The sequence below is a fragment of the Streptomyces sp. NPDC000983 genome (assembly GCF_040299205.1).
In the GTDB taxonomy this organism is placed as follows: domain Bacteria; phylum Actinomycetota; class Actinomycetes; order Streptomycetales; family Streptomycetaceae; genus Streptomyces.
Map to the genome: position 1 here is coordinate 1 of NZ_JBEPBM010000001.1, position 50000 is coordinate 50000.

33 protein-coding genes are annotated in these 50000 nt (G+C 73.1%); 19 read left to right on the top strand and 14 right to left on the bottom strand.

The features are described from left to right. The coding region (locus tag ABT296_RS00005) for an SDR family NAD(P)-dependent oxidoreductase (RefSeq protein ID WP_351922037.1) at positions 1 to 4344 on the top strand (4344 nt) is incomplete at its 5' end. A 48-nt stretch (positions 4345 to 4392) separates the two neighbouring features. After that, complete coding sequence (locus ABT296_RS00010; RefSeq protein ID WP_351922038.1) at positions 4393 to 5316, top strand: SDR family oxidoreductase; 924 nt, start codon at positions 4393 to 4395, stop codon at positions 5314 to 5316. A 101-nt stretch (positions 5317 to 5417) separates the two neighbouring features. On the opposite strand, the gene ABT296_RS00015 is transcribed toward ABT296_RS00010, so the two are convergent. Together ABT296_RS00015 and ABT296_RS00020 are read right to left on the bottom strand one after the other, a co-directional pair. Next, positions 5418 to 7025: an ABC transporter permease gene (locus ABT296_RS00015; RefSeq protein WP_351922039.1), complete on the bottom strand. Its 1608-nt coding sequence runs from the start codon at positions 7023 to 7025 to the stop codon at positions 5418 to 5420. Beyond that, the gene (locus tag ABT296_RS00020) at positions 7022 to 7951 is read right to left on the bottom strand and encodes an ABC transporter ATP-binding protein (RefSeq protein WP_351922040.1); all 930 of its coding nucleotides are present in this window, start codon (positions 7949 to 7951) and stop codon (positions 7022 to 7024) included. Before ABT296_RS00020 ends, ABT296_RS00015 begins: the two co-directional genes overlap by 4 nt. A 91-nt stretch (positions 7952 to 8042) precedes the next feature. On the opposite strand from ABT296_RS00020, the gene ABT296_RS00025 reads away from it, so the two are divergent. Beyond that, positions 8043 to 8594, top strand: a complete 552-nt coding sequence (locus ABT296_RS00025) for a GbsR/MarR family transcriptional regulator (protein WP_351922041.1) — start codon at positions 8043 to 8045, stop codon at positions 8592 to 8594. An 11-nt stretch (positions 8595 to 8605) separates the two neighbouring features. Here ABT296_RS00025 and ABT296_RS00030 read toward each other — a convergent pair whose 3' ends face one another. Then, entirely contained in the window at positions 8606 to 9238 is a 633-nt protein-coding gene (locus ABT296_RS00030; protein WP_351922042.1) for a TetR/AcrR family transcriptional regulator, read from the bottom strand. Between the two features lie 159 nt (positions 9239 to 9397). On the opposite strand from ABT296_RS00030, the gene ABT296_RS00035 reads away from it, so the two are divergent. Beyond that, positions 9398 to 10402 carry a DUF3533 domain-containing protein gene (locus tag ABT296_RS00035; RefSeq protein WP_351922043.1) on the top strand — a complete coding sequence of 335 codons (1005 nt, stop codon included), beginning with the start codon at positions 9398 to 9400 and terminating at the stop codon, positions 10400 to 10402. A 56-nt stretch (positions 10403 to 10458) separates the two neighbouring features. On the opposite strand, the gene ABT296_RS00040 is transcribed toward ABT296_RS00035, so the two are convergent. Further along, entirely contained in the window at positions 10459 to 11670 is a 1212-nt protein-coding gene (locus ABT296_RS00040; RefSeq protein WP_351922044.1) for a PucR family transcriptional regulator, read from the bottom strand. A gap of 143 nt (positions 11671 to 11813) precedes the next feature. Here ABT296_RS00040 and ABT296_RS00045 point away from each other — a divergent pair, with 143 nt between their 5' ends. Further along, positions 11814 to 13301 (top strand): long-chain-fatty-acid--CoA ligase, encoded by a 1488-nt coding sequence (locus ABT296_RS00045; RefSeq protein WP_351922045.1) that lies wholly within the window; start codon positions 11814 to 11816, stop codon positions 13299 to 13301. An 87-nt stretch (positions 13302 to 13388) separates the two neighbouring features. Here ABT296_RS00045 and adh read toward each other — a convergent pair whose 3' ends face one another. The 5 genes from adh to xylB all read right to left on the bottom strand — a co-directional run bounded on the left by adh (position 13389) and on the right by xylB (position 20061). Next, complete coding sequence (adh, locus tag ABT296_RS00050) at positions 13389 to 14912, bottom strand: aldehyde dehydrogenase (protein WP_351922046.1); 1524 nt, start codon at positions 14910 to 14912, stop codon at positions 13389 to 13391. A 133-nt stretch (positions 14913 to 15045) separates the two neighbouring features. Continuing rightward, positions 15046 to 16314, bottom strand: coding sequence for a GAF domain-containing protein (locus ABT296_RS00055; RefSeq protein ID WP_351922047.1), 1269 nt, complete (start codon positions 16312 to 16314; stop codon positions 15046 to 15048). Positions 16315 to 16422: 108 nt separating this feature from the next. Beyond that, the gene (locus ABT296_RS00060; protein WP_351922048.1) at positions 16423 to 17037 is read right to left on the bottom strand and encodes an N-acetylmuramoyl-L-alanine amidase; all 615 of its coding nucleotides are present in this window, start codon (positions 17035 to 17037) and stop codon (positions 16423 to 16425) included. A gap of 318 nt (positions 17038 to 17355) precedes the next feature. Further along, the gene (locus tag ABT296_RS00065) at positions 17356 to 18567 is read right to left on the bottom strand and encodes an ROK family protein (RefSeq protein ID WP_351922049.1); all 1212 of its coding nucleotides are present in this window, start codon (positions 18565 to 18567) and stop codon (positions 17356 to 17358) included. Between the two features lie 48 nt (positions 18568 to 18615). Further along, positions 18616 to 20061: a xylulokinase gene (xylB, locus tag ABT296_RS00070; protein WP_351922050.1), complete on the bottom strand. Its 1446-nt coding sequence runs from the start codon at positions 20059 to 20061 to the stop codon at positions 18616 to 18618. Positions 20062 to 20217: 156 nt separating this feature from the next. Here xylB and xylA point away from each other — a divergent pair, with 156 nt between their 5' ends. Continuing rightward, positions 20218 to 21384, top strand: a complete 1167-nt coding sequence (xylA, locus tag ABT296_RS00075) for a xylose isomerase (RefSeq protein WP_351922051.1) — start codon at positions 20218 to 20220, stop codon at positions 21382 to 21384. A 221-nt stretch (positions 21385 to 21605) separates the two neighbouring features. Further along, positions 21606 to 22052, top strand: coding sequence for a hypothetical protein (locus ABT296_RS00080; RefSeq protein ID WP_351922052.1), 447 nt, complete (start codon positions 21606 to 21608; stop codon positions 22050 to 22052). Positions 22053 to 22116: 64 nt separating this feature from the next. Here ABT296_RS00080 and ABT296_RS00085 read toward each other — a convergent pair whose 3' ends face one another. The 3 genes from ABT296_RS00085 to ABT296_RS00095 all read right to left on the bottom strand — a co-directional run bounded on the left by ABT296_RS00085 (position 22117) and on the right by ABT296_RS00095 (position 27728). Continuing rightward, positions 22117 to 23457 (bottom strand): esterase-like activity of phytase family protein, encoded by a 1341-nt coding sequence (locus ABT296_RS00085; RefSeq protein WP_351922053.1) that lies wholly within the window; start codon positions 23455 to 23457, stop codon positions 22117 to 22119. Positions 23458 to 23601: 144 nt separating this feature from the next. Beyond that, the gene (locus tag ABT296_RS00090) at positions 23602 to 24870 is read right to left on the bottom strand and encodes an SWIM zinc finger family protein (RefSeq protein WP_351922054.1); all 1269 of its coding nucleotides are present in this window, start codon (positions 24868 to 24870) and stop codon (positions 23602 to 23604) included. Further along, entirely contained in the window at positions 24870 to 27728 is a 2859-nt protein-coding gene (locus tag ABT296_RS00095; protein ID WP_502977152.1) for an SCO1167/SCO6262 family helicase, read from the bottom strand. The genes ABT296_RS00090 and ABT296_RS00095 overlap by 1 nt, the downstream gene beginning before the upstream one ends. Positions 27729 to 28010: 282 nt before the next feature. Between ABT296_RS00095 and ABT296_RS00100 the strand changes: the two genes are divergently transcribed. The 5 genes from ABT296_RS00100 to ABT296_RS00120 all read left to right on the top strand — a co-directional run bounded on the left by ABT296_RS00100 (position 28011) and on the right by ABT296_RS00120 (position 34795). Further along, positions 28011 to 28193: a tail-anchor membrane protein gene (locus ABT296_RS00100; protein ID WP_351922056.1), complete on the top strand. Its 183-nt coding sequence runs from the start codon at positions 28011 to 28013 to the stop codon at positions 28191 to 28193. Between the two features lie 365 nt (positions 28194 to 28558). Then, positions 28559 to 29686 (top strand): sugar-binding transcriptional regulator, encoded by a 1128-nt coding sequence (locus ABT296_RS00105; protein ID WP_351922057.1) that lies wholly within the window; start codon positions 28559 to 28561, stop codon positions 29684 to 29686. Continuing rightward, a complete protein-coding gene (locus ABT296_RS00110) occupies positions 29686 to 30351 on the top strand; it encodes a type VII secretion system-associated protein (RefSeq protein ID WP_351922058.1) in 666 nt (221 codons plus the stop codon). The genes ABT296_RS00105 and ABT296_RS00110 overlap by 1 nt, the downstream gene beginning before the upstream one ends. Next, positions 30348 to 33494 carry a hypothetical protein gene (locus tag ABT296_RS00115; protein ID WP_351922059.1) on the top strand — a complete coding sequence of 1049 codons (3147 nt, stop codon included), beginning with the start codon at positions 30348 to 30350 and terminating at the stop codon, positions 33492 to 33494. Before ABT296_RS00110 ends, ABT296_RS00115 begins: the two co-directional genes overlap by 4 nt. Continuing rightward, positions 33494 to 34795, top strand: coding sequence for a hypothetical protein (locus ABT296_RS00120; protein ID WP_351922060.1), 1302 nt, complete (start codon positions 33494 to 33496; stop codon positions 34793 to 34795). Before ABT296_RS00115 ends, ABT296_RS00120 begins: the two co-directional genes overlap by 1 nt. 189 nt (positions 34796 to 34984) lie before the next feature. On the opposite strand, the gene ABT296_RS00125 is transcribed toward ABT296_RS00120, so the two are convergent. After that, entirely contained in the window at positions 34985 to 38308 is a 3324-nt protein-coding gene (locus tag ABT296_RS00125) for a right-handed parallel beta-helix repeat-containing protein (protein ID WP_351922061.1), read from the bottom strand. Positions 38309 to 38381: 73 nt separating this feature from the next. On the opposite strand from ABT296_RS00125, the gene ABT296_RS00130 reads away from it, so the two are divergent. Beyond that, the gene (locus ABT296_RS00130) at positions 38382 to 39701 is read left to right on the top strand and encodes a S8 family serine peptidase (RefSeq protein ID WP_351922062.1); all 1320 of its coding nucleotides are present in this window, start codon (positions 38382 to 38384) and stop codon (positions 39699 to 39701) included. Between the two features lie 191 nt (positions 39702 to 39892). Here the strand turns inward: ABT296_RS00130 and eccCa are convergent, their stop codons facing one another. Beyond that, positions 39893 to 43879 carry a type VII secretion protein EccCa gene (eccCa, locus tag ABT296_RS00135; RefSeq protein WP_351922399.1) on the bottom strand — a complete coding sequence of 1329 codons (3987 nt, stop codon included), beginning with the start codon at positions 43877 to 43879 and terminating at the stop codon, positions 39893 to 39895. Between the two features lie 302 nt (positions 43880 to 44181). On the opposite strand from eccCa, the gene eccD reads away from it, so the two are divergent. The 6 genes from eccD to ABT296_RS00165 form a co-directional block, all read left to right on the top strand. Next, positions 44182 to 45579 carry a type VII secretion integral membrane protein EccD gene (gene eccD / locus ABT296_RS00140; RefSeq protein WP_351922063.1) on the top strand — a complete coding sequence of 466 codons (1398 nt, stop codon included), beginning with the start codon at positions 44182 to 44184 and terminating at the stop codon, positions 45577 to 45579. Between the two features lie 16 nt (positions 45580 to 45595). After that, positions 45596 to 47074 (top strand): type VII secretion protein EccB, encoded by a 1479-nt coding sequence (gene eccB, locus ABT296_RS00145; RefSeq protein ID WP_351922064.1) that lies wholly within the window; start codon positions 45596 to 45598, stop codon positions 47072 to 47074. 359 nt (positions 47075 to 47433) lie between these two features. Next, a complete protein-coding gene (locus ABT296_RS00150) occupies positions 47434 to 47784 on the top strand; it encodes a hypothetical protein (RefSeq protein ID WP_351922065.1) in 351 nt (116 codons plus the stop codon). A gap of 63 nt (positions 47785 to 47847) precedes the next feature. Then, complete coding sequence (locus tag ABT296_RS00155; RefSeq protein ID WP_351922066.1) at positions 47848 to 48168, top strand: WXG100 family type VII secretion target; 321 nt, start codon at positions 47848 to 47850, stop codon at positions 48166 to 48168. 27 nt (positions 48169 to 48195) lie between these two features. Next, positions 48196 to 48642: a type VII secretion system-associated protein gene (locus tag ABT296_RS00160; RefSeq protein WP_351922067.1), complete on the top strand. Its 447-nt coding sequence runs from the start codon at positions 48196 to 48198 to the stop codon at positions 48640 to 48642. A gap of 12 nt (positions 48643 to 48654) precedes the next feature. Continuing rightward, positions 48655 to 50000, top strand: a 1346-nt coding sequence (locus ABT296_RS00165; RefSeq protein WP_351922068.1) for an AAWKG family protein, incomplete at its 3' end; no start/stop codon positions are given.

Below are 50000 nucleotides of genomic sequence, written 5' to 3' on the forward strand. Positions count from 1 at the left end.
GGCACCGCGTTCGTCGAACTCGCCATCCGCGCCGGAGACGAAGTCGGCTGCGGCCACCTCACCGAACTCACCCTCCAGGCACCCCTCGTCCTCCCGGAGCAAGGTGCCGCCCAGGTGCAGATCTTCGTCGAGGAGCCCGACGGGACCGGGCGCCGGGCCGTCTTTGTCCACTCGCGGCCCGAGGGAGACGACGAGGAGTGGACGTTGCACGCGGAGGGCACCCTGGTGCCCGAACAGCCGCCCGTCCCGCAGCCGTTCGCCGAGACATGGCCCCCCACCGGCTCCGAAGCCGTGGACGTCTCGGGCTTCTACGCCACCGCCGCGGAAGCGGGCTACGGATACGGTCCCGCGTTCCAGGGCCTCCGCGCGGTCTGGCGGCGCGGTGCCGACATCTACGCGGAGGTCGTTCTCCCCGAGGGACAGAAGAGCGATGCCGTCCGCTTCGGCCTGCACCCGGCGCTGCTCGACGCAGCACTGCACGCCCACGGCTGCCGACCCGCGTCCGAACAGGACGCCGCCGCGCAGGCGTTGAGGCTGCCCTTCGCATGGACCGGCGTGACCCTCTACGCCTCCGGTGCCGACCGGCTGCGCGTCCGGCTCCGGGGCGGGGACGCGGACGCGGTGCGTGTGGACCTCGCCGACGGCACCGGCGCGCCGGTCGCCGCCGTCGAGTCCCTCCTGGTACGGCCGGTCACGCAGGCCCAGTTGGCGGCGGCACGGGCGCCCCGCACCCACGACATGTTCCGGGTCCGGTGGACCCCGGTACCGTGCGACCCCGAGGCCGTGCGCCACGCCACATGGGCCGTGGTCGGTGAGGATCCGCACGGTCTGGGCGCCGCCGTGCAGGGCGCGGGACTGGCCGCCGACGCCTATCTCGACGTCGCGGGTGTCCGGGGCGTACTGGAGTGGGGTGTACCCGCCCCACAGGTCGCCCTGTTCACACCGGGCAGCCCGGTCGCCACCCCGCCGTCTACCGTCACTCCGGCCCCCGACACATCCCCGCGGTCTCCGGCCCTCGCGCTCGCGTCGGGCGAGCGGATGACGGCCCAGGTTCTCGCTGTCGTGCAGGAGTGGCTTGCCGAGGACGGGCTCACCGACTCCTGCCTGGTGTTCGTCACCAGGGGCGCCACGTCCGCGGGGGGCGACGAGAGCCTCACCGACCTGGCCGCGGCCCCGCTCTGGGGGCTGATCCGCTCCACGCAGTCCGAGCATCCGGGCCGGTTCCTCCTCGTCGACCTCGACCCGGAGCAGCAACCGGGCGCCGGGGACGCCGAGTTGCTCCCGGCGGCCGTCACGGCCGCGCTGGACGCCGGAGAGGGCCAGGTCGCCGTGCGCCGTGGGAGGACCCTCGTGCCCAGGCTGGTGCGCCCCGGCCCCGACGGCACCCTGACGCCGCCCGAGGACGTGGATGTCTGGCGGCTGGACGCCACGGGCAGCGGTACCCCGGACGGCCTCGCACTCGTACCGGCCCCCGAGGCGGACGCACCCCTCACGGGCGGTGAGATCCGCGTCGACGTGCGAGCCGCGGGCGTCAACTTCCGTGATGTACTGCTGACTCTGGGCATGTATCCGGGCCGGCCGGTGCTCGGGAGTGAGGCAGCCGGCGTGGTGGTGGAGGTCGGCGCCGAGGTCACCGGCATCACCCCCGGCGACCGGGTGACGGGCCTGATGACCGAGGGTTTCGGCCCACGAGTCGTGACGGACGCCCGGCTCGTGGTCCCGATCCCCGAGCACTGGAGCTTCGAGCAGGCGGCGTCGGTGCCGGTGGTGTTCCTGACGGCGTACTACGGTCTGGTCGATCTCGCTTCGGTCCGGGAGGGCGACAGGGTCCTCGTCCATGCGGGCGCCGGCGGGGTCGGTATGGCGGCCGTCCAGCTGGCCCGTCACTTCGGTGCGACCGTGCTCGCCACCGCGAGCCCCGCCAAGTGGGGTGTCCTGCGCGGCCTCGGTCTGTCGGACGACCAGATCGCTTCCTCCCGCGACCTCGACTTCCGGGAGAAGTTCCAGCAATCCACCAACGGCGTCGACATCGTCCTCAACTCCCTGGCCCGCGAGTACGTGGACGCCTCTCTCGAACTCCTCGCTCCCCGAGGCCGTTTCGTCGAGATGGGTAAAACGGACATCCGCGACCCCGAACAGCTCGCGGCCGAGCGGCCCGGAATCCAGTACACCCCCTTCGAGCTGAGCGAGGCGGGTGCGGAGCGCATCCAGGGAACACTGCGCGAGTTGATGCGCCTGTTCGCCGTCGGCGCGTTGGAGCCGCTGCCGGTGCGGACGTGGGACGTGCGCAGGGCGCCGGAGGCATTTCGCTTCATGAGTCAGGCGAGGCACGTCGGCAAGGTCGTCCTCACCATGCCTCCCGCCCTCGACCCTGATGGCACGGTCCTGATCACCGGAGGAACCGGAACCCTGGGCGGCCTGCTGGCCCGCCACCTGGTGACCGACCACGGCGTGCGCAACCTCCTGCTCATCAGCCGGAGGGGGGATTCAGGATCTTCCGAACTCATGGCGGAACTAGCCGAGTTGGGTGCCCAGGCCGAAGTGGCTGCCTGTGATGCCGCCGACCGCGCGCAGCTCGCCGCGCTCCTGGACGGCCGTAACCTCACGGGAGTCGTCCACGCGGCCGGTGTCCTCGCCGACGGTCTGGTCACCTCCCTCACTCCCGAGCAGCTCGCGGAGGTCTGGCGTCCGAAGGCTCAAGCCGCCGTCAACCTGCACGAGTTGACCCGAGACCAGAACCTGGCCTTCTTCGCCCTCTACTCCTCCGCGGCCGGAGTCTTCGGCTCGCCCGGACAGGCCAACTACGCCGCCGCCAACACCTTCCTCGACGCCCTCGCCCACCACCGCCACGCCCACGGCCTGCCCGCCACCTCCCTCGCCTGGGGCTACTGGGAGCAGACCAGCGCCCTCACCGGCAACCTCGGGGAGCAGGAGCAGGCGCGGATGGCCCAGGGCGGGATGCTGCCGCTGACCTCGGAACGTGGACTCGCCCTCTTCGACGCGGCCACGGCGACACCTGGCGCCGTCACGGTGGCCGCCGCGCTCGACCCCGCGGTGTTGCGCGGCCGCTCCGCGCAACAGGTGCCGCCGTTCCTGCGGGAGTTGGTGACGGTGTCCCGGCGGCGTCGCGGTACCGCGGCCAACGGCGTCGTGGAGTCGGCCTCGGGGCTGGCCCGGCGACTCGCCGGGCTGGACCGGGCCGGGCGGGACGAGGTGCTCGGCGAGCTGGTCCGCAGCCATGTCGCGGCGGTGCTCGGACATACAGATGCCACCGTGCTGGACACGACGCTCGAGTTCTCGTCCCTGGGCTTCGACTCGCTCACCGCCGTCGAGCTGCGCAACCGTCTCGGTGCCGCCACGGGACTCACCCTGCCCGCGACACTCATCTTCGAGCACCGCACACCGCAGGCGCTGGCCGCGTACTTCGCGGCGGAACTCGCGGACGGTGTCGAGGCCGCGGAGGGCGCCGCCGCGGCGCCTCCCGCGGCGGCGCGGGTCACCGACCCGGACTCGCTCAGCGGCATCTTCGTCCGGGCCTGCCGGGAGGGGCGGTTCGCGGAGATCGGCCCGGTGCTGAGGACGGCGGCCGACTTCCGTGACTCGTTCACGGGTCCGGCCGAGCTGGCGAAGCTTCCTCAGCTCACCTCACTGGCGCGGGGCGGCCGGGCGCCCCAGCTGATCTGCTTCCCGACCTTCGCCTGGAAGCCCAGCGTCTACCAGTACCTGCCGTTCGCGTCCGCGCTCCGGGAGCGCCGTACCGTCTCCGCGCTCGCGCTGCCGGGTTTCATGAGCGGCGAGCCGATCCCCGCCGACCTGGACGCCCTGGTGCGGACCCTGGCCGAGGCGATCCGGCAGAACGCCGGGGACGAACCGTACGCCCTGCTCGGCTACTCCAGCGGAGGGCTGATCGCGAGCGCGGTCGCCCGCCATCTGGAGGAGACCGGGTCCGGCGCGGCGGCGCTGGTGATGGTCGACACCCATTGGTGGGACACCGCCGGCGGGTTCGACCTGGACCCATGGGCCGCCGGCGTCCTGAGCGGGCTGCTGGACCGGGTCGGGGAGGGTGAGCACCAGGACGAGAACTGGGGCGACGCCTGGGTCACCGCCCGCGCCCGCTACCTCTATCTCGACTTCCGCCAGGCGGAGTTGGCGGCGCCCACGCTGCTCGTGCGGGCGGCCGACCCGCTGGGACCGGAGGGCTTTTGGCGGCGCGCCGACTGGGGCTTCGAGCACACGGCCATCGAAGCCCCGGGGGACCACTTCACGCTGATGGAGGGGGAGTTCGCGGCGAGCACCGCTCAAGCCGTCGACACCTGGCTGCGAGATCTTCCCGAGCGGCCCTGACCTCCGGACCCGAAACCGACGAAAGCCATACAGAGGAGAGGAACGGCAGTGCTCGAACTGGAGGGGCGGACGGCCTTCATCACCGGTGGTGCGCAGGGCATCGGGCTCGGCCTGGCCCGGGCCCTGGCCAAGCGGGGCGTACGGCTGGCCCTCGCCGACATCGACGTCGATCCGCTCGCCGAGGCGGGCAAGGAACTGTCGACGGTGACGGACGTGGCCACCTTCGCGCTGGACGTCACCGACCGCGACGCCTTCGCGCGGGTTGCCGACGAGGCCGAGGAGCGGCTCGGCCCGGTCACCCTGCTCTTCAACAACGCCGGTATCGGCGGGAGTTATCCGGTCAGCGCCATGAGCTACGAGCTGTGGGACCTGCTGCTGGGGGTCAACATCGGAGGCGTCGTCAACGGTCTCCAGACCTTCCTGCCCCGGATGATCGCCCGCGGGGAGCCGGCGCACGTCGTCAACACCGCCTCCACGGCCGGGCTCGCGCCCCAGGGCGGCCAGGGGGGCTACATGTACGAGGGCACCAAGGCCGGGGTGATCGGCCTGTCCGAGGGTCTGTCCCGGCAGTTGGGCCACGAGGGGCACCCGATCGGGGTGACGGTGCTCTGCCCGGGGCTGGTGGCCACGAGCATGGTCGCCACCAGCCGGGCCGCCCGCAGCCGTATCGACGGCGACCTCGGGCTCACGGCCGAGCAGGAGCAGGACCGGGAGAGGCTCCTCGGCGAACAGGACTTCTATCTCCAACAGCTCGGCATCTCCCCGGACGCGGTCGGCGAGATGCTGGTGGAGGGCGTACGGTCCGGGAAGCCGTACGTGATCACCGACCGGGGGGTGGCGGAACCGCTGGCCGCCCGCTCGAAGGCCCTGTTCATGGCGCTGCCCGCGGAGACCGAGCACGACCGGCGTATCGCCCGCCATGTCGCCGCGCAGATGCGGGAGGCCGCCCGCTCGGGCAGCAGGACCCACTGAGCGGGCCGCGACAGCGGGGGCGGAACCAGCGGATCCCACAGGGCCCGACGGTCCAGGGGCCCACCGGCCCAGGGGCCCGGACAGGTCCCGCCCCCACCTCCTCACGCCACGTCGCGCCGCCTGAACCCGCCGAGCCCGACCGCGACGAGTACGCCCGCGAGCAGGGCCAGCGCCAGCAGCGGTGCCGCCTCGAAGTCGGCCGACGGCATGTCGGGGACGTGGGTGAAGGGGGACAGGTTGATGATCGCCTGGTCCACCTTGAGCACCTCCCCGAACTGTCCGATGACCAGCACGAACGCCAGCGCCACCCAGGCGACGACGGTGTAGCGCGGCAACAGCCCGAAGAGCAGCGCGCACAGGCCGATCAGCGTCCACACGGCCGGCACCTGCGCCAGCGCGGCGCCCAGCACGCGCGGTACCTCGCCCGCGACGTCGCCGCTGTTGAGCCCGTGGGCCAGTCCCGCCGCCAGTCCGGCCGCGAAGAGCATGACCACCGATCCGACGGCGGCGACCGTCAGATGACTGCCCGCCCAGTTGATGCGCTGCACGGGCGTCGACAGCACCGGATCGACACGGTGCGCGGACTCCTCGCCCGAGAGCCGCAGCGCCGACTGGACGGCGTAGGCGCCGACGACGACGGCGATGAGCGAGGTGATGGTGGCCAGGAAGACGTCGACGATGCTGCCGGTGCCGCCGAGGTCGCGCAGCAGTTCGTCGATGTCGGGGTTGTCCTTGGCGACGTCGACCATGCCGTCGGCGACACCGCCGAACGCGGCGCCCACGATGACGAATCCGATCCCCCAGCCCAGCATCGAGCCCTTCTGCAGACGCCAGGCCAGCGCGAGCGGGGAACGCAGCGAGGTCGACGCCTCGACCGGTCCGAGCGTGGGCCGCAGCACGCCCGCGCCGATGTCCCGCCTGCCGATGAGCACGCCGACCGCGGGGACCAGCACGGCGACGGAGCCGACGAACAGCAGGCCCACCACCCAGTCCTCGTCGGTGTACGGGCGCATCATCTCGGCCCAGCCGATGGGGGAGAGCCAGGTCAGCCAGGACGGCCCGTCGTCGGAGGCGCTCGCCGCGTCACCGGTGGCGCGCAGCAGGTACGCCAGGCCCAGGACGGCGGAGGCCATGCCCGTCGCGGAACGGGTGTGCTCGGTGAGCTGGGCGGTGATCCCCGCGACGACGGCGAAGAACACGCCGACGCCCGCGCAGCCCAGGGCGAAGCACCAGGAACCCTCGGCGGGCAGGTCGGTGGACTGCAGGCCGAGGCCGAGGAACAGGGCGATGACCAGGTTCATCCCGGTGACCAGCAGAAGCGAGCTGGCGAGCCAGGCCCTGCGGCCGAGGACCGCGGAACCGGCCAGCTCGGCCCGGCCGCTCTCCTCCTCGGCGCGGGTGTGCCGCACGACCATGAGGATGCTCATCAGGCCGATGATCGTGGCCATGAAGGCGACCAGTTGGTAGGCGTTGATGCCGCCGGTCGTCGTCAGGTCGAAGGCGCGGCCGCCGAGGGCGAGCATCGCCGGGTTGGTCTCGACCGTCGTGGCGAGGTTCTGCCGCTCCTCGGGCGTGCTGTACAGGTCGTTGTTGCTCTGGGCGGACGCCGTGGTGAACAGCACGATGCCGATGATCCACGCGCTGGCCCGGACGCGGTCGAGGCGAAGGGCGAGACGCAGCAGCGTCCAGGTACCCGCGTAGTCCCTCACCGCTTGGCCTCCGCCTGGGCGTCGTCCCGGTCCTGCGCGGTGGTGTAGTGCCGCATGAACAGGTCTTCGAGGGTGGGCGGCCGGCTGACGAGGCTGCGCAGGCCCAGGGTCGTCAGATGCTGGACCGCGGTGTTGAGGTCACCGGAGTCGACGTCGAAGGTGACCGTGCGCCGGTCCTCGCTCCTCAACTGCACGTTGTGCACGCCGGGGAGGCGGGTCAGGCCGTCGACCGACTCGGTCAGCTCGGCCTGGATCGAGGTGCGGGTGAGATGGCGCAGTTCGGCGAGGCTGCCCGACTCCACCGTACGGCCGCTGCGGATGATGCTGACCCGGTCGCACAACTGCTCGACCTCGGACAGGATGTGGCTGGAGAGCAGGACCGTACGGCCGCGGCTGCGCTCCTCGCGGATGCAGTCCTGGAAGACCGACTCCATCAACGGGTCGAGCCCGGAGGTCGGTTCGTCGAAGATGAGCAGTTCGACGTCGGAGGCGAGGGCGGCCACGAGGGCCACCTTCTGGCGGTTGCCCTTGGAGTAGGCGCGGCCCTTCTTCTTCGGATCCAGTTCGAACCGCTCGATGAGTTCGTCCCGCCGCTTGCGGCTCGCGCCGCCCCGTAACCGGCCGAGCAGGTCGATGACCTCGCCGCCGGAGAGGGTGGGCCAGAGGGTCACGTCGCCGGGGACGTAGGCGAGCCGTTTGTGCAACTCGACGGCGTCCGCCCACGGATCGCCGTCGAGCAGCGTCACCTTGCCGCTGTCGTAGCGGAGCAGGCCCAGCAGGATGCGGATGGTGGTCGTCTTGCCCGCGCCGTTGGGGCCCAGGAATCCGTGCACCTCCCCGGCCTCGACGCTGAGGTCCAGCCCGTCAAGGGCTCGGGCGGGACCGAACGTCTTGACCAGTGAGGAGATTGAGATGGGTGGCGTCATGATTTTAACGGTACTTGAATATTTTGAAATGTGCGAGAACTGGAAGAACATCGAATGGCCGGTTAGAGTTGCGCCAGGAGGTGCGGTACACGTGGCCATAGGCAATGCAGAGTCGGTGAGCGGCGAGCCCGGGGGGTCGGACGGGGCGGTCGCGGGGGAGGCCCGTGCCGTGGAACGGCTCGCGAGCAGGTTCGCCGAGACGGGACTTCCGCGCATGTCCGCGCGGGTCTTCGCCGCCCTTCTGGTGTCCTCGAAGGGTGCGTTGACGGCCGCGGAGATCGGCCAGAATCTTTCCATCAGCTCCGGCACCGTCTCCACGGCGCTGCAGGGACTCGTCCGCATCGGACTGATCAGCCGCGAGAACCAGCCCGGTTCACGCCGGGACCTCTACCGGGTCCGCGAGGACCCGTGGCCCGACGTCTTCGCCATCCGCAGCCTCTGGCTGCGGGAGTTCGCGAAGAGTGCCGTCGAGGACGTCGAACTGCTCGACGCCTCCAACACCGCAGGGCGTGCCCGGCTGACGGACATGCGGGACTTTGGGCTCTTCGTCATGCCCAAGCTGGAGCAGATCGTCATCGACTGGCGCGAGCACCGGGCCTCGGCCGGCTCGCCCGACGTCGAGGACTCCGCCCGGGGCGCCTGACTCCCCGGCGCTCAGGAATGGCTGAACCGGGCGGTCAGCCGCCCGTCGGCGCCGGCGCCCGGGGTGGCGCGGGCCATGCCGAAGAGCGCGTGCACGGAGGCGCGGACCTGCGTGGCGACCGCCTCGGGGGTGGAGCTGTCGAGCTTGCCGTCGAGGTGGAGGAAGGCCAGGCCGTGGACGAGGGCCCAGACGGTGGTCGCCAGGGCGTCGGTGTCGTCCATGTCGGGGAACGCGTCGCGGACCAGGCCGTGGACGTAGTCGTTCATGACGGCGGTCGCGGCGACCCGTTCCTCGCTGGTGGGGTCGCAGGGCTCCGCGAACATCGCCCGGAACAGGGCCGGGTGGTCGAGCGCGAACCGCACGTAGGCCACGGCGACGGCGGCGAGGTCGTCGGGGGCGGACGGCCGGGGGTGCGCCGCCGCCAGTTGCTGGGCGAGTTCGCGGTAACCCTCTGCGGCGACCGCCGAGACGAGGGCGTCGCGGTCCGCGTAGTGACGGTAGGGGGCGGTCGCCGACACGCCGGCCCGGCGGGCCACCGCGCGCAGTGAGAGGGCGGCGCTGCCGTCCTCCTCCAGCAGCTCCCGCGCCGCCCGCAGACAGGCGGCGCGCAGATCACCGTGGTGATACGTACTGGTCTGCGACATCGGCGGCACTTCCTCATGTTTACGGTGCTTGCATGATACCTGCATGTAAATGGTGCATACATCGTACGGGGTGAGGCGCCGGAGCACGGGCCGTTGCGGATGACACCGTTCGGGCCCCTCCCGCCTGCGGCCGGGCATGCCGTCGCCGACCGTTGACTCATGAAACAGAGCACCTTCTCCGAGGTGAAGGACGCCGTGACCCTGCGGGCGACGGTCCTGGTGATCGGGGTCATCGCCCTTCAGCTGCTCTTCATCGCCTCCTACGTGGGCGCCCTGCACGAACCCAGACTGAAGGACGTGCCCTTCGGCGTCGTAGCACCCCAGACCCTGGCCGAGCGCACCGTGACCCGGCTGGAGGAACTGCCCGGTGCGCCCCTGGACCCGCGGGCCCTGCCCGACGAGCAGGCGGCGCGGGAGCAGATCGAGAACCGGCAGATCGACGGGGCCCTGGTGGTGCGCCCGTCCGGAACCACCGACACCCTGCTCGTCGCCTCGGGCGGCGGACGGGCCCTCTCCCTCGCGCTGGACACGCTCGTGAGCACCCTGGAGAAGAGCGAGGGCCGCACCGTCCGCACCGTCGACGTGGCCCCCACCTCCCGCCACGACTTCAACAGCCTGTCCTCGTTCTACCTGGTCATCGGCTGGTGCGTCGGCGCCTACCTGTGTGCGTCGATCCTGGCGATCAGTTCCGGTGCCCGTCCGGCCAACCCCGTCCGCGCGGCGACGCGCCTGGGCACGATGACGCTGGTCTCACTGGTCGGCGGACTCGGCGGCGCGATCATCGTCGGGCCGATCCTGGGCGCCCTGCCGGGCGGCGTGTGGGCCCTGTGGGGGCTGGGCGCGCTGCTCATCTTCGCCGTCGGCGCCGCCACGCTGGCCCTCCAGGGACTCTTCGGGGTGGTCGGCATCGGCCTGGCGATCCTGCTGATCGTGATCGCCGGCAACCCGAGCGCCGGCGGCGCCTTCCCCGCGCCGATGCTCCCGCCGTTCTGGGAGGCGATCGGCCCGGCCCTGCCACCGGGCGCGGGCACCTGGGCCGCCCGCTCGATCTCCTACTTCCACGGCAACGACATGACCTCGTCCCTGCTGGTCCTGTCGGCGTGGGCGGTCGCCGGCGTCCTCATCACCATGCTCGCGGCCGTACTGCGCCAGCGCCGGGAATAGGGCCCCGGACGGTGGATGAACGCGAGACCGGAACCCGTGCGGCACCCGGCAGGCGCTCAAGGCGCCTCCGGCCGGCCCGCGCCCGCGCTCCCGGGGTCGGTGAGGCCGCTCGCCGGGTTGCGTACGGCCAGGACCGCCGCGCCGATGTCCGCCGTCGCCCGGGGATCGGTGAGGGAGCGGCCCGTGAGTTCCTCGACGCGCCGCAGACGGTAACGGACGGTGTTGGGATGCACGAAGAGACTCTGGGCCGCGGCGGCGGCCGAACCCGCGGCGGCGAACCAGTGCTCCAGCGTCCGCAGCAGACGCGACCGCTCCCCGGCCGGCAGGTCGAGCACCGGCTGGAGGACCACCTCCACCAGATGGGCGGCCTCGGCCGGGGCCGCCGCCACCACCATGGCCAGCGGGTTGTCGTCGAAGCGGGCCACACCCGGGCCGGGACCCGCCGACCCGGACAGGGCCAGCCGGGCGAAGCGCAGGGCCCGCGGGGTCTCCCGCAGCGAGCGGAAACAGGGGCTGAAGCCCACCCGGGCGCGGGTGCCGCGCAGGATGCGCAGGCATGTGCTCTCCGCCGTCGTCGAGGGCAGGGCGATCAGGACGAGCTGCTGGTCGGGCAGCAGCCGCCAGGCGGAGGGCAGCTCCGCCGCCCGCAGCGCGGCCTCGACCCCCGCCAGCGGCTCCTCGCCCGGTGCCGCGGCCTCCGCGACGGCGACCGCGTACGGGCCGTGCTCGGGCAGCCCCAGCTCACGGGCGGCCTCCCACAGGGTGCGGTCGGTGATGATGCCGGTGAACAACGCCTCCACCAGGGCCGAGCGCCTGGCCTGCCCCCGCGAGGTCAGCTCCGCCGCCGTCTCCCGATAGGCCACCGCCACGGCCTCGGCGTACAGACCGGACAGCGCCCAGAACCCCGTGGACTGCGCGACCAACTGGGCGTCGGTGACCTCCGGGCGGGTCCGCGCCTCGGCGAGGATCTCCGTCCACAGCAGCTCGGAACCGATCCGGTACGCGTGCAGGGTGTCCGCCAGCGGAACGCCCTGCTCGGCCCGCACCCGCCCGGTCTCGCGCGCCGAACTCGCGTCCGGGGTGCCGCCGAGGCGCAGATGGCTGAGGATGAGGTCCGCGTTGGCGGTGCAGGACCGGCGCAGCGACTCCAGGGGGATCAGGGACTCGTCCTGGTAGGCGTCGACTTCCGAGCGGATCCGCAGCGCCATCCGCCCACCCAGCTCGGGAAGCCGGGCCAACAGCGCCGCCGCCACGCCGGAAAGTTCCATCTTCGCAGCTTAACGGCCCCGAATTGTTCCCCGGGACAATCCCGGAGGGCGACTGCTGTCCGGGCGCCCATTGGTAACCGCCGAATGCGGCGACAGTATGTCGGCGATGTAAACATTCGATGTTCCGGGTGACGGAGGCGAGCATGGCCAATCTGGCAGGGTTCCTCGTGGAGACGGCGCGGCAGCAGCCCGAGCGCCCCGCGCTGCGCCTGGGGGAACAGGTCATCACCTACGCGGAGCTGGACGACCGCACCGCACGCGCCGCCGCCCTGCTCAGGGCCGAGGGAGTGCGACCGGGCGACCGGGTGGCGCTGATGCTGCCCAACGTCCCCGAGTTCGTCGTCCTCTACTACGGAGCCCTGCGCGCCGGAGCGGTCGTGGTTCCGATGAACCCGCTGCTGAAGACCAGGGAGACGGAGTTCCACCTCGCCGACTCCGGAGCGGTCCGGCTCTTCGAGTGGCACCAGGCGCCGGGCGAGGGCGCCCAGGGCGCGGCCGCCGCGGGAGTGCGGCACACCGCCGTCGAACCCACCGCGTTCGCCACCACGCTCGCCGGGTACGAGCCGCTGACCGCGCTCGCCGACACCGACGACGAGGACATGGCCGTCCTGCTCTACACCTCCGGCACCACCGGCCGGCCCAAGGGCGCCGTCCTCACCCATGCCGGTCTGCGCCACAACACCGAGGTCAACGGCGTCGAGATCCAGCGGATGACCCCCGACGACGTCGTGGTGGGCTGCCTGCCCCTGTTCCACATCTTCGGGCAGATCTGCACCATGAGCACGGCCGTCCGCAGCGGCGCCTCGCTGGTGCTGATCCCCCGGTTCGAGCCGGGAGCCGTACTGGAGGCCATCGCCCGCGAGCGCGCCACCGTCTTCGAGGGCGTACCGACCATGTACGCGGCGCTGCTCCAGCACCCCTCGCAGGCGGACGTCTCCACGCTGCGCATGTGCATCTCCGGCGGCGCCTCCCTGCCGGTGGAGATCCTGCACGGCTTCGAGCGGCGCTTCGGCTGCCCGGTGCTGGAGGGCTTCGGCATGTCCGAGACCAGCCCGGTCGTCACCTTCAACCACCCCGACCGCCCCCGCAAGGCCGGCTCCATCGGCACCCCCATCCGCGACGTGGAGGTGCGGCTCCTGGACGACACGGGGCAGGACGTCGCCCCCGGCGAGATCGGTGAACTCTCCGTGCGGGGCCCCAACGTGATGAAGGGCTACTGGAACCGCCCCGCGGAGACCGAGGCCGCCGTCCCCGACGGCTGGCTCCGCAGCGGTGACCTCGCCCGCCGGGACGACGACGGCTACCTGTACATCGTCGACCGCAAGAAGGACATGATCATCCGCGGTGGGTACAACGTCTACCCGCGCGAGATCGAGGAGCTCCTGCACGAGCACCCGGCCGTCGCCCTGGCCGCGGTACTGGGCATCCCGCACCCCGAACTCGGCGAGGAGATCGCGGCCGTGGTCGTCCTGCGCCCCACCGCCGAGGCCACCGCCGACGAACTGCGCCAGTACGTCAAGGACCGCGTGGCCGCCTACAAGTACCCGCGCCACGTACAGCTCGTGGACCAGCTCCCGCTGGGCCCGAGCGGCAAGATCCTCAAACGGGAGATCACCGTGCCGACGCGCTGAACCCCGCGACGACCGGCCGTTCCGGCCGAGAGGCGCCCGCCGGGCAGCTGTGCCCGGTGGGCGCCTCCCCTGGAAAGGAGCCGAGCCCTAGAAGAACCCGAGCTTCTTCGGCGAGTAGCTGACCAGCAGGTTCTTGGTCTGCTGGTAGTGCTCCAGCATCATCTTGTGCGTCTCGCGGCCGATGCCCGAGCCCTTGTACCCGCCGAACGCGGCGTGTGCCGGGTAGGCGTGGTAGCAGTTGGTCCACACGCGGCCCGCCTGGATCGCGCGTCCGGCGCGGTAGGCGGTGTTGGCGTCCCGGGTCCACACGCCCGCGCCCAGCCCGTACAGCGTGTCGTTGGCGATCTTGATGGCGTCGTCGAAGTCGTCGAAGGAGGTCACCGAGACCACCGGGCCGAAAATCTCCTCCTGGAAGATCCGCATCCGGTTGTTGCCCTCGAAGATCGTCGGCTGGACGTAGTAGCCGCCCTTCAGTTCGCCGTCGTGCTCGATGCGCTCCCCGCCGGTGAGGACCCGGGCGCCCTCCTGCCGGCCGATGTCCAGGTAGGAGAGGATCTTCTCCAACTGGTCGTTGGAGGCCTGGGCGCCGATCATCGTGTCCGTGTCGAGCGGATGGCCCGTCTTGATCAGCTCCGTGCGGGCGACCGCCGCCTCCATGAACTCGGCGTAGTGGCCGCTCTGTACCAGCGCCCGCGACGGACAGGTGCACACCTCGCCCTGGTTCAGGGCGAACATGGTGAACCCTTCGAGGGCCTTGTCGCGGAAGTCGTCGTCCGCCCGCCAGACGTCCTCGAAGAAGATGTTCGGGGACTTGCCGCCGAGTTCGAGGGTGACCGGGGTGATGTTCTCCGAGGCGTACTGCATGATCAGCCGGCCGGTCGTGGTCTCGCCGGTGAACGCCACCTTCGCCACCCGCGGGCTGGACGCCAGCGGCTTGCCCGCCTCCACGCCGAAGCCGTTGACCACGTTGAGCACGCCCGCCGGCAGCAGGTCGGAGATCAGGCTCAGCCAGTAGTGGATCGAGGCCGGGGTCTGCTCGGCCGGCTTGAGCACGACCGCGTTGCCCGCGGCGAGGGCGGGGGCGAGCTTCCAGGTCGCCATCAGGATGGGGAAGTTCCACGGGATGATCTGCGCGACCACGCCGAGCGGCTCGTGGAAGTGGTACGCCACCGTGTCGTCGTCGATCTCGCCGAGCGAGCCCTCCTGCGCCCGGACCGCGCCCGCGAAGTAGCGGAAGTGGTCGATGGCGAGGGGGATGTCGGCCGCCAGCGTCTCGCGCACCGGCTTGCCGTTCTCCCAGCTCTCGGCGACCGCCAGCCGCTCCAGGTTCGCCTCCATCCGGTCGGCGATCTTCAGCAGGATGTCGGAGCGCTCGGTCACCGAGGTCCGGCCCCAGGCCGGGGCGGCCGCGTGCGCCGCGTCCAGGGCCCGCTCCACGTCCTCCGCCGTGCCGCGCGCGATCTCGGTGAACGGCTGCCCGTTCACGGGGGAGGGGTTCTCGAAGTACTGCCCCCGAAGCGGCGGCACGTACTCACCGCCGATGAAGTGGTCGTAGCGCGCCTGGTAGGAGACGATCGCGCCCTCGGTCCCGGGTGCCGCGTAACGGGTCATGCCGGCCTGCCTCCCTGCTGCAGCGCTGCCCGCCGTTGGACAGCTCTCGCCGCGAGGCTAGGCAGCGGGAGGTTGCAAGGACGTTGCGCGGCGCGGGTGCTGCCCACCGCTCATGCCGTCGCCGTCGCCGTCGTCAGCGTGGTGCGCGGGCCGGCGGGGCCGCCAGCTCCGACTCCAGGGCCGCGAGCCGCGAGCGGACCGTGGCCGTCGGACGTACGGCGGCCAGGGCGCGCCACACGTCGAGGTCGTCCTCGCCCCACGCCGCGTGCGCCCAGTCCGCCAGCAGATCGGGGTCCCGGCGGGCGATCAGCGCCGAACGCAGTCCGTCGGCGAGCCGTCGTCTGACCCGTACCACCGCCGGCGCCTGGGAGCCCGGCAGCAGCGGACCGGTGTACGCGGCCGCCGCCGAACTGACCGCCCCCGCCGCCAGCCGCCGCTCCACCACGAACACGTCGCACTCGACCGGCACGGTGAGCCGGTAGGGCCGCGACGCCAGCAGCGCCGGGCCCAGGATCCGCCGCAGCCGGGCGAGTTCGGCCCGCAGGGTCACCGGGGTCACCGACTCGTCCTCGTACAGCGCGCACAGCAGCTCGTCGCCGGTCAGCCCCTCCGGATGGCGGGCCAGCAGCACGAGGATCTCGCTGTGCCGCCGGCTGAGCCGCATCCGGCGGCCACCGGTGGTCAGTTGGGCCTCGTCGCGGCCCAGCGCGGACAGCTCGTGCGTGTCGGCCGTCGGCCCCGCCGGTTCGAGCAGCGCCAGATGGGACTCGGCCGCCCTCGCGACGGCCTGTACGAAGCCGAGGCTGTGCGGATGCGCCAGGCCGTCGCCGCCGGTGATGTCGACCGCCCCGAGCACCCGCCCGGTGCGCGGGTCGTGCACCGGTGCCGCCGCACACGTCCAGGGCTGCACCCGCCGGATGAAGTGCTCCGCCGCGAACACCTGGACCGGCCGGCCGACCGCCACCGCGGTGCCCGGCGCGTTCGTCCCGACCGCCGCCTCCGACCAGCGGGCGCCGGGGACGAAGTTCATCCGGCCCGCTTTGCGCCGTGTGCTGGGATGCCCCTCCACCCACAGCAGCCGGCCGTGCTCGTCGCACACCGCCAGCAGATGCTCCCCGTCCGCCGCGAACGAGCCCATCAGCTCACGGAACAACGGCATCACCCGGGCCAGCGGATGCTCCGCGCGGTAGGCGCCCAGGTCGCTGTCGAGGAGCTCCACGCTCGCCGCCCCGTCGGGCCCCACGCCCGCTCTCGCGGAACGGCGCCACGAGTCGGCCACCACGGCGCGCACCGGCTTCGGCACCGTGCCCGCCAGCGTGAACGTCTCATGCGCGCGGCGGAGCATCCGCGCGCGTTCGGCAGGGTCGGCCCCCGGCTCCAGGGCCACCCACTCATCGGTCAACTCGGCCTCCCCGGACGGCGATGCGCTGTGGGGACATCGTCACTCCGAGTGCGGGCCCGGACAACCTTTTCGACCGCGGTCACCCGTACGACTGACCCCTCGCCCTGCTCACGCGGCCTCGACGAGCGCGAGGTAACGCTCCCAGTCCCAGTGCGGGCCCGGGTCGGTGTGGTCGGTACCGGGCACCTCGTAGTGGCCGATGATGTGCCTCCTGTCTCTCGGGATGCCGTGTCGGGCGCAGATCGCCGCGGTCAGCGCGGCCGACCTCGCGTACAGGACGTCGGTGAAGTACGCGGGTCGGTCCACCCAGCCCTCGTGTTCGATGCCGATGCTGCGGGTGTTGTGGTCCCAGTCCCCGGCGTGCCAGGCGATGTCCGACTCACGGACGCACTGCGCCACATGTCCGTCGGAGGAACGGACGACGTAGTGCGCGGACACCTTCTTCCGCGGGTTCCTGAACACGCTCAGGGTGCTGCGGTAGCCGGTCTGCGTGACATGGACGACGACCAGGTCCACACGGTGGTCGACGGGACGGCGGGCGGTGGTGAAGTTGGACGCGTTCGCGGGCTGCCACTCGGCGGTGGGGTGGTCGGGAGCCGGTATGTGTGCCCCCGCCCGCGGCTCGGGGAGCAGGGCGTAGGGCACGGCGGCCAGGGCCGCTCCCCTGAGCAGGAGTCGTCGGCCGGCTCGCCCTGTACTGGTCGGTGGTTGGGCCCGTTGCATGTGAGGTGGTGCCTCCCCTTCGCGGACGGCGCAGGTGCGGGTGCTGGCCGGTCGGCGCGGCGGGGGGCGCGTACCGGGTGCGGGGCGGGAGCGCCTCGCGTGAATCACGGTACGGCGTGCGGGGGTTGGCCGGCCGAGGGCGCCGTCGGTCGGTGGACAGGGCGCGGGGTGTGGAAAACCTGGCCACCCGTGGGGGTGAACCGGGCCGGGGGAGGCGTGGTTCGGGTGCGCGGACCGTGGCTTGAGCGGGGGCGCCGCAGGCTCAGGTCCGGACCGCCGCCACTGCTGCCGCAGGCTCGGGCCCGCCCCGCCACAGGCTCAGGCCCGCGCCGCCGCCACCGCCGCCGGATCGTCCAGTACCCCCCGCACCACCCAGTGCGCGGCGCCCAGCAGTGGTCCCTCGGAGCCCAGCCGGGACACCGACACCGGACAGGCCGCACCCGAGGTCCGGCCGTCCAGTTCGGCCTCCAGTGAGGGAAGCAGCCAGGGCGCGAGCCCGGCCAGCGCGCCGCCGAGCACCACGCTCTCGGGGTCCAGCAGATTGACCGCTCCGGTCAGCGCGACCCCGAGCGCGGCGCCCGCGTCACGCAGCGCGCCCCGTACAGCGGCGTCGCCCTCGGCCGCGCGCCCCGCGAGCAGGCCGACCCGGTCCTCGCCCGGTTCCAGACCGGCGGCCCGCAGTACCGCCCCCTCACCGGCGTACTGCTCCAGACAGCCGCGCCCCCCACACGGACACGGCAACCCCTCCGGCCGTACCGGCACATGCCCCAGTTCGCCCGCGAAACCCCTGGTTCCGCGCAGCAGTTGCCCCTCCACGACGACCGCCGCGCCGATGCCGATCTCCGCCGACACATGCAGGAAGTCGCGCGGTGTGCCCTCGCCGAGCCAGAGTTCGGCCAGGGCGCCGAAGTTGGCCTCGTTGTCCACGGTCAGGGGCGGATGTTCGGGCAGCAGGGCCCCGAGGTCGACGTCGTGCCATTCGAGGTTCGGGGCGCGCACGACCGTACGGCCGTCGCGGGCCACCAGACCGGGCACGGCCACCGCGAGCCCCGCCGGCCACAGGCCCTGTCCCTCGGCCTCCGCGACGACGCCGCGCACCAGCTCGGTCAGTTCCCGGATCACCGGTTCGGCGGCGCGTCCGCGGTTCGCGCCGTGCCGTACGGCGCTCGCCCGGACCGCGCCCCGCAGATCGACCGCGCACACCGCGAGGTGGTCGACGCCGATCTCGGCGCCGAGGCCGGCCGGGCCGTGGGCGCTGACGGCCAGCGCCGAACCGGGCCGGCCCACCCGTCCTGGCCGCTCGGGGCCCAGCTCCTCCAGCAGGCCCGAGCGGATCAGCTCGTCGACGAGGGTCGACACCGCGGCACGCGTCAGTCCGATCCGGGAGGCGACGGCGGCCCGGGAGAGCGGCCCCTCGGAGCCGACGGTGTGCATCACCCGGGCCAGGTTGCGGCGGCGCATGCCCTGCTGGGTGTCGGGCAGCACACGCCCCGGACCGGACGGGTGGGGTTCGTGCAGCGGTGCGGTCATGCCTCCGTCAGTCCTGGGTCGAGGTGCGGGCGGTCGCGGTGGGTGCCGTCACCGGGCCGATGGGCTCCGTTCCAGCAGCGGGGCCGCGTCGGAGAGTACCCCGGCGATCCGTGCGAGCGTCGCCTCGTCCCGCTCCACGGCGTCCAGGACGGGGCCGGCGGCGGTGTTCCAGCGGCGGGCGACGGCCGCCGGGTCCTCGCCGGTCAGCAGGCCGGCCGCCTGGGCCGCGGCACCGAGCGCCACCAGCTCCTTGGCCTCGGGGACCTGCACCGGGCGGCCCGACAGCCGCCGTACCGTCTGCTGCCAGGCGGTGCCCCGTGCGCCGCCGCCGATCAGCAGCAGCGGCGCCGAGCGGTCCGCGTCCGCGTCGAGCACCAGGTCGAGCGCGCCGAGCAGGGAGTGCACGGCGCCGTCGTAGGCGGCCTGGAGGAGCTGGCCCGCGGTCGTGTCGTGGCGCAGGCCCAGCAGCAGCCCCGAGGCGCCCGGCAGGTTCGGGGTGCGCTCGCCGTCCAGATAGGGCAGGAGCGTGACGTCCGCCGTGGGCTCCACCGCCTCGCGGTCCAGGCCCAGCAGGGCCGCCACGCGGTCGACGGCGAGGGTGCAGTTCAGGGTGCAGGCGAGCGGCAGCCAGTCGCCGTGCGCGTCGGCGAAGCCCGCCACCGTGCCGGTCGGATCCGCGGGGCGGTTCCTGGCCACGGCGTACACCGTGCCGGAGGTGCCCAGGCTGAGCACCGGGGTACCGGGGCGCAGGCCGAGGCCGAGCGCGGCGGCGGCGTTGTCGCCGGTGCCGGCGGCGACCAGGGTTCCCTTGGCGAACGGCAGGTCGTGATGGGTGCGCACGGTGCCCGCCACCTCGCCGGGCCGCACCACGCGGGGCAGCAGTGCGGGGTCCAGGCCCACGTGCGCGAGGGTCTCCTCGTCGTAGGCCTCCGTCCCCGACGCCCACCAGCCGGTGCCGGAGGCGTCGCCGCGGTCGGTCGTGCCCTGCCCGGTGAGGCGCTCGGTGAGGTAGTCGTGGGGGAGCCGTACCGACTGCGTCGCGCGGACGGCCTCCGGCTCGTGCTCGGCCAGCCACGCCCACTTCGTCACCGTGAAGGAGACGCCGGGCACGCTGCCGGTGCGTTCCGCCCAGCCCTTGGGGCCGCCCAGTTCCTCGACGAGACGGCGGGCCTGCGGGGCGGAGCGGACGTCGTTCCACAGGATCGCCGGGCGGACCGGCTCGCCCCGCCCGTCCAGGGTGACCAGGCCGTGCTGCTGGCCGCCGATCGACACCGCGGCCGCCTCGCGCGCGGCGTCACCGCACTGGCGCAGCGCCTCGCACAGGGCGTCCCACCACTGCCGGGGGTCCGATTCGCGGCCCGCGCCCGAGGACACGGTGTGCGGGGCCTGGCCGCTCGCGACGACCACCCCGGTGGCCGCGTCCACGACGAGGGCCTTGGTCGACTGGGTGGACGTGTCCACGCCGACGACGAGCGGTCCTTCGGCTGCTGACATCGGGCTCTCCTCCTGTGCGGCTCGGGTTCCCTGCGGCTCGTGTCCTGACCCGAGGACACCTGTTCTCTTCCCAGGGACGCGAGTGCATACTAATTTGTAAAGTGCCATGACGAAATAGTCGGCAGCAATCAGTCGGAGCAGGCGAGGAGCCGCGGCATGAACTACCAGCCCACCCCCGAGGACAAGTTCACCTTCGGCCTGTGGACCGTCGGCTGGCAGGGACGGGACCCCTTCGGCGACGCCACCCGGCGCGCCCTCGACCCGGTCGAGACGGTCCAGCGCCTGGCCGGGCTCGGCGCCCACGGCGTCACGTTCCACGACGACGACCTGATCCCCTTCGGGTCCTCCGACACCGAGCGCGAGGCGCACGTCAAGCGCTTCCGGCAGGCCCTGGACGCCACCGGCATGGCCGTGCCGATGGCCACCACCAACCTCTTCACCCACCCCGTCTTCAAGGACGGCGCCTTCACCGCCAACGACCGCGACGTGCGCCGCTACGCCCTGCGCAAGACGATCCGCAACATCGACCTGGCCGCCGAGCTGGGCGCGAAGACCTACGTCGCCTGGGGCGGCCGCGAGGGTGCCGAGTCCGGCGCCGCCAAGGACGTGCGCGTCGCCCTGGACCGCATGAAGGAAGCCTTCGACCTGCTCGGCGAGTACGTCACCGACCAGGGCTACGACCTGCGCTTCGCCATCGAGCCCAAGCCGAACGAGCCGCGCGGCGACATCCTGCTGCCCACCGTCGGCCACGCGCTGGCGTTCATCGAGCGCCTGGAGCGCCCCGAGCTGTACGGCGTCAACCCCGAGGTCGGCCACGAGCAGATGGCCGGGCTGAACTTCCCGCACGGCATCGCCCAGGCCCTGTGGGCGGGCAAGCTCTTCCACATCGACCTCAACGGCCAGTCCGGCATCAAGTACGACCAGGACCTGCGCTTCGGCGCCGGCGACCTGCGCGCCGCCTTCTGGCTCGTCGACCTGCTGGAGAGCGCCGGGTACGACGGGCCGCGCCACTTCGACTTCAAGCCGCCGCGGACCGAGGACCTGGACGGCGTGTGGGCGTCCGCCGCGGGCTGCATGCGCAACTACCTGATCCTCAAGGAGCGCGCCGCCGCCTTCCGCGCGGACCCGCAGGTCCAGGAGGCGCTCAAGGCCTCGCGGCTGGACGAGCTGGCGCAGCCCACCGCGGCCGACGGCCTCCAGGCGCTGCTCGCCGACCGTGCCGCCTTCGAGGACTTCGACGCCGAGACGGTCGCCGCGCGCGGGATGGCCTTCGAGCAGCTCGACCAGCTCGCCATGGACCACCTGCTGGGGGCGCGTGGCTGACCGGTCACCCGCGCGTGCCGGTGCCGCGTGCGGGGCGCACCCACCGGGGTTGCGCTTCGCGCGTGGCACCGCGCCGTGCGCGTCGGCCGTGGACCGGGGGCGCGCGATTTCGCCGCGCGACCCCGTGGAACACGGCGGAATCGCGCGGTCCGTGAGATCGGCGGGTATCAACTTCCGCGAGCCGCTCGCGTGATCGCGGCCCGGGGGCGACGCTGGACGGTATGGCCATTCCGCCCGTACCGCCTCAGCCTCCCGGTCCGCCGGGCGACACACCGCCCGCGGGCGGTGGTTACGGACCGCCCCCCGACGGCTTCGGACCGCCCCCCTACGGACCGCCACCGGACGACGCACCGCCACCGGGCGGGGGCCCCGGCAGGCGGTTCAATCCGCTCCTCGCCCTGCTCGCGGTGCTGGTGACCTGCGGGGCCGTCGCCCTGGTGGTGATGCTGGCCTCGGGCGGCGACGACCCGCCTGCGGAGAAGTCCCCGTCCGAGAGCAGCGCGAGCGCGAGGCCGTCCTTCAGCATCCCCACCGAGCTGCCCAGCAGGCTGCCGAGCGAACTGCCCACCTCACTGCTGCCGTCGGGGTTCCCCACCGAGGTGCCGAGCGATCTGCCCAGCGCGATCGAGTCGCTGCTGCCCGACCTCGACGACGTGGAGCTGCCCTGAACCGGGAACGGCACACGCGCGTGGCCGGCCGGAACCGACCGCCACGCGCGCGTACCGGTGTCCGTCAGAGGCCGCGCGGCAGACGGACGTAGACGACCTTCGTCTCGATGCCGCTGTCGACCAGCCGGCCCTGCGCGTCGAACGCGCCGGTACCGTCGCTCATACCGAAGTCGTTGTCGTTGATCAGGGCCAGCGTGCGGTGGTCCACGCGCGCGACGCCCTCGATCTTGCCCGGGATCCCCGCGACCGTGCCCAGGTCGACGACCAGCTTCTTGGCGAGGACGGGCACGCCCGCGGCGGCGGGGTCGTCCAGCTGCTCCAGCGACGGCGAGGTGGTGTCGTCGTCCCACACGTCGCCGAGGATGTCCGACTTGCGGTCGAGCCGCACCAGGTGCAGCCGGGCGGCCTTGTCGGTGCGCTCCTCCACCAGCAGCCGGTCGCCGCCCACTGCGACCACCGAGGAGATCTTCAGCTCGGAGGTGTCGTCCTCGCTCGGGTCCACCACGTTCACCGCGTCGAAGCGGTACGCGTACTCGGCGGTGACCGCCTTCTTCTTAGGCGAGAAGCGCAGCAGACGGGTGGTGCGCGAGTTCTCGCCGGCGTCGCCGTCGGGCAGGGAGAGCGGGCTCTGCACGGCCAGCACCAGGTCACCGCCCGGCAGTTGGGCGAGCCCCTCGAAACCGCGGTTGATCTTTCGGTGCAGCAGCACGGCGGGCAGCGCCTCGACCACCGGATAGCCGGCACCGGTCAGGTTCAGCCCCTCGGGCACGTACCGCGTGAGCACCTTGCCGCGCGCCGAGACGTGCACCAGCGAGGGCCCGTACTCGTCGACCAGCCAGAAGCTGCCGTCCTCGGCCCGCACGATGCCCTCGGTGTCCAGACCGTTCGGGTTGTACGACAGGGCCGTGGTCGCGTTGTACGAGTACGGCGCCTCGTCGCGGCCCTCCTGGTTGGACAGCCCCGTCACCGGCTTGCCGGAGGAGGTGGTGATCGGGATCGCGTCGATCACCCGTACGGATCCGCCGGTGACACGGATCTTGACGATCGCCGGGTCGAAGCCGGGCACCGGGAAGGTGCGGCGCTTGGTGCCGTCCACCTTGATCTGGCCGTTGGGGCCGCGGTCGGTGACGGTCCAGAACTCGCCCTCGCGGCCGGTCGGGTAGATGTCGCTGCCGATGCCGCCGAGGTCGACACCCCGGTCGTCGGCGACCGTGCCCGGCAGCAGCGCGTTGCTGAACGCGGCGAGCGGGATGTCGCCGAGGGTGGCGGTGGAGACGACCCGGGCGTCGTCGGACGGAGCGCCCGCGGCGGGCCCGGTGGCCGCGAGGACGGCCACGACGGCGAGGGGTACGCCCGCTGCGACGGAACGGTGGACGCGGCGCCGGCCGGTGGCGTGCGGGGACATCGGGGCCTCCTGAGGACCAGGTTCGGTGACAGTGGCCAGATTTGGCCCCTGTGCCGAACGCTGCGCGATCAACGGGTGAACGGGGGACGTCGGTCGATCGTCGAGCCGACGTCCCACCTCCCTTCCGCGCGCCGGACCCCCAGGTCACCGCGGAGAAGCGGCCCCGACTCCCGCGGAGGCGAGCGCGGTCGCCGGGTCCCCCGCCGGGCCGCCGGCCGGCACCCAACGGCCCCGCTCCTTCAGATACGGCCACCAGCGGCCGTCCCCGTCGAGCCGCACCTGCGCCGTCGTACCGACGGCCGTCCAGCGGTTGCCCCGGGCCCGCAGCGCCGGCCGCTCGTCCTCGTCCCAGGCCGATTCCAGGGCCGCACGCGCGCGTGCGAGGGCCTCGCCCTCCACCGTCCACTCCTCCTCCAGCACGGACAGCGCCGCCGCCCCGCCCAGCTCCCAGGCCCGCACGGCCAGCGCCAACTGCTCCCGGCCGCGCCCCGAACCGGCGGCCAGCCGTTCCGCCACCGCCGCCCCGGCCGCCCCCGCGGCGAGCCGGACCGCGTCCTGGGACAGGGGCAGACCGACGGGCACCGCGTGCTCCGGCCGCCCGCTCGAAGCGGCGCCCAGCAGCCGGTGCGCCTCCGCCGCGGTCCGGGCGGCGAGGTACTCCAGGGCCACGAAGTCGGTGCCCGCCGGCGCCGGCGTCTCGGTGTCCAGGGAGGGCGGCACCCCCGGCTCGGCGGGGCGTGCGGGGAGTCCCGGGAGCGGCGGCAGGATGTCACCGGCCGCGAACGCCTCCGCCGCGTCCACGCCCTCCGGCTCCGGCGCCGCCACCGCGGGGGCCGCGCTGCGGGCCTGGAGGTCGTCCAGCAGGGCGCGTTCACCCCGGCCCCGCATCAGCAGCAGCACGAAGGGGTCCTGGTCCAGCAGACGCGCCACCTGGTAGCACAGGGCCGCCGTGTGCCCGCAGTGGTCCCAGGCCCCGCAGTCGCACTCCGGTTCCAGGTCGCCCAGGCCCGGCAGCAGTTCGACACCGGTGGCCGCCGCGTCCTCGACCAGGTGCGGCGGCATGTCGCGGTCCAGCAGCGCCGCCACATGTCCGGCCCGCTCCACGGCCGTGTCCAGGAACCTGTCCCACTGCTCACCCGACAGCTCCTCCAGCACAACGTCCGCGCGGTGGAGCGTGCCGTCGCGGTCCCGGACGACGGCCGTGATCCGCCCGGGGCGGACCGACACCGCGCCCACGGCGCCCGCACGCGCCAGCCGGCGCCCCGCCTTGAGCTGTCCAAAGTCCAGCGCCGTGTCCTCCAGCGCCTTCAGCCAGGCCCGGCCCCACCAGGTCTGCGCGAAGCCCCTCCCGGCCGCGGGAGGCAGCGCCCCGAACGTGCGCTCCACGTCCGCGTACTCGTCACGCCCCGCCATCACGCGCCCCCTCGCAGTTCGACCAGCTCGGCCAGTTCGGCGTCCGTCAGCTCCGTCAGCGCCGCCTCACCGGAGCCCAGCACGGCGTCGGCCAGTTCCTTCTTCCGGCTCAGCATGTCGGCGATCCGGTCCTCGACGGTGCCCTCGGCGATCAGCCGGTGCACCTGCACGGGCCGGGTCTGCCCGATGCGGTACGCGCGGTCGGTGGCCTGCGCCTCCACCGCCGGGTTCCACCAGCGGTCGTAGTGCACGACGTGCTCGGCCCGGGTCAGGTTCAGGCCCGTGCCCGCGGCCTTCAACGACAGCAGGAACACCGGCACCTCCCCGGCCTGGAAACGGCGCACCTGCTCCTCCCGCTCCGCGACGGGCGTACCGCCGTGCAGGAACTGCACCTGCACACCGCGGGACGTCAGATGCCGCTCGACGAGCCGCCCCATGCGCACGTACTGCGTGAAGACCAGCGCGCCCGCCTCCTCGGCGAGGATCGTGTCGAGCAACTCGTCCAGCAGCTCCAGTTTCCCGGACCGCCCGACGGCCCCCGGCCGCTCCTCCTTGAGGTACTGCGCCGGGTGGTTGCAGATCTGCTTCAGCCCCGTCAGCAGTTTCACGATCAGCCCGCGCCTGGCCATGCTGTCCGCCCCGGCGATCTCCGCGAGGGTCTCGCGCACCACCGCCTCGTACAGGGCCGCCTGCTCCTCGGAGAGCGACACCGCGCGGTCGGTCTCGGTCTTCGGAGGCAGCTCGGGCGCGATCCCGGGGTCCGACTTGCGGCGGCGCAGCAGGAACGGGCGGACCAGCCGGGCCAGCCGCTCCGCGGCGACCGGATCCCGGCCCGCCTCCACGGGCTGCGCGTACCGGGAGCGGAAGGTACCGAGCCGGCCCAGCAGGCCGGGCGTCGTCCAGTCGAGGATCGCCCACAGCTCGGAGAGGTTGTTCTCCACCGGGGTGCCGGTGAGCGCCACGCGTGCGCGCGCGCCGATCGAGCGCAGCTCCCGCGCGGTGGCCGAGTACGGGTTCTTCACATGCTGGGCCTCGTCCGCGACGACCAGGCCCCAGGGCACCTCGGCGAGCCGGCGCGCGTCCAGGCGCATGGTGCCGTAGGTGGTGAGCACGAACTCCCCGTCGGCGAGCGCCGCCAGGTCCCGCCGGGCGCCGTGGAAGCGCCGTACCGGGGTGCCGGGGGCGAACCGCTCGATCTCGCGTTGCCAGTTGCCCATCAGCGACGTCGGACACACCACCAGGGTGGGACCGGCCGAGGCGGGGTCCGTCTGCCGGTGCAGATGCAGCGCCACCAGGGTGATCGTCTTGCCCAGTCCCATGTCGTCGGCCAGACAGCAGCCAAGACCCAGCGAGGTCGTACGGGCCAGCCAGCTCAGGCCGCGCCGCTGGTAGTCCCGCAGGGTGGCCGCGAGCGCCGCGGGCTGCGGCACCTGATCCTGCCCCTCGGGGTCGGCCAGCCGCTCCCGCAGACCCGCCAGCCACCCCGTCGGCCGCACCTCGACGGTGCGCCCGTCCATCTCGGCGGAACCCGTGAGCGCGGCGCCCAGCGCGTCCACCGGGGTGACCTTGCGGTCGCGCCGGCCGCGGGCCCGGCGCACCTCCTCGGGGTCGATGAGGACCCACTGGTCGCGCAGCCGCACCAAGGGCCGGTTGGCCTCGGCGAGGCGGTCCAGATCGTCCCGGGAGAGCGCCGCACCGCCCAGCGCGAACCGCCAGTCGAAGGAGAGCAGCGCGTCGGCGGACAGGAACGACGGCGTGTCGGCGGCGAGCCCGGTGGGGCCGGTCTCCTCGTCGGGCGGTCCGATCACCGCGTGGGTGGTCAGCTCGCGGGCCAGCTCGCGCGGCCAGTGCACGTCGACACCCGCCCCGGCCAGCGTGCGTGCCCCGGTGGAGAGCAGGTCGGCGACCTCCTCGTCGGCGAGCTCCACGGCGTCCGGCACGGTGGCCGCGAGCAGCGGGGTCAGGGGCGGCCACGCGCGCGCCGCGCGCCGCAGGGCGAGCAGGGCGTCCATCCGCGCGCGGGAGTCGAAGGCCGAGGCCCCGGCCCACACCTGGGAGGCGTCCGCGACCAGCGCCCGGTCGACGGCGCCGTGCACCTGGAGGACCGCGCGGAAGGCGTAAGGCGCGTCCGGTTCGAGGGCGTCGGCGAGGCCGGGGACCTCGATCCGCAGTGACAGGCGTACGCCGGCGTCGTGGCCGGCGGCGACATCGGCGGCCCACGCGCGATGTCCGGGCAGGCTCTGCGGCTCCGGCGTCGCGTAGGCGGGCTCGCCGGTCACCAGGGGGGCCGCCGCGGTGCGCGGCAGGGTGTCCGCCACGGCGTCCAGGAAGGCGCGCAGCAACCGCTCGGGGTCGGGCAGACGCAGGGGGGCGGGGGCGGGCCGCGTCGGTACGGAGTGGGCTTCCGGGGGCATGGCGGCGGCCAGTCGGCGGACGTCCTCGATGTCCGCCGTGCCGAGCGGGCCGACGCGCCAGGCGTCGTGGTCCCCGGGGGAGAGGCCGGGCAGCAGCAGGCCCCGCGCCACGAAGTGCAGGGCGAGCAGGGCCGCCGAGCCCCAGAACGCGCACGCGCGATGAGCCCCCTGCGCGGACCGCGCGCCGAGCAGCACCGGCAGGGCCTCGCCGAGGGGCAGGAGTACGGCGCGGACGGTCACCCGCTCGACGCCGTCCGGGCCGGGCCTGACGACCGTCAGTTCCTCGGCCGACGCCCCCTCGACGAGTGGGGGGTTCGAGCCGTCGGGGCACCAGAAGGCGACCCTGCCGGTGCGTGCCGGATCGCCGGGCACGAACACGGCGCAGTGGTGGGCGGGTTCGAAGATCTCGGACTGTGGTGCGGGGGAAGCCTTCTGCGCGGCTATGGCGGATTCCTCAAACTTGACTACTGGGAGCGGAGTCGCCGAGGGTACAGCAGTCGGCGGCCCGACCCGGCATGACGGGGCTGTGTTCCGCGTCACTTGCGTGGGAGGGTGGCAAGTGTCCCGGTGCGAGGGCGGGCGTCCCTGCCGCCGCCGTGGGAGGGGTGGAGGACCAGTAGGGGGTGCATCTCAGGGGCGTCTCAGGGTCCGGGTCCGGAACTGGGTCGGGCGCGGACCCGTTTTCAAGGCAGAGAGCGGCAGTGCGCCGCGGAGGAGGCGACACACATGACACGGAACCACAAGATCGCCGCAGGGGGTGCGGCGGTCGGGATCTTTCTGCTCATCTGGCTGCCCTGGTGGGCGGCGCTCCTGATCATCGTCGGCGTCCCGGCCGCCGCGTACCTCGCGCTCGACCCGTCGCAGCGACGCAGGCTGCGCCGCGGTGGCCGCAGGGAGCTCGGCCGCTGAGGCGGGAGGCTTCGGGCCGGCGGGTCCGGTAGGGCGGGCTCGCCGGTCGCCGGTCGCCGGTCGCCGGTCGCGGGTCTGTGGGTGGTGCCCTGTGGGTGGCGGGCCGGTAGGGGGGTGGGCCCGTCGGTGGTGGGTCTGGCGGGGTGTGCCCGGCGCTCGGGGGTCGGTGGGATGTCGGCGGCGCGCCGGTCGCGCGGCGGGTCCCGTCCGTGCCGATGGCGCCGTCGGCGGTCGACTCACGCCTCACTTCGGCCCCTTGCGTCACCCAGTGGTCGCCTTCTCGTCATGTGTTACTCACTTCGCCCGGATGAACTGATGTGCGGAGCAGGTGAGTTGACGAATCGACGAGAGTGCGGAGAGCGGACATGGCCGAGCCGGCCGAAGTGGTGGCGTTACCCCCGCCGATCGACACCCTTCTCGCCGCCGCCGTCGCCAGGCGCTTCTACTTGGAGAACCGGTCCAAGGTGGAGATCGCCAAGGAGTTCGGCATCAGCCGGTTCAAGGTGGCCCGCCTGCTGGAGGCGGCCGTCGCGCACGAGATCGTCCGCATCGACATCACGGTGCCGGCCGAGGTCGACGTCCCGCTCGGACGGGCGCTGACCGAACGGTTCGGACTCCGGCACGGCGTCGTTGTCGGCCTGTCCCGCGGCCAGGGCGGTACGGCGGACCCGCGCCAGACCGGCCGCTGGCTCGGTATCGCGGCTGCCCGGCTGATCTCCGAGATCGCGGAGGAGGGCGACGTCCTCGGACTGGACGGCAGCCACACCGCGGACGCCTTCAGCGAGGCGGTCGGCCGGCTGCCGCTGTGCGACGTGGTCCAGTTGACCGGGGTGCGGGGGCGGGACCTCGCCCACGACTCCGCGATCGCCGCGGTCCGCCGTACGGCCGCGGCGGGCGGCGGGCGGGCGTACCCGCTCCATGTCCCGTTCCTCCTGCCGGACGCGGCGACCGCCGCGCTGCTGCGCAGCCAGCCCGCCACCGCCGAGGCCCTGGACCGGTTCGGTCTCGTCACCAAGGCCGTCGTCGGCGTCGGCGCCTGGGACGGCCCGCACTCACCGGTGCACGACGCCCTGTCCGAGCGGGAGCGTCACACGCTCCGGGCGGCCGGTGCGTGCGCGGAGGTGGCCGGTCAGATCCTGGACGCCGACGGGCGGCCGGTGGCCACGGAACTGACCTCCCGCACGATCTCCGTCGACGTCGCCGGACTCCACGAGGTCACGGAGCTGATCGGGGTCGCCTCGGGCGGGCGCGACACCGGGGCGATTCGCGCCGCGCTCAAGTCCGGCCTGCTCACCGGGCTCGTCACGGACGCGACGACCGCGCGCCTGCTGCTCTGGCACGACGAGCCGGACGGCCCGGCGCAGGACGGCGGGGCGCAGGCTGGTGTGGCTACGGGTGGCTCGGTGCAGGCCGGCTCGGCTCAGGTCGGCGGGGCGCAGGCCGTCCTGCCGGAGGCCGTTTCGGTGCGGGCGAACTCTGGACGAGGCGCGTGATGAGTGAGCAGGGTGAGACGCTTCCGCCCGTCCCGGACGACATCCGTGAGGCGGGTCGACTCGCCCCTGACCACTGGCTCGGGGTAGTCGACCCGACGTGGTCCGGTGCGGAGCGCCCGCCGCCGTGGGCGCTGACCGGACGGTGGCGGTCCGCCGCGGACGGCGAGATCGTCGAGTGGGAGGACAACCCCGAGTACCGGCCCTCGCCCCGCGCGCTCGGCTGGCCCGAACCCGAGGACGACGTGGACCGCGCCGTCCAGCTCGCGTCCACCGGATACGGGCCGGCGGAGGCGGTCCCGGCCGCGCTCGCCGGACGCGAGGTGGCCGTGCTGACGGCGCCGGGCGGCGGTCCGCTGAGCGCCGCCGCGTCCGACGGGACCGCGGTGGTGGCGGTGTTCACCTCGTCGGTGTTCCTGCACACCACCGGCCGGTTCGCCTTTGAACTCGTCACGGTGGAGGACCTGTTGACGCGCATCCCCGAGGGGCACGTGCTGTATGTGAACCCGTCGGCCGCGGTGAGCATGCTGCTCGATCCCGACACCGTGCGCGGCGCCGGCCGCGCGGACGCGGCGGGGCAGGGGGCTCCTGGTGCCGCCACCTCCGACAGCACCGTGCCGCGGGTGCTGGTCGAGGCGGTCCGGTCCGTTGGAGGGACGGCAGCGTGAGCCGCTGGTCATCAGTGATTCCCGGCCGGCGGCGCAGGCCCGGATCGGGACCGGACCGCGAGCCGGGCCGGACGGTCCCCGGTGGTTCCGCGGCAGTCGGCGGGCGCGGTGGTCCGCCGGTCGAGGACGTGGACGGCGTGCTGCTGGTGCGCTCGGTCGAGGACGACTCGTTCCCGCTGGACGCCGTCGCCGAAGTGGCCGGAGCCGTCGGCGGGGACGAGGACGTCGTCACCGTGATCGTCGGCACCGCCGCCGGGGGCCCGGCGCCCGACGCCGAGCACTGGGCACGGCTCGGCGCGCTGCTGGACTCCCTTCGTGAGCGGGGCACCGACCGGATCCGGCTCGTGATGTCCGGCGCCGGAGCTGACCGGCCGGACCGGCCCGGCGTGGCCCGCCGTATCGCGGACGCCTGGGAGATCGAGGTGACCGCTCCGGACGGCGCCGTACTGATCACGCCCGGGGGCGTGCTGTTCGTCCACGGCGACTCCGCTGCCGGATGCGGTTGGTGGAGGTTCGCGCCCGGTGCCGAACCTCGGCGGCTGGGCAGACGAGCACCGGTGCCCGCCTGGGAGGAGGCGCTGGACGGGGTGCCCGTGCGGACCTCGGGAGGCTGTGTCGTCGACCGGGTGCCGGCGGGTGTGGTGATCCGGCCCGCCGACGCGCCCGGTCCGGCCCCGGACGACCTGAGCTTCTCCGTGCCCGTCGACTTCGAACGCCTCACGGTGCTGGTCGGTGCCCCGCAGGCGGAGGACGTCGCCGCCGACGAGGTCGCGGCCGTGCTCGCGGGGCTGCCGACGGCGGAACGCGCCCGTGCGCGGCTCGCGCCCGGCGGGCGGCGCGATCTGCTCCGGCTCGGCCAGTCGGTCGCCGAACTGCTGGGCACCGAGGTGGAGGTGCTCACCGGACTTCCGTTGCTCGACGGCCACGCGGCGCCCGGAACGTCACCCCGGCCCACGCTCGTGGGGCGGGACGGACGGCCGAGCTGGCGGCCGTTCGTGTCGTCCGTGCTCTGCGCGCCCACCGCGGCGGACGGGCGGACCCCCGCGCCCACGCCGGTGAGGCTCCACCTGCCCGAGTGGATCCTCGGCGGCACTGAGCCGGGCACCGTACGGCTGACGGACCGCTGGCAGGCCACCGTGACCCGGGCCGGACTCGCCCTGTGGGCACCGGGCGGGCCGCGCCCCGCACCGGCCGGAGGGGCGGTGGACCCCGATACGTGTGCCGTCGAACTGGGCGCGCCCGGACAGCCGTTGGACGACAGCCTGCTGCCCGCCCTCGCCCTGCTCCTGCGCGGTCTCGGCACCGATCTCCGGTCCCGCACCACCCTGATGGTCCGCGGCAGACTCCTCGCCGGCGACGGACCCCTGCGCCGGCTCGCAGCGGAACACGGTGTCCCGGGCATTCGCTACGTCACCTCCGCCCGGTCGGGGCCGGCCGGGCCGACACGGGCGACCGGGCTGACCGCCGGGCTCCGGCCGGACGCCGAGCGACCCGGCACGCCGGACGGGCCCGCCCGGGGTGCCGTGCGGGGAGCGGGGGTGCCTCGGTCCGGTGGGGCGAGCGTCGACTCGGCGGTCTCTGGGGCGGCGGCCTCCGGCGCTGCGACCGTCGGAGCGGTAACGACCGGACCGGCGACCACTGGAGCGGCGACCGTCGGACCGGCGACCGTCGGCGCTCCGACCGCCGAGCCCGGCGGTGGAACGTCCGGCCCGGACGGCGAAGCAGGCGCCGAGGCGAACTCCGCCAGCGCGAGCGGGACTTCAAAGCCTGGCTCATCTGCTGCCCTGCGACGGCCGGACACGACCAGTGGCGATCCCACGCCGCCTGCCGTTCGGGGCCCGGGAGGCGACGGCAGCGCGTCGGCGGAGCCTGTTCAGCCGGACGGCCGTACGGAAGGGAGCGCGGCTGTCGAAGGCCGGTCGGCGGTCGGCCGTGCGGGAGCGGCGGGCAAGCCGCCGCGGGCTCCCCGGCGCGGCGAGTCCGCCGAGGAGAAGGGGGCCGAAGGCGCTGCCCGGACCACTGGCCCGCAAGCCGCCGACCCCGCGGCACCGCCCGGAGGGGGTAAGCCCGCCGTGTCCTCGGAACGCCTCATGGAGGGGAGCCCGGCCGAGGCGGTCGAGGGCGCCTCGGGCACTCCGAACACCGGCCTCCCGGTACCCACGCCTCCCGCGCCGCAGCGAACCGCCGCCCCCGCACCGGCACCCGAAAACGCACGCGGACCGGCATCCGAACCGGCACCGGCACCCGAACCACCCGCACCGGCACCTCGACCTGCCCCCCAACACCCCCGCACCGGCGAGGCACCCGCCCGTACTCCCGCCGCCGCCCTCCCCTTCGTCCCGGGGCATGTCAGTTCCGCCGCCGAGCGTGCCGCGTTCCGGGACGCGTCGGCCGGTGCCTGGGAGGGACACGCCGCGGCCGTTTCCCGGGTCCTCACCCGGCTGCCCGCCCTCCGTGGCCACGAACTGGAGGTCGCGCGCACCGACCTGGTCGCCGCGCACGCCTACCTCACCGCCGAGGAAGGCCCCCTGCACCACCGCGAGTTGATCCGCGACCTGCGCACCGGCGAGGGCCGGCTGATGCCCTACGCCGGCTGCCTGGCGTCCGCCCTGCGCAGGCTGCCCTCCTACCGGGGCGTGGCCCTGCGCGGCGGCGTCGCCGACGGTGCCGACCCCGCGACCGGCTCACTGTTGCAGGACCCGGCACCGGTCAGCGCTCTGGCCGGCACGCCTGCGCTGCCCACCGGGACCCCCGTGCGCTACGCGATCTGGTCGGTGACCGGGCGCACCGTTCGCCAACTGCACGCCCACGGCTCCCCGGGGACGTACGAGGAGATCGTCTTTGTACCGGGGACCGGCTTCCGGGTGCTCGGGGTGCGGGCCGTGCCGGGCGCGCCCTCCGTCGTACTGCTGCGTGAGCTGCCCGGGAACGCCACCGCCTACATGGACGGGTCGGAGGAACTGAGCGGCCTGGACCTCAAGGCGCTCGCACACCTCGAACAGGCGCTCGCCAAGGGGCTGCGTGCCGGTGAGGCGGCGGAGTGGCCCGAGCGGTGTTCCGGTCCCCTGGGCCAGGACGGACAGCCGGAGAGGACCGCACCCCATCACCCGTCACCCCACAGTTCGCACGCTCAAGGAGAATGATGGCCAGTCAGAACCAGTCAGCCCCCGACGGGCCCGAGTCCGGCGGCGGTCCGTCCGTCCGGCGCGCGGTCTCCCTCGGGGCCACGGCGGCCGACCCCGGCCCGATGCTGGCACCGGCCGCACCGCGTACGGCCGCCGGACCCGCCCCCGCCGGAGCCGTTCCGGAGGAGGAGACGGCGACGGCTCCGGAGACACCCGCGGGTGCCGCCGCCACGAAGGAGAGCCCGAAGCGGGAGAGCGCGGAGCAGGAGTCCTCGCGGCAGGAGCGCCCCGAAGCCGAAGCCCAAGCCGAAGTAGAAGCCGAAGCCGAACGCGGCACCGGAACCTCAGCCCGAGCCGCAGCGGAGGGCGAGAGCGCCGGAGAGGCGGCCGCCGGGGTCCGGGCCGTCCCGGACACCAACGCCGGCACCAACGTCGGCACCGACGCAGACCGCGCCGCGGCGGCCGGTGCCGGGGCCGCCGGTGCCGGTGGGGCGGACGGGCCTCCGACCGGTAACCCGAAGAAGCCCCTCCTCGCCGCCGCCGGGCTGGTCGGCGTGGTCCTGCTCTCGGTGCCGCTGCTGATCTGGGCATCCGACGACTCGGACGGCAAGAAGAAGGACGTGGCGGTGGCCGCCGGATCGGACACCCTCCTGGAGGAGGACTCCCTGGAGGCGCCGAAGGGCGACTACGCCCCGGCCGAGCCCACCCCGGAGCCGTCGTCGAAGAAGCCGTCCGTCAAGCCGAAGCCCGTCGTGAAGGAGCCGGCACCGGCCCCACCCTCGACCCCGGCGAGCGAGCCGACCGCCACGCAGAAGACGGCGGAGACCAAGGTCAAGGAGAACAGCCCGCCGAAGCTCCCTCCGAACACCGCCGCGTACGCCGTCCAGCGGCTCGCCGCCTCGAACGCCGGCCGGCACATCTGCTACCGGGTCCATGTGAAGGGCTCCGGCTGGACCGCCCCCGCCTGCGACGGCGCCACCGCGGGCCGGGAGGGCGGCGGGCGGCCCATCACGGCCATCAACGTGGCCGTGGCCAACGCGAAGCGGGTCAACGGCAACGAGTTCATCCAGAAGGACGGCTGGACCACCGAGTGGTCCGGCGCGGCGGACGGACTGGACCTGGTCCTGGGCAGCGCCGCCTCGAACGCGCCGAACCTCAGCGGCTTCACCATCGGTGTCGAGGCGGGCAACGTCTGCCAGAACCACAAGCTCGGCGGCCACGGCTGGGGCGGGCTAGCCTGCGAGTCGCCCCAGGGCTGGATCTTCGGCGGGACGCTGGAGCCCCAGTGGTGGCTGGAGGCCGTCCGCTTCACCGTCTGACCGGCGCCCGGACGCCCGCCGCCACCGTCTGACCGCGCCCGGCGCGCCCGGACGCCCGCCGGCACCGTCTGACCGCGCCCGGCGCGCCCGGACGCCCGCCGGCACCGGCCGACGGGCGCCCGGCACGTCCGGTCGAAGGCCGGTCAAGGCCGGGGTCGCAAGGCCGGCCCCAGTGTCGCCCCCACCCGCCTACAGCGCCGCCGTAGTCCTCCGCACCGGCGGCAGGTCCTCCGGCAGGAGCGTGGTCAGGTCGGCCAGGCTGGGTGAGTCGAGCCCGCCCAGCCGGCGGGCCTGGCTCGTCATCATCGCCTCCAGCAGCTGCCGGGCCAGGCGCGCGTTGCCGAAGGACCGGTCGCGCGGCACGGCGTCCACATGGGCGCGCAGCGCCGCGAGCGTCGCCTCCGCGCACTCGTACCCGGAGACCGCGGCATGCCGGGACACGATGGTGACCAGTTCGTCCGTGCTGTAGTCCTCGAACGTCACGAACTTGGAGAACCGCGACGTCAGACCGGGGTTGGAGGCGAGGAAGCGGTCCATCTCCCCGGTGTATCCGGCCACCACGACCACGATCTCGTCGCGGTGGTCCTCCATCAGCTTCAGCAGGGTGTCGACGGCCTCCCGGCCGAAGTCGTTGGAGGAGCCCTCGGGCGTCAGGGTGTACGCCTCGTCGATGAACAGCACCCCGCCCAGCGCGCTGGTGAAGACGTCCTTGGTGCGCTGGGCGGTGTGGCCGACGTACTGTCCGACCAGGTCCGCCCGCGCCACCTCCACCAGCGAGTCGCGGGGGAGGACCCCCAGCGAGTGCAGCAGCCGGGCGTACAGCCGGGCGACCGTGGTCTTGCCGGTGCCGGGAGGCCCGCTGAAGACGAGGTGGTTGCTGATGCGGGGTGCGGGCAGGCCCGCGGCGATCCGCTGCCGGGCGTTGGTGAGCAGACTGACCAGATCGGCCACCTCCCGCTTCACGGCGGCGAGCCCCACCATGGCGGTCAGTTCGGCCATCGGGTCGGCCCGGCCGTCGGTGTCCGGCTCCGCCCCGCCGACGGCCGCCGCCTCGGCGTCACCGACGTCCTGCGGCAGCAGCAGCGTCAGATCCTGTTCCGCCGGGTCGGTCATGGCCGCGAGCCGGAACGCCTGCCGGTCCACCATGTCCTCGAACACCGAGCGGGCCGCCCGGCCGTTGCCGAAGGACGCGTCCCGGGTCATCTGCTCGAAGCGCAGGGCGAGGGCCTCCCGGGTCATCGGCCCGAGTTCGAACTGGTGGCGGGAGCAGAGGCTTTCGGTGATCGTCACCAGTTCGTCGACCTCGTAGTTGCCGAACTCGATCGTGCGGGTGAACCGGGAGGCGAGGCCCGGGTTGGCGGACAGGAACGACTGCATCTGCTCGGAGTAGCCGGCCGCCACCACGACCACGTCCTCGCGGTGGTCCTCCATCAGCTTCAGCAGGGTGTCGACGGCTTCCCGGCCGAAGTCGTTGGAGGAGCCCTCGACGGTGAGGGTGTACGCCTCGTCGATGAACAGCACGCCGCCCAGCGCGCTGGTGAAGGCCTCGGTCGTCTTGATCGCCGTACCGCCGATGACCTGGGCGACGAGGTCGGCGCGGGCGACCTCGACGAGATGGCCGCTCCTGAGCACCCCCAGGTCGGCGAGGATGCTGCCGTAGAGGCGGGCGACGGTGGTCTTGCCGGTGCCGGGCGGTCCCGCGAAGATCAGGTGGCGGCTCATCGAGGGGACCGGCATGCCGAGCCGGCGTCTGCGCTCGGCGAGCTGGTTGAGGTTCACCAGCGTGGTCACCTGGTGCTTGACGTTGTCCAGGCCGATCAGCGCCTCCAGTTCGGCCAGCGGACCCTCCGGCTCCGGCTCTCCGCCGGACCCGCCCGGGGCGCCGTCCCCGGCGGCCGACTCGGCCGACTCGCCCCAGCTGTCCGGTATTCCGTTGTCCGCGCTGGTCAGCAGCTCCACCGTGAGCCGTTCGCTCACACGGCTCTGGCGCAGCCCCGCCCCCCGGTTGTCGCGAACGACGCAGCGGGTGACGTCGACCGGTTCGGCCGTGTCGATCCGTACGCCGTCGCCGGTGCTGCCGGTGATCTCGCAGGCGTCGAGGGTGGCCCGGCCGCCGCGCGAGACCTGGATGCCGTGGGCCTTCGAGCCGTGCACCCGGACCCGCTCCAGGACGATCTCCGCGCCGTCCCGCACGCTGACCCCGGCGTCCGTGCTGGCGCCGATCTCGCAGTCCCGCAGGGTGCCCCGGCCGCGCTCGCCGACGAGGAGGCCCGAGCGGGCGGCGGAGCCGAGGACGGTGTCGCTGATGTGGGGGTCGGAGTCGTCGTCGATGCTCACCGCGCAGCCCCCGGCGGACTCCACCTCGCAGTGTTCGAGTCGGCCGCGGCCGTCGTCGGTGAACTCGATGCCGTGGCCGCCGGAACCGGTGACCCGGGTGTGGCGCAGCAGCGGGTCGGCGGCGGAGCGCACCGAGATGCCGACGCCCGCCGCGTCCAGCACGTCGAGGCGTTCGAACTCGGCGGTGGAGTCGTCCGCGAGCTGCACCGCCCCGGCGGTGTCGGCGCAGTCACTCACCACGGTGTTGCGCAGCAGGGGGGCGCTGCCCCCGAGGACGCGGATCGCGGCCTCGGCGGAACCGTGGAACGAGCAACCCTCCAGGGTGCCGCGCGAGCGGTCCAGGACGAGCAGCCCGCCGGTGGCGGTGCGCCGGGTGACGCAGCCGCTGAGCACCGGGTCGGCTCCGCCCGAGACGACGATGCCGCTCTGGGTGAGGGACTCGAAGGAGGTCTCCTCGATCTCCGGGCGGGACATGCTGCTCACCAGCAGGCCGACCGAGGTGTGGTGCACGGTGCAGCGCACCACCCGGGTCGAGCTGTGGCCCTCCAGGGCGATGGCGGGTTTGTCGGTGCCGGAGATGTCGCAGCCCTCCACGGTGCCGCGGGCCTCGCCGCTCGCGAGGACGCCGTTGGCCCGCGCGCCGCGGATACGGCAGTCACGGATGAGGGGTGCGGCGCTCTCGCCGATGACCACGGCGGAGGTACCGAAGTTCTCGAACACGCAGTCCTCGACGACGCTCTCGGACTCCGAGGAGTCCACGAGGCCGGCGCCACCGGGGTTGCTGATCCGGCAGCCGCGGGCGGCGAGCGAGCCCTTGCCGCGCACCAGGACCGCGGCCCATCCGGCGCCGTTCACGGTGCAGCCGTCGAGGGCCGCCTGTCCGGCGGGTACGTCGACGACCGCGGCCTCCTTGTCGCGGCCCCGGATGGTCAGCGAGCCGAGCATCACGGCGTCGGCCATGAGGGTGACGGCGGTGCCGTCCCGGGGGCAGAGCTCGACGGTGCCGGGCTCGCCCTCGGCGAGGATCGTCACCCGGTGGCGGATGACGAGATTCTCGGCGTAGCGGCCGGGGCGGACCCGGATCACCGCCCCGGTGCGCGCCTGGGCCAGGGCCTCACCGATCGTCGGGAAGCCGTCCGACCGTTCCGCGTCGACCGTGAGTATGTGCCGTGCCACGCCTCGAACCTCCTTGTGCTGAGGGGTAGTTGGCGTTGTACGCCGTACCTGTTGTGTGCATATCATGCGGAACATGCGGAATGTCATGAAAAAGCGGTGTGCGGGTGTCGCGCCGGCCCTCGCCGTCGTCCTGGCGGCCGTCGCGGGCCCCGTCGCCACCGCCCCGGCAGCCCTGGCCGCCTCGCCGACGCCCTCCCAGAGCCCGGAGAGCCCGGAGAGCGCGGAGAGTTCGGACAGTGCGGAGAGTTCGGACAGCCCGGACGGTCCGGAGAGCGCCGAGAGTCCGATCGGCGAGGACCCGGGCACCACGCTGCTCCCCCCGCTCCCCGTCCGCCTCGGCGAGGGCAACCCGTGTACCGGGGCCTCCGAGCGCACCGCCACCGGAGCCGCCTGGTCGCAGACCACGCTCGGCCTGTCCCGGGCCCAGCGGATCTCCCGCGGCGCGGGCGTCACCGTCGCGATCGTCGACACCGGTGTCGCCCCCGGCGTCCCGAGCCTGTCCGGCCGGGTCACGGCGCTCGGCGCCGCCGACGAGGACTGCGTCGGCCACGGCACCTTCGCCGCCGGACTGATCGCGGCGGCCCCCGAGCGCGGCAGCGGCATCACCGGCGTCGCCCCCGAGGCGAAGGTGCTCGCGCTGCCGGGCACCGACGACCGCGGCGTCCCCTCCGCCGCCCGCGTCGCCGCCGGCATCCGCACCGCGGCCGACCGGGGTGCCCGGGTCATCTACGTCGGCCACGCCCTGCGGACCGGAGAGGCCGAACTCACCGCGGCCGTCGCCCACGCCACCCGCGAGGACGCCCTGGTCGTCGCGCCCGCCGCCCCGGACGCCGTACCGCGGGCGGAACTCGGGCCGGAGGGCGAGATGCCGCGCGGGCCGTACTGGCCGGCGGTCGTGCCGGGCGTGCTGTCCGTCGTGGACTTCGGCCCCGGGGGCGTACGGCAGGAGAACGCGCCGCCCGCCCACGAACCGGAGCTCTCCGCACCCGGCAGCTCCATGGTCAGCGTCGGCCCGGGCGGCTCCGGCCACTACATCGGGTCCGGCGCCTCGCTGGCCACGGCGACCGCGGCCGGCGCCGCCGCGCTCGTCCGCGCCTACCACCCGGACTTCACCGCCGCCGAGGTCGCCCGTCGGCTGCTCACCACCGCCTACCCGTCGGACATCCCCCGGCTCGACCCGTACGCCGCCCTCTCCCTGGTCCAGGACGGTGCGCGGGCGGCCGCACCCGAACCGGCCGCGGCCCGTATGCCGGCCGCCGCGGACTCCGCCCCGCACAACCGCTCCCTGACCGTGGCCGCGGTCTCCCTCGCGGCCGTGCTGCTGCTGGCCGCCCTGGCGGCGGTGATCCCCCGGGGCCGCAGCAGGAACTGGCGTCCGCCACAGGGTCGTTGAGTTGAGCCCCGAGGCGGCACCGGGAACCGGCGGCTGCCGCAGGGGCCTTGAGTCGGGCCCTGCGGCAGCTCCAGGAACCGGCGCCTGCCGCAAGGCCGTTGACCCGCACCCAACCGCTGCGGCGGCGGGCAGCGGCGGACCCGACGGCGCCGTCGGACGCGAAGAGGCCATCAGCGGACGGGAAGGGGCCATCAGAGGGTGTCCTCCACGAAGGCCGTCTGGATCTGCAGCGTCTTGCGGCGCGCGATACGTATCGCCCGCCCCGGGATCAGCTCGCGCCCCTTCACGCTGCCGAACAGATACCCCTCGCTCGGCGGGCACGACATCAGCAGACCAGGGGTGTTGACCTCCTGGAGCCGCCGCAGCAGCGACTCGTTGAGGCCGCGCCCGGCACCCGCCGAGGACCGCGCCACCACCAGGTGCAGCCCGACCTCGTGCCCCAGCGCCAGGTGGTCCAGCAGCGGAGCGAACGGCTGCGCCATGGGACCGCTGCCGACCATGTCGTAGTCGTCGACCAGGATGAACAGCCGCGGCCCCTGCCACCAGTCGCACAGCCGCATCCGGGACGGCGCGATGTCCTCGCCCGGAACCCGCTGCCGCACCGCCCGGGCCGCGCCGTCCACCAGCTCCCGCAGCATGTCCATGGAGACCGCGTGCCCGAGCCGGTACGCCTCGGGGACGCTCTCCACCAGTTCCCGCCGGTAGTCCACCGTCATGATGCGGGCCTCGGCCGGCGTGTACCGCTCGGTGATGCCCCGCGCGATCAGCCGCAGCAGGTTCGTCTTGCCGGACTCCGTGTCGCCCACCACGATCAGATGCGGATTCTCGGTGAAGTCGTGCCACACCGGCGCGAGTTCGTTCTCGTCGAGTCCGAGCGCGATCCGCAGCCCCTGCTCGCCGTCCGGCTCCGGCAGTTCGCCCACCGGCAGGTTCGCCGGCAGCATCCGCACCCGGGGCGCGGCCGGACCCGTCCAGTTCTCGGCGATCGCGGCGACCAGGCCCGCCACCCCGTCCGCGAGGTCGTCGGCGTCCTCGACCCCGTCGACCCGCGGCAGCGCCGACAGGTAGTGCAGCTTGTCCGAGGTCAGACCCCGGCCCGCGCTGCGCGGCACGGCCGCCGCCCTGCGGGAGTCGATCTGGGAGTCCATCGGATCGCCCATCCGCAGCTCCAGCCGGGTCCCGGTCTGGTCGCGCACCGACGACGACAGCTCCACCCAGCGGGCGGTGGTGACCAGCAGGTGCACGCCGTAGTTGAGGCCGCGCGCGGCGAGCGCGTTGAACGTGGGGATGTGCCGGTCGAAGTCCTGGCGCACGGTGGCCCAGCCGTCGATCGCCAGGAACACGTCCCCGTGCGGCTCGTCGGCGAACTCGCCCGCCGCGCGCCGCTTGCGGTACGTGGCCATCGAGTCGATGCCGTGCTCCAGGAAGAACCGCTCCCGCCCGGCCAGCAGGGAGGTGACCTCCGCGATCGTCCGCCCCACCCGCTCGGTGTCCACCCGCGCCGCGACCCCGCTCATATGGGGCAGCCCGTCGAGGGCGGCGAGCGTACCGCCGCCGAAGTCCAGGCAGTAGAACTGCACTTCGCGCGGGGTGTGGGTGAGGGCGAGCGCGGTGATCAGGGTCCGCAGCAGGGTGCTCTTGCCGCTCTGCGGTCCGCCGGCGATCGCCACATGCCCGCCGGCCGCCGACAGATCCACCGTCAGCAGATCACGCAACTGGTCGAAGGGCCGGTCCACGACGCCCACCGGCACGGTGAGCCGTCCGCGCAGCGGCCAGTCGGCGGTGGTCAGCCCGAACCTCGGATCCGGTGCCAGCGGGGGCAGGATCTGGTCCAGGGTCGCGGGCCGGCCCAGCGGCGGCAGCCACACCTGGTGGGCGGGCGGGCCCGAGCCGCGCAGCCGGTCCAGCGCCACCGACAGCAGCGTCTCACCGCTGTCGCCCTCCGCCTCGCCGTCCGGCTCCGGGCCGGCGCCGTCGGGCTCGCCCGGGTCCGGGACCGCCGGGGCGCGCGGCACCACCCACTCCGCCGTCCACGGCACCACCTGCCGCGCCACCTGCGCCTGCACGACCGCCCGGCGCCGCTGGTACGGACCCGACACGTACGCGGCACGGAACCGGGTCAGCGCGTCGACACCGCTCTTGAGGAACCCGGCACCCGGCTGCGCGGGCAGCTCGTAGGCGTCCGGCACACCCAGCACGCCCCGGCTCTCCATCGCCGAGAACGTCCGCAGACCGATCCGGTACGACAGATGGCTCTCCAACTGGTGCATCCGGCCCTCGTCGAGCCGCTGCGAGGCCAGCAGCAGATGCACCCCGAGACTGCGCCCGAGCCGCCCGATCATCACGAACAGCTCCATGAAGTCCCGGTGCGAGGCCAGGAGTTCGCTGAACTCGTCCACCACCACGAACAGGCTCGGCAACGGCTGCAACGCCGCACCCGACTGCCGAGCCTTCTCGTACTCCAGCGCCGAGGTGTAGTTGCCGGCCGCCCGCAGCAGCTCCTGACGCCTGATCAGTTCCCCGTGCAGGGCGTCCTGCATCCGCGCGACCAGCGCCACCTCGTCCGCGAGGTTGGTGATCACCGCCGAGGTGTGCGGGAGTTCGTCGAGGCCGAGGAAGGTCGCGCCACCCTTGAAGTCCACCAGGACGAAGTTCAGCGTCTCGGAGGAGTTGGTCAGCGCCAGCCCCAGCACCAGCGTGCGCAGCAGCTCGCTCTTGCCGGAGCCGGTGGCCCCGATCAGCATGCCGTGCGGCCCGGTGCCGCCCTGCGCGGACTCCTTGATGTCCAGCTCCACCGGTCGGCCCTCGCCGCTCACCGCGATCGGCACCCGCAGCCGGGCACTGCCGGTCGCCTTCTCCCACAGCGTGGCGGGCACGTGCTTGTGCAGATCGGGGATGTTCAGCAGCGACGTCAGCTCCACATCGCTCGCCAGCGGCCGGGAGTCGTCCCCGCCCACACTCATCCGGTACGGCGCCAGGAGCCGAGCCAGCGCCAGGGCGCCCGCCGTGCCCAGCCGGTCGGGCCGGCCCAGCGCCGTCGACTGCTCCTTGCGGTCGCGGTCGGTGCGCACCAGCGCGATCCCGTCCCCGTCGACCTCCAGTCGCAGCGTGGTCCGCCCCGGCTTCCAGGCGAGCGCCCCGGTCAGGTCGAGGACCACCGCGTTGCGGAAGCCGTGCCCGTCGAAGCGGTGCCCCGCCGGCACCGTGCACCCGTCGATCACGACGACCGTGTACGGCTCCTCACGCCCCGGCACCGCGTCCGGGTCGGCGGCCGGCCGCTCCAGGAACTCGGCGCCCAGCAGGTTCTCCAGCTCCGTGAACGCGGAGGCGATCATCCGGGCCGGGCCCGCGCCGTCCTCCTCGTGCCGGTGCAGCGTGTGCGGCAGCCACTTCGCCCACTCCCACTCGGCGCGCCGCTCGTCCGACACGCACAGCGCGATCCACAGGTCGTCGGGGGAGTGGAAGAGGGCCAACTGCCCCAGCAGCGAACGGGCCAGGGCCCGCGTCCGGTCCTCGTCACCCCGGAACAGCACCTTCGACCAGGCCCGCAGATAGATCGCGACGGGCTGGTCCCGGACGGTGGAGTAGGCCCGGGTGAAACTGCGCAGCGCGTGCGCCGACAGCGGCTCCAGGTCCTCGACGGGCTTGGTCGACAGCGGCGTCAGCCTCATCGCCAGACGCTGGTCGCCGACACCCATCCGCACCTCGGCGAAGTCCTCGTCCGACGCACGCCGTTCCCACAGCCGCGTGCTGCGCACCAGCGAGGACAGCGCGTCCGGCTCCGGATGACGCCACGCCAGCGCCCGCTGCTGCTCCACGACGGACGCCCGCACCATGCGCCGGGTCTGCCGCAGATAGCGCAGATAGTCCCGGCGCTCGCCCTTCATCCGCTGCTTGCGCTCGGAGTTGCGGCGCATCACCTGACCGAGCATCATGCCCGCCGAGGCGACCACCATCACACCGAGCGCGATGTAGATGAAGCCGCCGCTGTCCCGGCTCATGCCGGGCCGCATGAACATCAGCATCATGGACACCGACATCAGCGCCATCGGCAGATACGTCCACACCGCGGAACTGTCCGGGACGACTTCCGGAAGCGTGGGCGGCTCCTGAAGACTCAGTTCCCCCGACGGCATTTCCGGACCCTTGCGGCGGGCCGGTCGGCGGAACAGGATCACGCTCAACGAACGTCCTCCTCAACGATTTCGGAAGGAATTCCGGGCGAACCTCGCGGGAACGTCGCGGGATTTCACCATGGGTTTCAGGATTCCGCGTGGCAGCGGCGGTTGAATTGCGGCGAGTTTTAACGGAGTTGAACTCCGGGAGTGGTGTTGCGAAAAGTCCGGCGTGCGGTCAAACTCGTCGGCGCATGCCCCGTCCGACTTGTTTCCGTCGCGTTCGGCGACCGACCGGTGTGCGGCCTCCACCTTCCAGCCACCGCGTGTCCCGCGGACCGCCAGAAAGCGTGAACCCCGAACCCATGACTGAGATCCAGACGGCAAGCCTGTGCCGTGTGACCGTACGGGCCCCGGCCAGGACCGTCGACCTGGCCGTCCCCTCCGACGTCCCCGTCGCCGATCTGCTGCCCACAGTGATCGGCTACGGAGGGGACGACCTGGAGGAATCAGGTCTGGAACACGGGGGTTGGGTGCTCCAACGCCTCGGCGGTCCACCGCTCGACCCCGAGAGTACCTTGGACTCCCTCGGGCTGCGGGACGGAGAGGAGCTTTATCTCCGGCCGCGCACCGAGGCGCTGCCCGAGGTGCACATCGACGACCTGGTCGACGGCATCTCCGAGGGCATGAACCGCAGGCCGCACGGGTGGACCGCCGAGGCGGGCCGGCGGCTGCTGCGCGGACTGGCCGTGGCCACCCTGGCCCTGGGCCTCGTGCTGCTGGCCATGCCGGGCACGGCCGGCTGGGTGCGGGCGGTCGCCGCCTCCGCGGCCGGACTGCTGCTCATCGCCGGAGCGGGCTCCGCCTCCCGCGCGGTCGGTGACGCCGGCGCCGGTTCGGTGCTCGGACTGATGGCGGCCCCCTACTTCGCGCTGGCCGGCTGGCTGCTGCCCGGCGGGGACCTCGGGGGCGCGGACGGCGACGCCGTGCTCGGCGCCCGGCTGCTGGCGGCGTCCGCGGCCGGTAGCGCGGGCGCGGTCCTGGCCCTGGCCGCGGTCGGCATGTACCCGGCGCTCTTCATCGGCGCGGCCTGCGTCGCCGCGTCGGGCGCCCTCGGCGCCGCCCTGATCATCCTGGACCTGGAGCCGCAGCAGGCGGCCGGAGTCGTGGCCGTCGTGGTCGTGCTCTTCGGCGGGTTCGTCCCGTCCCTGTCGTTCCGGCTGGCCGGCATGCGGATGCCGCCCCTGCCGACCAACGTCCAGCAGCTCCAGCAGGGCATCGACCCGTACTCCTCCTCCGAGGTGGACGCGCGATCGGCGCTGGCCGACGGCTGGATGACCGCCCTCTACGGCGCCGTCGGCCTGGTGTGCCTGCACAGCCTGGTGGCGCTCATGGCCGACCCCGGCCTCCCCGAGATCCTCCTCGTCGTCGCGCTCGCCCTGCTGTTGCTGCTGCACAGCCGCGGCCTGGGCAACGTCTGGCAGCGGCTGGCCCTGACCGCCGCCGGCGCCTGGGGGGTGGCCCTGCTGCTGTTCCAGTCCGCCCGCTCCCTCGCCCCGGCCGACCGGCTGACCCTGACGGCCGGCCTCATGGGACTGGCGGCCGCGATCGTCATCGCCTCCTGGACCGTGCCCGGACGGCGGCTCGTGCCGTACTGGGGGCGCGCGGCCGAACTGCTGCACTCGCTCGCAGCCCTCAGCCTCCTGCCGCTGATGCTCTGGTCGACGGGCGTCTACGGCTGGCTCCGCGGTATCAACGGCTGACCGGGAGAACGGCGACATGCACAGCAAACGCGACCAAGTACAGGCCCACCTGTTCGTCATGGGACGGCTGGCCTCGGCCATGCTGCGCGCCGAGCCCGACGCCCCCGAGAGCCCCCTGGGCCGGACCAACCGCGGCGCCGCGATCGGCGTGATCATCGCGTTGCTGGTCTGCGCGGGCGCCTTCGTCTTCGGACTGATCAGGCCCGGCGGCAACGACTCCTGGCGCTCCGGCGAGCACCTCATCGTGGACAAGCAGACCGGCGCCCGCTACCTCTACCTCGACGGACGGCTGCGCCCGGTGCGCAACCACGCCTCGGCGCGACTGCTCACCGGCGGCCCCGTCGACGTCACCACCGTCGGCACCTCCTCACTGGCCGGCACCCCGCACGGCACGCCCGTCGGCATCCCGGACGGACCCGAGGCGCTCCCGGCCGGCGACGACCTGGACCGTACGCCCTGGCTGGTCTGCTCCGGCGTACTCCCCAGGACGACGGGCGTCGTCACCGCGACCACCACCCTCGCCCTGGGCACCGGCACCCCGCAGGACGTGCCCGGCGGCGGACGGCTCGGCCGGGGCGAGGGCCTGCTGGTGACGGGCCCCGACAAGGCCGTGTACCTGCTCTGGCAGGGCAGCCGGCTGCGCCTGGACGACCGCGCGAACGCCGTCGAGGCCCTCGGCTACGGCGGCGTCACCCCGCGTCCGGTGTCCGCAGCCTTCCTCGACGCCTTCCCGCTGGGCCCCGATCTCGCCCCCGCCGAAGTGCCCGGCCGTGGCGGGAAGGGACCCGAACTGGGCGGACGGAGCACCAGGATCGGCCAGCTGTTCCGAGTCGACGTACCGGGCTCCGCCGCCCGCTACCACCTGCTCACCCGCGACGGGCTGGTCCCGCTCACCGACACCGGCGCGACCCTCCTGCTGGGCGACCCGCGCACCCGCGAGCAGGCGTACGGCGGCCAGGCGGCGACCGTGGCGACGCTCGGCGCGGACAGCCTGGCCGGACACCTCGCCCCCGGCGCAGGGGACGCGGGGGCCGACCCGGCCGGCCTGCCCGCGCGGCCGCCGAAGGCGCTCACGGTCGACGGGGACTCCGTGGCCTGCGCCGAGGTCGACTCCACCGGCTCCGGCGTGCGGGTGGGCGCCTCGGTGCTGCCCGCCGCCGCCCTGCCCGAACCCGTGCAGAGCCCCGCCCCCGACGTCGAACCGGGCTGTCTGCGCGTCGACTCCATCGCGGTGCGGGCCGGAACGGGCGCGCTGGTGAGGGCGTTGAGCGCGAGCGGCAGCGCTCTGGGCGACACCACCTACCTGGTGACCGACGAAGGGGTGAAGTACCGGCTGCTGTCCCAGGAGGGCGTGGCGGCGCTCGGCTACGAGGGCGTCGAGGCCCGCACGATGCCGTCCCCGATGCTCGCGATGCTCCCCAGCGGCCCGGACCTGACGCCGCAGTGGGCCGCCGCGGGCGAGGCGCACGTGACACTGCGCTGCCCCGGGGCGTAGCGGAGGAGGTCCGCGGCAACCGTCGGGAAGGGAAACTCTTGGCGTCGCCCCGGCCACTTCCCGCCGGGTCCGACACCCGGCCCCCGCCCCGGCGGACGGCGCTCCTGCCCGCCCTGTCCGGCTTTGGACGTCCCGCCGCTCACCTGAGCGGCGGGAATTCCGAGGAATTGCTCAACTGAGCTTTCCGGGAGGGGTATTTCCGGCTTCCAACGGCAATTGCCAAACCAGTTGCACCCTGCATAGCATCTGGCCACCCCCATGCCCCGGCGATTCGTCCGCGAACGCGGGAACAGCCCGTCTGCCCACGGGACGGTGTGGGGCCGTCACTCGGTGAGTTCCGCCGAAAGGGGAGTTCTCTCATGGCCATGCAGCAATCCGAAGAACGCGCCACCCGCAACGGGATCATGGCGCTGGAACAAGCCTTCACCGGTGTGCAACGCTGCCAGCAGGACGTCCAGTCCACGTCGCACACGCTCGCCTCCAACTACGGCGGCGCGGACGGCGGAAAGTACAAGAAACTGCTGGAGCAGTGGGACGAGCACGTCGACACCATCCTGATCAACCTGGACCGCATGGTCGACGAGCTCAACGGCACGCTCCGGGAACACGGGCTGGTGCAGGGATCCACCAGCGACGCCATCGACGCGGAGTACTCGCGCTCCACGGCCGTGTTCGACGAGCTCAACGGCACCAACACATCGGCGAACTGACCGCTGGCCCGCCCGGCGGGCCCCGGAATTCCACCCTTTCCTCCCGGTGATTGAAGGACTCCGATGGACTTCTCCGACGGCTATATCTACGTCGACTACAACCATGCCGAAGGCGCGGCGGACGACATGGTCGGCCAGTCCCAGGCGATCATGAGCATTCTGGCCAACCTGGAGATGGAACTCGCCGAACTCCGCAACAGCTGGATCGGTGACGACCGCGACGTCTACAGCGAGGTCCAGGCGGCGTGGGACAACGCCGTCGAGAACATCAAGACCCTCCTCGCCAACCACTCCGGGCTGCTCTCCGAGATCTCCGCGAACTACCGTTACACGGAGCAGAACCTGTCGCAGCGGTGGGGCGACATCAGGATCGGAAGTCGCTGAACCGGCCCCTGACGCAAGGGTGATCGCATGGCCGTCACGGTCCTCGACAGCACGTTCCTGAGAAACTTCATCAACAACCAGATCGACGGCTTCCGCACCCAGTTGGAGAACATCCTCAAGGACAGTCCCAGCGCCGGGCCCGCGATCTCGTTCATCGCCGACTCCATCTCGACGACCACGATCGACTCCGCGAAGCCGCTCGTCATCGGCCGGATGGCCGGCGAGAACAGCTCGGTCGGCGGTGGAGCCCTGAACAAGGTGATCCAGCAGGGTGCCGGGGAGGTACTGCGCATCCTGGAGGACCAGACGATCCTCTTCGAGGACCTCGAACAGGCCCTGTGGGACACCATCGACGAACTGGCCAAGAGCCAGGGCAAGAATCTCGAGAACATCACCGCGGACGAGTTCATGGACATCTTCGAGGATGTCGACAGTGATCTCGACAATCCCGGCGGCAACGAAGAGGAAGAGTAGCGGAGTTCGGCAATGGCCAACCCCGAGGACAACAACAACGACAACTGGAAAAAGGCAGTTGACCTGCTCACCGGCTACATCCTGCCGGAGCGGAGCACGTTGTTCGACAATCTGAAGGGCAATGACGGCATCCCGCTGATACACGTCCGGCTGGACGATCACGGCGGCCCGGAGTATTCGTCGGGATTCCTGTCGTCAGGCGGCTGGAAGACGCACAACACCGACTACACGATCCCCTTCTACCGCCCCAGCGACGACGCGCAGGACGTGTCCGAGGGCAAGTACCTCTACCGGTACCGCGCTTACATCACCTTCCTCGCCTCCGGCCAGGCCTGGCCGCCGAGCGGTGACGACGTGATCCCCGGCTACACGAAGACCAGCGAGAAGCTCAAGGACAAGGGCGGCTGGAACAAGGAGGGCGAGAAACTCGACTGGGACACCAATCCCCTGGTCCAGTACCTCTACGGCTCCAAGGCCGCCCTCGCACAGCTGACGATGTGGCCGTACTCCACCCACGGCTTCGAGAACCGTGGCATCCCGGTGAACGACGCCGACTACGTCGACCTGCGCACCTTCACGGACGCGGCGAAGGCGTTCGACCGGGTCGTGAAGTTCTTCGAGGACAGCGCGGTCACCGTCGGCAAGTGGGACACCGAGAACATCGGTGAGGGCAGCGACTCCTGGGACGGCACCTCGGCCGCCATCTTCAAGGAGCTCATCCACAAACTGGCCCGGAACTACGAGGGGTACGCCGACCAGCTCGACGGCAAGGGCACCGAGGGCACCGCCGTCACCATCGACGACGTGACGGTGACCTCCGAGCCGGCCCGCGCGCTGGCCGAGGCCCAGCGGGTCGTCCTCGCCCAGGCGCAGAAGCTCTACGACGCCTGGGAGGCGTGGAAGGCCGAGAGCAATCCGCAGCGCTGGCTGTACGACATGCTCCAGGACGCCCGGCTGACCCTCTTCGACACCCAGTACGACAAGACCGACATCGAGACGGTGTCCAGCGGTTCCGGCGCCTACACGAGTTGGCACAACTACGTGGTGTCGACCACCGGCTTCCAGAACGCGATCGTCATCGGCGGCAAGCCGTACGGCAGGCCGAGCGACATGACCACCTGGAAGGCGATCGCCGACGAGGCCGTGCGCCGGTGGGAGCAGTCCGTGCAGGACTGGCTCAGTACGGCGGGCGCCGAGGCCATCGTCGAGATCCACAAGGCGTTCAAGACCGCCGAGAAGGCGTTCGACACCAGCATCACCGACCGCGACGACCGCCCGCTGTCGGAGATCTCCGCCGAGGCCGAGGCGGAGGCCGAGAAGAAGAAGGCGGCAGCCGAAGCCGCGGCCGCCAAGGCGGA

Bases quoted from the DNA above. Each gene is read 5' to 3' on its own strand.
- ABT296_RS00020 (WP_351922040.1), bottom strand. From the start codon at position 7,951: ATGACGCCACCCATCTCAATCTCCTCACTGGTCAAGACGTTCGGTCCC.
- ABT296_RS00030 (WP_351922042.1), bottom strand. From the start codon at position 9,238: ATGTCGCAGACCAGTACGTATCACCACGGTGATCTGCGCGCCGCCTGT.
- ABT296_RS00035 (WP_351922043.1), top strand. From the start codon at position 9,398: ATGAAACAGAGCACCTTCTCCGAGGTGAAGGACGCCGTGACCCTGCGG.
- ABT296_RS00040 (WP_351922044.1), bottom strand. From the start codon at position 11,670: ATGGAACTTTCCGGCGTGGCGGCGGCGCTGTTGGCCCGGCTTCCCGAG.
- ABT296_RS00045 (WP_351922045.1), top strand. From the start codon at position 11,814: ATGGCCAATCTGGCAGGGTTCCTCGTGGAGACGGCGCGGCAGCAGCCC.
- adh (WP_351922046.1), bottom strand. From the start codon at position 14,912: ATGACCCGTTACGCGGCACCCGGGACCGAGGGCGCGATCGTCTCCTAC.
- ABT296_RS00060 (WP_351922048.1), bottom strand. From the start codon at position 17,037: ATGCAACGGGCCCAACCACCGACCAGTACAGGGCGAGCCGGCCGACGA.
- ABT296_RS00065 (WP_351922049.1), bottom strand. From the start codon at position 18,567: ATGACCGCACCGCTGCACGAACCCCACCCGTCCGGTCCGGGGCGTGTG.
- xylB (WP_351922050.1), bottom strand. From the start codon at position 20,061: ATGTCAGCAGCCGAAGGACCGCTCGTCGTCGGCGTGGACACGTCCACC.
- xylA (WP_351922051.1), top strand. From the start codon at position 20,218: ATGAACTACCAGCCCACCCCCGAGGACAAGTTCACCTTCGGCCTGTGG.
- ABT296_RS00080 (WP_351922052.1), top strand. From the start codon at position 21,606: ATGGCCATTCCGCCCGTACCGCCTCAGCCTCCCGGTCCGCCGGGCGAC.
- ABT296_RS00085 (WP_351922053.1), bottom strand. From the start codon at position 23,457: ATGTCCCCGCACGCCACCGGCCGGCGCCGCGTCCACCGTTCCGTCGCA.
- ABT296_RS00090 (WP_351922054.1), bottom strand. From the start codon at position 24,870: ATGGCGGGGCGTGACGAGTACGCGGACGTGGAGCGCACGTTCGGGGCG.
- ABT296_RS00100 (WP_351922056.1), top strand. From the start codon at position 28,011: ATGACACGGAACCACAAGATCGCCGCAGGGGGTGCGGCGGTCGGGATC.
- ABT296_RS00105 (WP_351922057.1), top strand. From the start codon at position 28,559: ATGGCCGAGCCGGCCGAAGTGGTGGCGTTACCCCCGCCGATCGACACC.
- ABT296_RS00110 (WP_351922058.1), top strand. From the start codon at position 29,686: ATGAGTGAGCAGGGTGAGACGCTTCCGCCCGTCCCGGACGACATCCGT.
- ABT296_RS00120 (WP_351922060.1), top strand. From the start codon at position 33,494: ATGGCCAGTCAGAACCAGTCAGCCCCCGACGGGCCCGAGTCCGGCGGC.
- ABT296_RS00130 (WP_351922062.1), top strand. From the start codon at position 38,382: ATGCGGAATGTCATGAAAAAGCGGTGTGCGGGTGTCGCGCCGGCCCTC.
- eccD (WP_351922063.1), top strand. From the start codon at position 44,182: ATGACTGAGATCCAGACGGCAAGCCTGTGCCGTGTGACCGTACGGGCC.
- eccB (WP_351922064.1), top strand. From the start codon at position 45,596: ATGCACAGCAAACGCGACCAAGTACAGGCCCACCTGTTCGTCATGGGA.
- ABT296_RS00150 (WP_351922065.1), top strand. From the start codon at position 47,434: ATGGCCATGCAGCAATCCGAAGAACGCGCCACCCGCAACGGGATCATG.
- ABT296_RS00155 (WP_351922066.1), top strand. From the start codon at position 47,848: ATGGACTTCTCCGACGGCTATATCTACGTCGACTACAACCATGCCGAA.
- ABT296_RS00160 (WP_351922067.1), top strand. From the start codon at position 48,196: ATGGCCGTCACGGTCCTCGACAGCACGTTCCTGAGAAACTTCATCAAC.